A 57,671-nucleotide genomic window follows, 5' to 3' on the forward strand; every position below is an offset into this window, starting at 1 on the left:
CATCAACGGCCCGGACCGGCCCGAAGTGCATGACCAAGTCTTCGACTTCCAGAGCGAGCGCGGTCATGGGGCCTCCCGGCCTGGACTGAGGAGCGGAGGGAGCGAAGCGACTGGAGCGACGAGGGAAGGCCGGGAGTTACAGCCCCATGACCCGCCGCGCCGGAGGCGTGGCATCAGCACGGTCATGGGGCCTCCCGGCCTGGACTGAGGAGCGGAGGGAGCGAAGCGACTGGGGCGACGAGGGAAGGCCGGGAGTAAAGGCCCCATGACCCTGCCGGCGCCGAAGGCCCGGCCAATAGCACAGCCACTAGACCTCCACTGGTTCTCTGACCGGGCTCCAGCACGCGACACGGTGCTGGCCATCGGTCAGTTGCGGCTGGGACGTCGTACAGGTGTCGACTGCTCTGGGGCAGCGGTCGGCGAAGGTGCAGGCGTCGGGCTGCTCCGTCAGAACCGGGACGAGACCGGGGATCTCGTTGAGTCGATGGGTCTCGGCATGGCGGCCGGCTGCCGGTGACGCGCCGAGGAGGCCGGCTGTGTAGGGGTGTTGTGGGTTGGCGAACAGTTGGTGGACCTCGGCGGTTTCGACGACGCGTCCGGCGTACATGACCGCGACCCGGTCGGCGAGGTCCGCGACCACTCCGAGGTCGTGGGTGATGAGGACGATGCTGGTACCGAGCCGTTCGCGAAGCCCCCGTAGTACGTCGAGGATGCCGGCCTGGATCGTGACGTCGAGCGCTGTGGTCGGCTCGTCGGCGATCAGGACCTTGGGGTCGCACGCCACTGCCATCGCGATCATCACGCGCTGGCGCATGCCGCCGGAGAGTTGGTGCGGGTAGTCGCTGACGCGACGCTCGGCGGACGGGATGCCGACGAGCTTGAGGAGCTCGATCGCGCGGGCCTGGGCGGCCTGGCGGCCGAGGCCGATGTGGGTGCGGAGGACTTCGCCGATCTGGGTGCCGACGGTGAAGACCGGGTTCAGCGAGGTCATCGGCTCCTGGAAGATGTACGCGACCTCGCGGCCGCGGATCGACCGGAGGGTGCGCTTGTCGGCGCCGATCAGTTCGGTCCCGTCCAGCCTGACCGAACCCTCGACGGTCGCGGTGCGGGGGAGCAGACCGGCCAGGCTCATCGCCGTGACGCTCTTGCCGCAGCCGGACTCGCCGACGACGGCGAGCACCTCACCGTCGCCGACTTCCAGGCTGACCCGGTCGACGGCCGACAACAGGCCGTCCTCCGTCCGGAACGTGACCGATAGATCCTTCACTTCTAGAACAGCGTTCATCGCCGACTCGCTTTCGGGTCGAGCGCGTCGCGCAGACTGTCGCCGACGATGTTGAAGGCCAGCGTCAGCAACATGATCGCGAGGCCGGGCATCACCGCCGCCCACGGAGCCCGCGACGCGAACTGCTGGGCGTCGGACAGCATCGTGCCGAGGCTGGGTGCGGGCGGCTGGATGCCGAGCCCGAGGAACGACAGCACCGCCTCGCCGAGGATCGCCGCCGGGATCGCGACCGTCGCCTGGACGATGATCACCGACGCCGCGTTCGGCAGGATGTGCCGGCCCAGCACCCACGCGTCCCCGGCGCCCTCGACGATCGCGGCCGCGACGAAGTCGAGCGACTTCAGCCGCATCGTCTCCGACCGGACGATCCGGATCACGCCCGGGATCTGCGCGATACCGATCGCGATCGCCGCGTTACCGAGACTCGCGCCGCGGATCGCCGCCAGCCCGACCGCAAGGATCAGGAACGGGAACGCGAGGACGAGATCGGTGAAGCGGGAGATGAGTGCGTCGATGGCGCGGAAGTAGCCGGCCATCAGACCGAGCGGTACGCCGATGACGAGTGACGTCGCGACCGCGAGCAGTCCGACGTGGAGCGAGGCGCGGAGCCCGTACATGATCCGGGTGAGCACATCACGTCCGAGGTCGTCGGTGCCGAGAAGGTGGCCGGCGGTTCCCGGTGGCGCGAAGGCTTGGTCAAGGTGCGTCTGCGTCGGGTCGTGCGGTGCGAGCCAGGGAGCGAACACCGCGAGGATGACGGCGATGCCGAGGACGACGAGTCCCGTGATCGCGAGCGGGTTGCGGAGGATCCGGCGTACCACTTTGCTTCGGTTGCTGCGCAGTGTTGCGCCGGCGGTGACAGCTTCGGCCACGGCCATCAGGCATCACCTCGAACGCGGATCCGCGGGTCGATGACGGAGTACAGCAGGTCGACGAGCAGATTGATGACGATGTAGGCCGTCGCCGTGACGAGGACGACGGCTTGGATGACCGGGTAGTCGCGCTGGAAGACGGCGTCGACGGTGAGCTTGCCGAAGCCGGGGAGCGCGAAGATCCGCTCGGTCACGACGGCGCCGGAGATCAGAGCGCCGAGTTGGAGGCCGACGATCGTGATGACGACGATCAGGCTGTTGCGCAGCGCGTGCCGGCCGATCACCTCGCGCGGCGGGAGGCCTTTGGCTTCCGCCGTACGGATGTAGTCGGCGCTCAGGGCGTCGAGCATCGAGGATCTGGTCTGGCGCATGATCACCGCGGCCAGGCCGGTACCCAGAATGAGGGCGGGCAGGATCAGGTGGTGCAGGTTGGCCACCGGGTCGCTGAAGAACGGCACGAAGCCGGACGCCGGAAAGAGGCCCAGGGCAACGGACAGGTAGAGGATCGCCATCAGTCCGAGCCAGAAGTTCGGCACCGAGAGTCCGAGCAGCGCGAGCGCGTTGGCGGCCCATTCGGCCGGGCGGCCACGCCGTACGGCGGCGACCACGCCCGCGCCGACGCCGATGACACTCGCTACGAGGATCGCCAGTACGGACAACTCGATCGTCACCGGCAACGCGGTCACGATCATCGTCCGGACCGGCTCGCCGGTCCGGATCGACTGACCGAGGTCTCCGCGCACCGCGTGACTCACGAACTGCCAGAACTGCACGAGCCATGACTGATCCAGCCCGTACTGCTCCCGGATCGCGCGCAGCGACTCCGGATCCCGGTCCTCACCGGCGAGCGCGAGCGCCGGGTCACCCGGCAACGCGCGCACGCCGGCGAACACGACGATCGTCGCGAGGATCAAGGTGACGATCGACTGCCACAGCCGATTGAAGAGATACCTTCTCACTTGGCGAACCCGGCGAAGGCTGTTCTGATCACGCCGTCCGGATACACCTGGATGCCGAGGAGCTTCTTGCTGACGCCGGTGAGGTTGCGCTGGCGGTACATGTAGATGAGCGGGTCGTCCTGCTGGAGCTTGGTGACGACGTCGCCGTACAGCTTGATCCGCTGGGCCTTGTCGGTGGCCTGGCGGGCGTCGGTCAGCAGCTTGTCGACGTCGGGGCTGCTGTAGCCGGCCACGTTCTGGCTGCCGGTGGTGCCGACGAAGTTGTAGATGTTCGCGTCCGGGTCCACGCGGCCGGACCACCCCAGTTGCAGGAGCTCGAAGTCACCGCGGTCCTGCTGGTCGAGCAGAGCGGCGTACTCGACCGGCTTGATCACCAGGTCGAACCCACCGTCCTTGACCATCGCCTGCAGCGCCTGCGCGAGTCGCAGGCTGTCGGGGTTGTTCGAGGTGATCATCGTGACCTTGTACGGCGTACTCACGCCGGCGTCGGCCAGCAACTGCTTGGCCTTGGCGGGGTCGTGCGCCGGGCAGACCTGCGCGGCGTCGGAGGTGAACTCACTCTTCGGTGAAACGGGCGAGCAGGCGACCGTGTTCAGCCCGTTGAAGATCGACTTGACCAGTGCCGCCCGGTCGATCGACAGGTCGAGTGCCTGGCGGACCCGCGGGTCCTTCGCGATCGGCGTGTCCAGCTGCTTGAGCGGATTGCCGACACCGTTCGCGTTCGCGACATTGATCGTCAGGCCCTGGTACCCCAGGGACTGCGACTGCAGCACGGTCACGGTGCTGTCCTTCTGCAGCGCGGGGGCGTCCTGGGACGACAGCGAGTCGGCGACCTGCGCGTCACCGGACTTCAGGTTCGCCGAGCGGATGCTCGAGTCGGTGATGATCCGGTACTCGATCGCGTCCAGGTGCACCTTGGCGGCGTCGTAGTACAGCGGATCCTTGACCACCTTGATCGAGTTCTGCGCGACCCGGCTGGCGAACTTGAACGGGCCGACGCACACCGGCGCGGTGGAGAAGTTCGCGCCGAGCTTGGCGACCGCGGCCGGGCTGAGCACCATGCCGGCCCGGTCGGCCAGCGCCGCGGTGAGCGGGGCGAACGGCTTCGACAGCTTGATGACCACGGTGTTCGGGTCCGGGGTCTCGACCGAGCTGATCGGGCCGAGCTCGCTCTTGCGGGCGGAGCCGGCCAGCGTCAGGCCGCGGTTGATCGAGATCTTCACCGCGTTCGAGTCGAGCGTGCCGCCGTCGGCGAACTTCACGCCCTGCTTGAGCGGGATGGTGAGGCTGAGGCCGTCGGCGGAGATGGTCGGCAGCGCGGTCGCGAGCTGCGGCACGATCTTCGCGTCCGGACCGAGGTCGTACAGCTTCTCGCACATGGTGTGGAAGACGTACCGCGAGTACAGGCTGCGCGACAGCGTCGGGTCGAGCTTGTCCGGGTCCGCGGAGAGCGCGACCGTGAGCGTGCCGCCCTGCTTGACCTGCGCCGCGTCGGCCGGCTCGCCGAACACGTCCTGCCCGGTCGCCGACGGGCTCGCTCCACTGCTGTCACTGCCGGCCGGTTCGACGGGGGAGCAGGCGGTTCCGGCGAGGGCGAGCACGATCACCCCCGCGACGGCTCCGGCCACCGTATGGCGGCGCTTGCTCCAACTGGAGCGGTTCAGTGGGAACGAGGGTCGACGAGTCATCGCGTGCTCCTGGGTAGGCGGTCTCGACGACTGTTTCATGTATACAAGGCACCTGCGCAAGTGATTCGGCGAGTTTGACTGAACCTTTTACGACCGTCCGCCGTAGTTCGGGTGGAACGTTCAACACCGACTGCCGTACGGGCCGCCGGAGGCTGCGGCACGGCCTCCGGCGGCGCGGGGGGCTGGTCAGGCAGTGAACGGATACCGGAGATCGCCGGCCGGTACGGCGGCACCGTCGAGGGCGACCGCCATCAGGTTCGGGCCGTCGTACTGCGGGTGATGGATGCCGAACTCGGTCGCCTGCCGGAACCCGAAGCGCGGGTAGTACTCGGCATGTCCGAGCACCACCACGCTCTGCTCACCACGATCACGCGCCGTGGCGAGAGCGGCGACGACCGCGGCGCTGCCGGCACCTAGCTTCTGGTACGCCGGGAGGACGGCGACCGGCCCGAGCGAGAGGACCGGCGCATCGCCGATGTGACAACGGGTGAGGAGCGCGTAGGCGACGGGCCGGTCGTCCGGGGTGGTCGCGACGATCGACAGTCCGGGAAACCACGCGATCGGGTCGGCGCGGAGGGCGTCGAGGTAGTCGACCTCGAACTGCCGGCCGAAGGCGTGCAGGGTGATGTCACGGATCGTTGCGACGTCGGCTGTGGTCTCGACGCGGGTGTTCCAGGTGTTGGACAACGGGAGTCCCTTTCGGGCAAGGGGAAGCTGCGTCAGGCAGGTTCCACGGTGAGTTGGATGATCGGGCATGCCAAGACACCTGCTCGCGCAATCATCAACTCACCTCCTCCGAAGTCCTCGTCACCTTAGTGGGCTGTCGCCGGCGCCGCACCGGATTTACCAGTCGGCGGTCGGCGCCGCACCCAGTCGCCAGTCGCCAGTCGCCGGCCGCCGTGTCACCAGTCGGTGGCCAGTGCGGTGAGCGGGTCTGTTGTGGCTGGTGCCGTCGGGGTCCAGGTGCCGTCGACGAGGCGATACGGGTGCCAGCGTCCTCGGCGGTCCAGGCGGAGCTGGAGGTCTTCACCGAGCGTCAGTTGGTTGTCGAGGGTGCTGATCGTGACGTCGTCGTCTGCCGCGAGGAGTTCGGTCCGGGCCCGGGCGAGGTCGGCTGGGTCAGGCGTCCAGCTGTGTTCGAGTACGTCGAGGCCGGGCGCACCGCCGTACCGCCAGGCTTGGATGCCGAGGGCAAGCTCTTCGGGCCGACCCGTCGCCGGCTGCGTGATCAGCTCAGGGAAGTCGGCGGCCAGGCGGACCGAGTCTGCCCATTCGTCGAGTGGCTGCGGCTCCGGCGTACCGTGCAGGAGCGCGTTCAGCACCGCTCGCGCCCGGCGGGACGCGTCGAGCACGAGCAGCGGGAGAGTCGCGGGCGTGAACCCGTGCGGCGGCTCGATCCCGCTCACGGCCAGGTCGTCGACGGTGACCTTCGGCGGAAGGTCCGGCACCGCGGGCAGGGCACGAACCGGAGCCTCGAGTACGTCGCCGAGCGAGACGCCCGGCGCATCCGGTGCGTCCGCTGTTTCGGCGCTCGTCCCGGACTGGCTCCGGGCCTGGAGTTGGTCGAGGAGGTCGTCGCGGGAGCGGCCGCGGAGCAGGAGTAGGATGAACGGGTCGTCGTCGAGGAGCCAGGCGACCTGGTAGCAGAGGGCGGCGGCGTGCTGGCAGGGCAGCTCCCAGCCGTCGCAGGTACAGCTGGGGTCGAGGTCGCCGATGCCGGGCAGGAGCGGTACGCCGGCGTCCGTGGCGGCCTCGACGAGGTCGTGCGGCATGTCACCGTCGAGCAACGCGGCGATGTGCCCGGCCCTCGCCGCGACCTGATCGAGGAACCGCCTCCAGGCGTCGTCGGTGAGCTCGTCCACGTGCACGACGGCCTCGTAGGTGTCGTCGGGTGAGTAGACCATCGCCGCGATCCGGCCCGCGCTGATCGTGATCGCCCCGACCTGCCCGGAGTTGGCGTACATCCGGCCCTTTCGCAGCTGACCCGCATCCAGCGAGGTGTCCTCCAGCGCCTGCACCCAGGCCTGAGCCCACCACGACCGCCCCCGAGTGCTCCGCCGCTGCGCCGGAAAAGCCACAAACCCGCGCGCTTCAGTCATCGGAGACCACCTCGTAGCTCGACCAGGTCGGCGAGCTCGGTGTCGGAGAGTTCGGTGAGGGCCGCTTCGCCGCCGGACAGGACCGCCTCGGCGAGCTCGCGCTTGCTGCTGAGCATCGCCGCGATCCGGTCCTCGATGGTGCCTTCGGCAATCAACCGGTGCACCTGCACCGGCCGCGTCTGACCGATCCGGTACGCACGGTCCGTCGCCTGATCCTCGACCGCCGGATTCCACCACCGGTCGTAGTGCACGACGTGATCCGCACGCGTGAGGTTCAGCCCGGTCCCCGCCGCCTTCAACGACAGCAGGAACACCGGTGCCGCACCCGCCTGGAACCGCTCGACCATCTCCTCACGCCGCCGGACGGGCGTCCCGCCGTGCAGGAGCTGGGTCCCGATCCCGCGAGAGGCCAGATGTCGTTCGAGCAGCCGGGCCATCGCGACGTACTGCGTGAAGACGAGAACGGCACCGTCCTCGGCCACGATGGTCTCGAGCAGTTCGTCGAGGAGCTCGAGCTTGCCGGAGCGGCCCGTCAGGCGCGCCTCCTCGCCCTCCTTCAGGTACTGCGCCGGGTGGTTGCAGATCTGCTTCAGCCCGGTCAGCAGCTTCACGATCGCCCCGCGTCGCGCCATCCGATCGCTCGCCTGCACCGCCGCCATCAGCTCGCGCACGGTCGCCTCGTACAGGACCACCTGCTCGCGGGTGAGCGACACCGGCTGATCCGTCTCGGTCTTCGGTGGCAGCTCCGGCGCGATCCCGGGATCGGACTTGCGCCGCCGCAGCAGGAACGGCCGGACCAGCTTCGCCAGCCGCTGCGCGACGTCTTCGTCCTTGTCCGCCTCGATCGGCGTCGCCCACTGCGTCCGGAACGTGCCCAGCCGCCCGAGCAACCCCGGCGTCGTCCAGTCGAGGATCGCCCACAACTCGGACAGGTTGTTCTCCACCGGGGTGCCGGTCAGTGCCACGCGCGCCGGCGATGGCACGGTCCGCAGCGCCTTCGCCGTACCGGACGAGGGATTCTTCACGTGCTGAGCCTCATCCGCGACCACGAGCGCCCACCGATGCTCAGCCAGCCGTACAGCGTCCCGGCGCAACGTCCCGTACGTCGTCAGCACGAAACCCTCCGTGGCATCGTCGAGCGACCGCGACGAACCGTGGAAGCGTCGCACCGGCGTACCGGGTGCGAACCGCTGGACCTCACGCTCCCAGTTGCCGAGCAGGGACGCCGGACAAACGACGAGGGTCGGGCCGGCAGTGTCCTCCGACTGTTGCCGGTGGAGGTGGAGTGAGATCAGCGTGATCGTCTTGCCGAGGCCCATGTCGTCGGCGAGGCAGCCGCCGAGGCCGAGGGAGGTCATCCGAGCGAGCCAGCGCAGTCCGCGCAGCTGGTAGTCGCGCAAGGTGGCCTGGAGACCCGCGGGCGCGTCGATCGGCTCGTCGGCACGCTCCGGATCGGCGATGCGAGCGCGCAGGTCGTCGAGCCAGGAAGTCGGGGTGACGCTGATCCGGCGGCCGTCGACCTCCGTGCTGCCGGTGAGGGCTGCGCCGAGGGCGTCGATCGGCGTGACCGGTTTGAGGATCCGTTCCCGGGCTTTGCGGGCGAGGTCCGGGTCGATGAGCATCCACTGGTCGCGCAGCCGGACCACCGGGCGGGTCGCCTCGGCCAGCTGGTCCAGCTCCGCTTCGGTCAGTGGTTCACCATCGGGCTCGTTGCCCAGCGCAATCTGCCAGCTGAACTCCAGGGTCGCGCCGCCGCTGAAGAACTTGGGCAGGTTGCTCGGCGGACCGTCCGACGACGTGATCGCCGCCCGCGCGGTGAGCGCTCGCCCGAGACTGCGAGGCCAGTGCAGGTCCACACCGGCAGACGACAAGCGTTGCGCGGACCCGGCCAGCAACTCGCCGACCTCCTCGTCCGCCAACTCCATTCGATCCGGTACGGCGGAATCCAGCAACCGACCGAGTGGCGTCCACACGCGAGCCGCCCGGCGGATGGCGAGGGTGGTGTCGATGCGGGCGCGTGGCCCGAAGCCGGGGACGTCTCCGGCCCAGACGTCGTACGCGTCGCGTACGAGGGTCGGATCCTTCAAGCTGTGCAGTTGCACGACCGCGCTGAAGGCGAGCGAGTCGGCCATCTCGATCCGCAACGAGATCCGTACGCCGGTGTCGAGGCCGACCGACACCTCGTCGGCCCAGGACCGCAGGTGTTCGGCTCGCTGAGGTTTGACGCCGGCGAACAGCCCGGTCCGGTGTGCCTTGGCAGCCGCCGGCGACCGAGGCATCCCATCCGCCACCGCATCCAGGAACCCCCGCACCAAGTCCTCAGCCACCGGCAGCCGGACCGAGGAGTCATCTGTTGAGAGGGGGAGCGATCGCGCTGAGGGTGGCATGGCTTCGGCGAGTTCGAGGACTCGGGTCACGTCGGCCGTGTCCAGCGGGCCGACTCGCCAGGCGTCGTGGCCGGTGGGGGAGACACCGGGAAGGAGTTTGCCTCGGGCAACCAGTTGGAGGGCGACCAGGGCGGCGCCGCCCCAGAAGGCCGCCGACGGATGGGCGGCGGAAGCCTGACGGGCGCGGCCGAGGATGGGAACGGCTTGCCCGACCGGGAGCTCGATCGCGCGCACGGACCGCGGCGACGCGTCGACGATCAGGTCGAGCTCGGTCTGCTCACCGACACCGAAGGGGAGTGACCCACCCTCGGGATCCCAGAACGCGACCCGCCCCTCCCGTGGTGGATCCGCCGGCTTGAACACCACCGCACACCCAGCCAGCTCCTGCCCCACCAACCCGAACGCCCTCCTGCTCACCCATCAAGACCAGCCGACGAACCCCACCCACCTCTCGGACCGCGAAACGGCCGCCTAGACCGTGACCACCTCCGACGCGCCCTCGGTCCCGGGCTGGTCGAACTGGGTGCGGTAGAGCTCCTCATACCGCCCGCCGGCGGCCAAGAGGTTGCCGTGCGTGCCCTGCTCGACGATTCGGCCCGCCTCGATCACCAGGATCTGATCAGCGGCACGGATCGTGGACAACCGGTGGGCGATGACGACCGCCGTACGCCCGGCCAGTGCCTCGGTGAGCGCGGCCTGGACGGCAGCCTCGTTCGTCGAGTCCAGCGCCGCGGTCGCCTCGTCGAGGATGACCACCCGCGGTTGCGCCAGCAGCAGCCGGGCGATCGTCAGCCGCTGCCGCTCACCACCGGACAAGCGGTACCCGCGCTCGCCGACCACTGTGTCCAGCTGATCCGGCAGCGATCGGATCAACTCACCCAACCGCGCCCGCGTGAGCGCATCCCACAGTTCGTCCTCGCTCGCCTCGGGCCGCGCGAGCAGCAGGTTCTCCCGGATGGAGTCGTGGAAGAGGTGACCGTCCTGCGTGACCATGCCGAGCGTCTCCCGCAGCGACTCGGCCGACACATCACGGACATCGACTCCGCCCAGCTTCACCGCGCCCGAGTCCACGTCGTACAAGCGGGGGATGAGTTGCGCGATCGTGGACTTGCCGGCGCCGGACGAACCGACGAGCGCGACCATCTGCCCCGGCTCGGCGCGGAACGACATGTCGTGCAGCACGTCGACACCGCCGCGCGTGTCGAGCTTCGCGACCTCCTCGAGCGACGCCAGCGAGACCTTGTCCGCCGACGGATACGCGAAGCCAACCCCGGAGAACTCCACCGACACCGGACCCTCGGGCACCCGACCCGCATCCGGCTTGTCCTTGATCAGCGGCTCGAGATCCAGCACCTCGAAGACCCGCTCGAAGCTGACCAGCGCCGTCATGACCTCGAGTCGCGCACTCGCCAGCGCGGTCAACGGCGAGTACAGCCGGGTCAGCAGCAGCGCCATCGACACCACCGCACCCGCGTCGAGCTGACCGCGCAACGCGTAGAAGCCGCCCAGCCCGTACACCACGGCCAGTGCCAGCGCCGAGACCAGCGTCAACGCGGTGACGAAGATCCACTGCACCATCGCGGTCCGCACGCCGATGTCGCGCACCCGCCGAGCCCGGATCGCGAACTCCGCCGACTCCCGCGCCGGCCGTCCGAACAACTTCACCAGCGTCGCGCCCGGCGCCGAGAACCGCTCGGTCATCTGGGTGCTCATGGTCGCGTTGTAGTCGGCCGCCTCGCGTTGTAGCCCGGCCAGCCTGGTGCCGATCCGGCGGGCCGGTACGACGAAGACCGGCAGCAGTATCAGCGCGAGCAGAGTGATCTGCCAGGACACCCCGATCATCACCACCAGCGTCAGCACGAGCATCACCAGGTTGCTGACCACGCCGGACAGGGTGTCGCTGAACGCCCGCTGGGCGCCGATCACGTCGTTGTTCAGCCGGGAGACCAGCGCGCCGGTCCGCGTCCGGGTGAAGAACGCGATCGGCATCCGCTGGATGTGGTCGAACACGGCCGTCCGCAGGTCCAGGATCAGCCCCTCACCGATCCCGGCCGACAGCCATCGGGTCAGCATGCTGATCCCCGCCTCGGCGATCGCGATGACCGCGATCAGTACGGCGAGTTGCAGCACGACGCTGAAGGCCTTGCCGTCCACGATCGCGTCGACCACCTTCCCGGCCAGCACCGGTGTGGCGACCGCGAGGACGGCCGCGACGATGCTGAGCACCAGGAACCAGACCAGCTGCTTCCGGTGTGGCCTCGCGAAGGCGAGGATGCGTTTCAGTGTGGCCCGTGAGAACGGGCGTTTCTCGTCCTGGGCGTGCATCGCGTGGTACAGCGAGTTCCACGCGGTCATCTCCATGCTCACGGCTGTGCTCCGATGAATCGGTCGATCGGGAAAGGTCGATGATTCCGGACACCACCGACAAAACCCGACGCTAGAACCTCGACAACCCTTGAGGTCAATCGCTTTCTCACTGCGTACACTGTACGACGTAACCGGACCACCCTAGCCAATCCGGAAGAGTCGCGCACATGAAGCAGGAGTACAGCGGCAGCGGGGACCCGGCGAAGAGCCTCGAACTGCTGTGGCGCCGGCGTCCGCAGCCGACCCGCGGACCAAAGCCGGCCCTCACGGTCGACCAGATCGTCGAGGCCGCGGTGCGGGTCGCCGACACCGAGGGCCTCGCCGCGCTGTCGATGCGCAGGGTCGCCGACGAGGTCGGGGCCGGCGCGATGACGCTGTACCGCTACTTCCCCGGCAAGGGCGAGCTCCTCGACGTGATGCTCGACAACGTGTACGGCGAACTGCCGCGACGCGACGTGGATGGCGGCTGGCGAGCCAGGCTCGACGAGGTCGCCCGGGAGAATCGCGAGCTGTACCTGCGTCACCCGTGGATGCTGCACGTCGCCGTCAGCCGGCCGCCGCTCGGTCCGAACGTGATGGCCAAGTACGAGTACGAGCTGGCCGCGGTCGAGGGGATCGGTCTGACCGACATCGAGATGGACGACACCGTGGCCTTGGTCAACGGTTACGTGCACGGCGCCGTGCGTACGGCGGTGGAGGCGCGGCAGGTGATCCAGCGGTCGGGGATCACGGACAAGGAGTGGTGGCTGGCGCACGTACCGCACCTGGACCAGATCGGCGACAGCAAGAAGTTCCCGCTGGCGTCCCGGGTCGGGACGGCGGTCGGGAATGAGTTCGACGCCCCGTACGACTCCGATCATGCGTTCGAGTATGGTCTCGAACGGCTCCTGGACGGTGTTTCCACGCTGGTGGCGAACCGGTCTGCGCCACAAGCGTCAAGGTAGTTGTGAGTGAGTACTCACTCAGTTAACCTCGAAGCGTGACTCCACGAGCGACTCCACTCCCACCCGAAGAACGGCGCGCCGCCATCGTGCGGGCCACGCTGCCGTTGCTGGAGGAGTACGGGACCGAGGTGAGCACCAAGCAGATCGCCGAGGCGGCCGGGATCGCGGAGGGCACGATCTTCCGCGCGTTCGGGAGCAAGGACGCGCTCATCGACGCCACCATGGCGGCCGCCATGGACACCACCGACCTGATCACGGCGCTCGAACGGATCGACCGTTCACTGCCGCTGCGGGAGCGGACCATCGCCGCCGTGGAGGTCGGCCAGAACCGGTTGCGGGGCGTGTTCAAGCTGATGTTCGCGCTGCGGCTCCGGCGGCCACCCGATCTCAAGTCCACGCCGATGGACGAGGCCCGCCGCAAGCGGCAGTCCGACCTCGCCAACGCCGCGTTCGCCGAGTTGCTCCGGCCGGACGCGGACCAACTGACGTGCTCGCCCGAGGACGTGGTCCGGATGATCGGCATGCTCACCTTCTCGGCGACCCACCCAATGATTTCCGGCGGCCACGTGCTGACCGCCCAGGAGATCGTCGACTTCGCGTTCGACGGTGTCCGCAAGCACGACACAGGTCAGCCACTGGCCACCGAGGACACCGCCGAGTTCGCGCTCGACGGTGCCCGCCATCACGACTCTGGGGAAGATTGATGTTACTTCGCATCTTGCGTACGCGCCTGCGTCCGTACGCGGGAAACCTGTCCCTGGTGGTCGTCCTGCAGCTGATCGGGACGATCGCCTCCCTCTACCTACCCAAACTGAACGCCGACATCATCGACAACGGCGTGTCCAAGGGTGACACCGCCTACATCATGCGCATCGGCGTCTGGATGCTCGCGGTCAGCCTGCTGCAGATCACCTGCACGATCATCGCGGTGTACTTCGGCGCCAAGACGGCGGCGTTGTTCGGCCGCGACGTCCGCGCCGCGGTCTTCCACCGGGTCGGCGAGTTCTCCGCCCGCGAGGTGAACCAGTTCGGCGCGCCGACGCTGATCTCCCGCAGCACGAACGATGTCACCCAGATCCAGATGCTCGTCGTGATGGGCTGCACGATGCTGGTCGCGGCGCCGATCACCATGATCGGTGGCATCTTCATGGCGGTCCGCCAGGACGTCGGGCTGTCCTGGCTGGTGGCGGTCGCCGTACCGTTGCTGGCGGCATCGGTCGGGTTCATCGCCAGCCGGATGGTCCCGCAGTTCCGGAAGATGCAGAAGAACATCGACGGGGTGAACCGGGTACTGCGCGAGCAGATCACCGGCATCCGGGTGGTCCGGGCCTTCGTCCGGGAGCCGCACGAGGTCGAGCGCTTCGGCGAGGCGAACGCGAACCTGACCAACACGGCGATCCGGGCCGGCCGGCTGATGGCGCTGGTCTTCCCGGTGGTGATGCTGATCCTGAACATGTCGAGCATCGCCGTGCTGTGGTTCGGCGCCTCCCGGGTGGAGGACGGGACGATGCAGGTCGGCGCGTTGACCGCGTTCCTGAGCTACCTGATCCAGATCCTGTTCTCGGTGATGATGGGCGTGTTCGTGATGATCATGGTGCCGCGGGCCTCGGTCTGCGCGGACCGGATCACCGAGGTGCTCGACACCGATTCCTCGGTCAAGCCGCCGGCCACCCCGATCAGCACCTTCACCGGGCGCGGGCAGCTGGTCTTCGAGAACGCCTCCTTCCAGTACCCGGGTGCCGCCGAGCCGGTCCTGCGGAACATCAGCTTCGTCGCGTCGCCGGGCCGGACGACCGCGATCATCGGCAGCACCGGCGCGGGCAAGACCACGCTGCTGTCACTGGTGCCGCGCCTGTTCGACGCGACCGGCGGGCGGGTGCTCGTGGACGGCATCGACGTACGCGACATCGAGCCGGAGGCGCTCTGGGAGCGCATCGGGCTGGTGCCGCAACGGCCGTACCTGTTCTCCGGGACGGTCGCCAGCAACCTGCGCTACGGCAACCCGGACGCGACCGACGAGGAGCTCTGGGAGGCCCTGGAGATTGCCCAGGGCAAGGACTTCGTCGAGGCGATGGCCGAGGGGCTGAACGCGCCGATCGCGCAGGGCGGCACGAACGTGTCCGGCGGCCAGCGGCAGCGGCTCGCGATCGCGCGGGCGCTGGTCCGCAAGCCTGAGATCTACCTGTTCGACGACTCGTTCTCGGCGCTCGACCTGTCCACCGACGCCCGGCTGCGCGCGGCGCTGCGGCCGATCACAGCGGACGCCTGCGTGGTGGTCGTCGCGCAGCGGGTGTCCACGATCATCGACGCCGACCAGATCCTCGTCATCGAGGATGGCGCGATCGTCGGCAACGGTACGCATGACGAGTTGCTCGAGACCTGTCCGACGTACGTCGAGATCGTCGAGTCCCAGCAATCCGCGGAGGAGGCGGCATGAGCGAGGAACAGCAGACGCCGCCGGCTTCTCCCAACGGTCAGGGACCATCGGCCGAGGGTAGCGGTACGACGAAGACCGTGAAGGCGACCGAGCGGCCGACGACCGGCCGTGCGTTCGGCCCACCCGGTGGGATCCCGGGCGACAAGTCGATGAACTTCCTGCCGTCGGCGAAGCGGCTGCTCGGCCGGCTGCGACCGCGCGCGTTGCAGGTGGGTGTCGTGATCATGCTCGCCGTCGCCAGCGTCACGCTGTCGGTGCTCGGGCCGAAGATCCTCGGCCGCGCGACCGACATCATCTTCTCCGGCGCGATCGGCAAGCAGTTCCCGAGCGGCATGAGCAAGGAGCAGGTGATCGAGCAGACCCGGGCGGCCGGCAACGGACGGCTCGCGGACCTGCTCGGCGGGATCGACCTGATCCCGGGCGTCGGCATCGACTTCGATGCCCTCCGCAACGTCCTGCTGGGAGTCATGGCGCTCTACGTCGGCGCGTTCTTCCTGTCCTGGATGCAGGGCTACATCCTGAACGGCGTGGTCCAGCGGACGATCCTGGACCTGCGGTCCGAGGTCGAGGCCAAGCTGAACCGGCTGCCGCTGAGCTACTTCGACGGCGCGCCCCGCGGTGAGCTGCTGAGCCGGGTGACCAACGACATCGACAACATCTCGACCAGCCTGCAGCAGACGCTGAGCCAGCTGCTCACGTCCCTGCTCACGGTGGTCGGCGTGGTGACGATGATGTTCGTGATCTCGCCGGTGCTGGCCCTGATCGCGCTCGTCACGATCCCGATCTCGATGGTCCTGACCGCGGCGATCGCCAAGCGGTCGCAGGTCCGGTTCGTCGCGCAATGGCGTCATACCGGCGCTTTGAACGGCCAGATCGAGGAGGCGTTCACCGGGCACGAGCTGGTGAAGGTCTTCGGCCGGCAGAAGGAGATCGAGGCGAGCTTCGCGCAGAAGAACGAGGAGCTGTACCAGGCCGCGTTCGGCGCGCAGTTCATCTCCGGACTGATCATGCCGCTGATGATGTTCATCGGGAACGTCAACTACGTGGTCATCGCGGTTCTGGGTGGTCTGCGGGTGGCGTCCGGCACGTTGTCGCTGGGTGATGTCCAGGCCTTCATCCAGTACTCGCGGCAGTTCACCCAGCCGCTGACGCAGGTGGCCTCGATGGCCAACCTGCTGCAGTCCGGGGTGGCCTCGGCCGAGCGGGTCTTCGAGGTGCTGGACGCCGAGGAGCAGGTGCCGGACGACGCGACACCGGAGAAGGTCACCGATGCGCGTGGACGGGTCGAGTTCGAGCACGTGTCGTTCTCGTACGCCCCGGAGAAGCCGCTGATCACCGACCTGAGCCTGGTCGCCGAGCCCGGCCAGACGGTCGCGATCGTCGGCCCGACCGGTGCCGGCAAGACCACCCTGGTCAACCTGATCATGCGGTTCTACGAGTTGAACGGCGGCCGGATCACGCTCGACGGCGTGGACATCACCGAGCTGACCCGGCACGACCTGCGGTCGCGGATCGGCATGGTGCTCCAGGACACCTGGCTGTTCGGCGGGACCATCCGGGACAACATCCTCTACGGCAACCTGAACGCCACCGAGGACGACATGCTGGCCGCGGCCAAGGCGACGTACGTCGACCGGTTCGTGCACAGCCTGCCGGACGGGTACGACACGGTGATCGACGAGGAAGGCAGCAACGTCAGTGCCGGTGAGAAGCAGCTGCTGACCATCGCACGAGCGTTCCTGGCCGACCCGCAACTGCTGATCCTCGACGAGGCCACCAGCTCGGTCGACACCCGCACGGAGGTCCTGGTCCAACGGGCGATGGCGGCTCTCCGCTCCGACCGTACGAGCTTCGTGATCGCGCACCGCCTGTCCACCATCCGCGACGCCGACCTCATCCTCGTCATGGAGAACGGCTCCATCGTCGAACAGGGAACTCACACCGAGCTCCTGACCGCCGACGGCGCCTACGCCAGCCTCTACAACGCCCAATTCAGCGGCGCAGTAGCAGGCATAGACGAAGAACCCCCCGCCATCCCCACCCCAGTAGGAGCCCCAGCCGCCCGCCGCTAACCCAAGGAAGGGGACGCCATCCCGGCGTCCCCTTCCGCCCCTGTGGATAACTTCCGCGGCGTCGTCGCCGAGTATGAGCTACTTGATGCATGGCGACCGAACCCGCAGAATCCGTCCGCGCACGAGGCACCGCGGCTGCTCATCGGGTGGCCACCAAGCTGGGGATCGCCGGCCACGACGACATTCAGACATTGCGCGACGCCTACCTCGTTGCGTACGAGTTTCCGGCACCGCTGATGGTCAGGATCGCTGACGACATGCTTGCCGATCTGCGTGCTGATGTCGGCTCACGCCGTACCGGCCGCGTCGTCGCACTCGGACGCGACGGACACAGTCTCGCGCTGGCAATGACCAGGCTCGACAGTCGGTTCGTCCGGCGGCATGTCTCGAACCTTGTCTTGTCCAGGGCGCTTGTCGAGAACGCCCTCCAGGATCTGGAGAACCACCAGGGTCTGAAGTTTCCCCAGGTCCACGGCTATCGGCGCGTGGCACCGCGGGTGGATCCAGCGGACACGATCGGTGGATTCCGGGTGCTCAGCGACTACCTGCAGGCACATCAGGTGCCAGTCGGCGCGCCGCACAGCCGGGTCACGGTGTTCGACACGAGCTTCAAGGGGACGGTGCAGGAGCTTCTCGCGGCGGCGTACCCGGAAACGACCTTCACCGGGCGGTACGCGTTCTTCGGCGAATCACCGCACGATCCGCATCCGGGCAGCAAGAAGGGCTACGAGGTTCATCTGAACGCCTCGGAGACGCGGCAGGGCCGTCCGTTCTACGACCTCCCCGCCGAGGAGTCGAAGACCTTCGCACATCAGCTCGCGCTCAACAGTGTCGAAGAGCTGCTCGACGGTCCGATGACGAGTCCGGTGCGGCTCCGCGCCGACGGTCCAGCCCAGACCGGGCAACGCAACGAGCCGGCTCTGCTCGTGGGCCTGAGCCAAGGACTCGTCTCGCCACGACTTCGGCAGTTGCGGGTGCGTGAGGGTGTGAAGGTGGTGAATCTCCTCGCGGTCGCGGACTGCGCGCAGCACGCGGCCTCGCTCCGGGACTCCGGCGGAGACTACCGTCGAGGGCTGGAGGCCGGTGCTCAGCGATATCGCACCGAGATTCGAGCCTGGATCGGCGGCGGCGAGACCGATCCTCGGCTCAAGGAGTTTCTCGACTCATTCGTTCACCGAGCCGACAAGCAGCACGCGGAGCTCCTCCAACGAACGCTGGAGGGCGCACGGATGACCGCGGGGGACAGCGCTCCGATCTGGGCTGCGTACGACCGTTGCGCCAGCGACGACGACAAGCGGGTGTTCGTACAGAATGTTCTCAACTCAGCACAAACAGGCGGAGGTATGCATGGGCGGCAGCCGGAGCGAAGGGGATCCGACCAGCGACTGGCTGGCGCTCGTTGGGCTGAGCGAGAGTCATGAGGAGCTGGGTGACCTCGCCGACGCGCTGACGTCGGGTGGGCCACCGCCGCCGGTCGGACGGCCGCCGATCGCCCGTGCGCCGATGATTATTGACACGGATATTGGTGGGGATCCGGATGACACGGTGGCGTTGGTGGTGGCGGCTCGGCGGGTGGCGGAGTTGGCGTTGGTGATCACCAGTGATGAGTACGGCGGGGAGCGGGCTCGGTTTGCGCGGTATCTGCTGGATCTGGTGGGGCGGCCGGATGTGAAGGTGGTTGCCGGGTCGGATCTTGGGAACAGCCGGTTGTACTTCGTCGACGGGCTGTTTCCGGCCGACGTGCCGAAGCAGCCGGATGATGTCGTCTCGGCCGTGGTTGCCGTGTGCGGGTCTGTGTCGGGGCGGATTCGGTGGGTGGGGATGGGGCCGTTGTCGAATCTGGCGACCCTGCAGGACGAGCGGCCGGACCTGGTTGCGCGGATGGTTGTGACACAGATGGGTGGGGCGATCAAGTACCGCGATCCGTCGCGGGCGGAGCACAACTTCCGGGTGGATCCGGAGGCGGCGATCCGGATGCTGCCCGCGCTCGAACCCTGGCTTCCCACGCTGGTCGTCTCCGATGTCACGTTCAGCGAGGCCATGGAGATCACGGCCGATTCACCGATCTACCAGCGGTGGACCCGCCCGGACGCGCCGCCGTGGGCGAGGATCCTCCAGTCGCATCTCGACCGCTGGATGGAGCGCTACCCGGGCTCGATGCAGCACGACGCGCTCACCCTCGCGGCCGCGACTCTCTGGCCGGGCATCCGGTTCGCCCGGGAGCGGGTCGCGCTCGACTCCATCGCGCGGATGAGCCGTAGTGAGCTGGGCACCGAGATCATCATGTCGATCAGTGCCGACTACAGCGCCTTCATGTCCTGGCTCGATGCTCAACTGAACTAGAGCGGGCGCCACCCCACAGAGGAGTGGCGCCCGTGTCTCAGTTCTTCGGTACGACGAGGTGCGGCCGGAGCGCGAGCAGGACACCCAAGGTCGCGTACCCGATCAGCAGATGCGTCCCGCCGATCCACCGGGAAGCTCCGTCACCGAAGACGACCATCGACGGCACGGTCACGATCGCCCAGCTCTCCGCGACCAGCGGCCACCAGCGCAGTACGCCGCGCCAGCGTCCGGCCACCGCGATCTTCACCGCGATCACCGCCATACCGATCATCGACAACGGCCAGCAGATGTCCATCGGGACCAGCCACGCCGCGTCCTGCAGGTTCGACGGGAGTACGCCGTGCAGCAGCGACCAGACGCTGGCGATCCCGAGGATCACCGCCTCCACCTTCAGCAGTACGGTCGAGTTCCCAGTGGCACGGGTCTTGAACTGGATCGCTGTTCGCCGCCATGCCGGCCGGTGCGCGCGGGTACCTGTTGAAGGGCGCGAACCAGGCCGAGATCGTCCGCGCGATCACCGCGGTCGCCCAGGGCGAGGCGATCTTCGGCCCGGCGATCGCCCGGCGCGTGGCCGAGTTCTTCGCCGCGGCGCCCGTCGCCTCGGCCGGCAGCCCGTTCCCCCAGCTCACTACCCGCGAGCACGAGATCCTCGCGCCGGTCGCGGCCGGCCGCTCGAACGCCCAGATCGCCACCGAGCTGTACCTGTCTCCGAAGACCGTCCGCAACAACGTCTCGAACATCTTCGCCAAACTCCACGTCGCCGACCGCGCCGAAGCCATCATCCAAGCCCGCAACGCCGGCCTCGGCCGCTGAGCCCAGGGTTCCCTGGCAGAGTTCCTGGGCCCGGCTCCTAGGTCCGGGCGATGCGGCGTACGGCGAGTTCGGCGAGGAGGGCGGCGGCGTCGGGGAGGATGGCGTCGTCGAAATCGGCCAACGGGGAGTGGTTGTCGGCGGCGGCATCGGGGTTGGCGGTGCGGCAGGCGCTGAGGTTGAGGTAGACGCCGGGGACCTCCTGCAGGACGTAGGACATGTCTTCGGCGCCGCACCTCGGATTGGGGCGCTCGCGGAACCTGTCGGGGCCGAAGAGATCGACGATCGTACTCCGGGCGAACTCGTACTCCGCGGCGTCGTTGACCGTCACCGGGTAGCCGATCTGGTAGTCCACCTCCGCGGTGAGGCCGTGCGCGGTCGCCAGCGCCTCGACCAGTTGCACCGACGCCTGCTGCACCTTGGCGCGGGCCTCGGCGGAGAACGTCCGTACCGTCGCGTCGAAGAACGCGTCGTCCGGGATGATGTTCTCCTTCGTCCCACCCGCGATCCGCCCGACCGTGAGGACGACCGGGTCGAACACGTCGAACTGCCGCGTCACCATGGTCTGCAACGCCCCGACCATCTCGCAGAGCACCGGGATCGGGTCCTTGCCGCGGTACGGGATCGATCCGTGGGTCCCGGCTCCGACGACGCGGACGTGCAACTGGTCGGCCGCGGCCATGAACGAGCCGGGCCGGCTGCTCCACATCCCCAGCGGCTGGCCCGCGGACCCGACGTGCAGACCGTAGGCGGCATCCGCCCGACGTCCGGCCGCGTCCAGCACACCTTCGCGGATCATGATCGGCGCGCCGCCGCTGGTCTCCTCGCCGGGCTGGAACATGAACACCACGTCGCCGGCCAGCTCGGCCTGCAGCGAGGAGAGGATCTTGGCCGCGCCGACGAGTCCCGCGACATGGAGATCGTGGCCGCAGGCATGCATCATCCCGGGATGCTGCGACACGTACGGCACGTCGACCCGCTCGGTCACCGGCAGCGCGTCCATGTCGCCACGCAGCAGTACGACGGGACCTGGTCCGCGACCACCCCGCAGTACGGCGGTGACCGAGGACAGCTCCTTGCCGAGAGTGATCTCCAGGGGCAGACCCTCCAGCGCGTCGAGGATCAGGCGCTGGCTCTTGGGCAGCTCGAGGTCGTACTCCGGAACCTGGTGCAGCGCGCGGCGGAGCGTGACGATCTCGTCGCGGAACTGCTCGGCGAGCTCGCGGGTGCTCACGCCTTCGGGCCCAGGTTGAGCGCGGACATGACCCGCTGGGCGCTGCCGCCGAGCTCGAGCAGCTCGACCAGGTCCAGCCAGCGCTCCGGGTCCTTCACCTCGTGCGGGATCGTCGGGTCGAAGGTGCCGACCGGCGCGTCCTTGGCGACCGCGACGACCTTCGGCGCGACGTCGAGGTAGTCGGCCGCCTCCAGGATCTTCCGCTTCACCGACGCCGACATCGGCGTACTCGCGTCTGCGGCGGCGGCGCGGATCGCGTCCAGATCGCCGTACGCCGTGACGAGTGAGGCGGCCGTCTTCTCGCCGATGCCCTTCACCCCGGGCAGTCCGTCGGAGGCGTCACCACGGAGGGTGGCGAAGTCGGCGTACCGATTCGCGGGGATGTCGTACTTGGCGAGCAGCGCCTTCTCGTCGTACACCTCGGCCCGGCCGACGCCGCGCGCGGCGGTGTACACGACGCGGATGCCGCGGCTGTCGTCGATCAACTGGAACAGGTCGCGGTCGCCGGTGACCACGTCGACCGGCATTGTCGCCTGGTGCGAGAGCGTGCCGATCACGTCGTCGGCCTCGTGGTCGGGCGCGCCCACGATGGCGATACCGAGTGCCTCGAGGCAGGCGCGGATGTACGGCACCTGGACCTCGAGTCGGTCCGGGACGTCCTCGACCTGCTCACCCTTCGGCGTGACGAACTCGACCCGCTGCGCCTTGTACGACGGGATGAGTGCGACCCGCCACGACGGGCGCCAGTTGTCGTCCCAGCAGGCGACCAGATGGGTCGGCCGGTGGTTCTCGGTCAGCCGGGCGATGAAGTCGAGCAGCCCGCGGATCGCGTTGGTCGGCGTACCGTCGGCGGCCTTCATCGTGTCCGGCACGCCGAAGAACGCGCGGAAGTAGAGCGACGCGGTGTCCAGCAGCATCAACCGCTGAGGTCTGTCAGCCATGGGCAGATGCTTTCACAGCGCGCCGACAACTGCGACGAACTCTTGCCAGACCGCCAGGACCGGCCAAGGATCGGGTCAGCGTCACCCAGGGAGGGGATCGTATGCGCCGGTCGCTGTTGTACAGGTTCACTGTCGCCATCGCAGTCTTCGGGCTGATCGCCGTACCGCTGCAGGCCGCACCTGCCGGAGCCGTCGTGGACAAGCCGGTCAGCGTGATGACCCGCAACATCTATCTGGGTGCCGACATCCAGCGACCGATCGAGGCGACCGCCGGGCTGACCGGTGCCGCAGCATTCGTCGCCCTCGGCAACGCGAACCACGTCACCCGGGCCATCGTCGACCGGACGAACTTCCCGCGCCGCAGTCAACTCCTCGCCCGTGAGATCGCCGGGGCGAAGCCGGATCTGATCGGCGTCCAGGAGGTGGCGCTGTGGCGGCACGGGCCGCTGGAGCTGCCGGGGTCGGGCAGTCCAGGGGCGCTCAACGCGACCACGGTCGACTACGACTTCCTGGCGATCCTGCTCCAGGATCTCCGCCGGCAAGGCGTTCCGTACAAGGCGGTCGTCGTACAGCAGGAATCCGACGTGGAGGCGCCGGCCTTCCTCGGCAACCCGTTCACGGGTACGGCGACCGACGGGCGGGACGTGCGGCTCACCATGCGCGATGTGATCCTGCTGCGTGCCTCGAGCAACCTGCGGGTGCTCGACTCGGGAAGCGGGCAGTACGACCACAAACTCGTGCTCTCGCTGGCTGGTCTGCAAGCATCGTTCGTTCGCGGATACAACTGGGTGGATGTCGCGCACGGCTCGGGGCGGTCGTTCCGGTTCGTGAATACTCATCTCGAAGCCTTCAGCTCGGATCTGGCGCTGGCCCAGGCGGTGGAGTTGCTGACCGGCCCGGCGGGTGATCGCGGGCGGACCACGATCATCGGATGCGACTGCAACTCCGATCCGCTGAACAGTTCGGTCAAACCAACGGATCCGCTCAGGACGCCGCACAACGGGCCGTACAACTTCATCACCGGCCCCGGCGGGTTCACCGATCTCTGGCTGACCTGGCGGCCCGCGTCGGAGGGGTGGACGTCCGGACTGAACGAGACCGTCGACGAACCGGCGCCGCCGTCATTCGACCACCGGATCGACATGATCTTCGCCCGGCCGGCACCCGGTGAGCACGTTCGCGTGATCGCCGGCGAGGTGACGGGTGCGGACAGCAGCGCCAAGGATCCGGTCACCGGCTTGTGGCCGTCCGACCATGCCGGGGTGGTGCTGACGCTGTCTCGCTGACGTGAGAACGCATGCGGGCGCGCGCCGTACTCAAGTAGTGTCTCCAAGATGGAGGACCTGGACCGCAAGATCGTGGGGCTGCTCGCGTCCGACGGCAGGATGAGCTTCACCGACCTCGGCAAGGCCACCGGCCTGTCCACGTCGGCGGTGCACCAGCGGGTGAAGCGGCTGGAGCAACGCGGCATCATCCAGGGGTACGCGGCGAAGGTCGACCACACCGCCCTCGACCTCCCGCTGACCGCCCTGATCTCGATCCGTCCGATCGACCCGTCCCAGCCCGACGACTCGCCGGAGCGCCTCCGCGAGGTCCCCGAGATCGAGTCCTGCTACTCGGTAGCCGGCGACTCCAGCTACATCCTCGTCGTCCGCGTGGCGTCCCCCGCGGCCCTCGAAAACCTCCTGGCGATCATCCGAGCCCGAGCCAACGTCTCCACCACCACCACAATCGTCCTCAGCACCCCCTACGAACGCCGCCCACCAGCCTTCTAACCACACTGGTCAAAGGACACCGCCTTCGGCGGCGAACAGCTCCTTCGGCCGGCTCCGATGGCTGGTTTCCGACCGCGGGGCTGACTCGAATGCAGACGGTTTGCGGTAAGTAGTTTGCGGTGAGAGGCCCTGGCGGTTTTGTTCCGCAAAGCGACACTGGGGCCGGGATAGGGTCGGCGTGTGCGCAGAGTCCTTTTGAGTGATCTGTTCAGCACTCTGGTTCCTGGTGGTGAGGCCGAGCGGGATGTGATCCACGCACAGATGGCTCAGGTGTTGGGGGTCGACCCGGTGGCGTTCGCTCGGGAGTTCGAGGCGACCTCGCGGGAGCGGTTTGTCGGCGCGTACGGCGACCTGCCGAACACGATCCGGGTGATCAGCCGCCGCGCCGGCGGCGACCCCACGGACGAACAGGTGCAGCGGGCAACGAACGTCCGGCAGGGCCTGTCCCGCCGGCTGGTGGACGCCGTACCGGCCGGCACACTCGTCGCCTTGGCCGGGCTGAGATCGGCCGGTTGGCGGATTGGGCTGGTCAGCAACATCACCGCCCACACCGAGCTCCAGTGGCCGGCGAGCCCGCTTCCGCCGTACTTCGACGCGACAGCGTTCTCCACCCAGGTCGGCGCTGCCAAGCCGGATCCGAAGATCTACCTCGCCGCCTGCACCGCGCTCGAAGTGCCGCCAGCCTCATGTGTGTACGTCGGTGACGGACGCGACAACGAGCTTCAGGCGGCGGCCGCGCTCGGTATGTACGCGATCCGGACGACGGAGCACTCGGACAGCGACCCGAGCTGGACCGGCCCGACGGTTTCGTCGTTCACCGAGCTGCGCGCGCTGCTCGGGGTGTGATCAGACCACCTCGAGGGGAACGTGGGGACGGTCCGGAAGGACGACCACGATGGGGTCGTCTGGGCTGATGACGCCGGTGGTGAGGACTACGGACCGCCGGCCCGGATCACGCCTCCTCCGGTCGAGCTGCTGTTCAGTATCCGCCGGCGTCGATGAGTTGGGACTCGAAGGAGAGGACGGTGATCTTGCCGGCGCCCTTGGCGGGGACCAGGAGGACGGCGTCGTGCAGGGTGGTTCGGGTGAGGGCGTTCTGGTACTTGACGGTGGCGGGGCTGAAGCCGATGGGATCACCGCTGGACCAGTTGAAGCTGTAGTTGGTGCCGATGTCGAGCTTGAAGTCTTCGGTGACTGTGGCGAAGACGAGGGCCGCGCCGGACTTGGTGACGAAGGCGGTCGGCGGGGTCGCGATGGTGAACTGGTCGCTGACGTGCTGGTAGATCTTCGGCTCCTTGGCCGCGGTCGAATGCCAGTCGGCGACGGTCGCGAGAAGCTTGGTGACGTCGGCGTTCGGAGCGAACGACGCGGCACGCGGGGACTTCGCACCCGCCGTCAGGTACTCGGCGAGTGCAGTCGAGGCGGCCAGGGGAGCGGCGGCCAGCCTCTTCGCGTCGGCGTTCGTGACCGGGCGCAGACCGGTGATGTCCGGGACCTTGGCGGCGACCGGGGGAGCGGCGGCGAAGGTGAGCATCCACGGGCTGCCTGCGGTGGTGCGTTCCCAGACGCCGAGGTAGCGGTAGTCCTTGGTGTCGGAGATGCCCGCGGACACGACGAAGTGCATCGGGTACGTGCCGTAGTTCGGTGCCCCGACCACGGGCTTGGTATACGTGAACGGCTTGATCAGGTCCTTGCCGGACTTGTCCAGCGTTCGGCTGATGGTGTAGCCGGCCTGGCTCTCGCGGACGACGGTCCCGGCCTCGATGGTCGCGATGAGCTTGTCGTCGCGGCGGCGGTTGGCGGCGTTGTTGACCTCGTTGTAGTGCTTGACGACGGCGGCCGCGGTCTCGTTGCTGACCGCCGGGCGGGTGAGGCTCCCGACGGTGTCCCGCTGCGGAATCGCCGAACAGCCCGTGACGAGGCTCAGCGCCACCCCGATCACCGCAACCCGCCGCACCGACCCAGTAGGAGCCTGGGTAGGTGGCCCTTGAACAGGTTGTCCGTGAACATACGGTGCGAACACCGGCTGCGGTGAGGTGGGGCGACGTCGCCGGAAGAGGAGCAGCAAGATGCCAATGGCAACCAAGAGCAGACCGGCCACGAAGACACCCAGCGCGGCGAGGAACGCATGCGGGATCTCGATCCCGAGGTCGACCTGAACGTCCGGCGCGGTCTTCCCATCCGCGCTCATGACAACCACGTCGTACGGCCCATCGCTGATCGGCCACGCGATCGACTGACTGCCGGCGCCGTTCGCCTTCGCGACCCACCAGTCGAGCGTCGCCGGCGCGGTGAGCGGACCGGCGGCGCCCTTCTTCTCCTGGGTGGTCAGCGCGATCGGGTACTGCACCTGAACCAGCGACGTGTGCGCGAAGCCCTTGAGATAGCTGGCGACATCGAAGTCCCGGGCGACGCCGACGAAGACCGGCTTGCCGTCGCTGGACCGGGCCTCGACATGCAGTACCGGTCCGTGCCGATCCAGGAGATCGGGGGAGCTGGCGATCGCGAGCCCCTTGCTGGTGAGGTGCTGATCACCCGACTTGACCGTGTCGTCCGGGCCGATCAGCCAGAACGCGGCCGCGGCGCCGGCCAGACCGACGAGCAGGCCGATGAGGGCAAGCAGGACACCAAGGACAGAGCGGACGACCCGCACGCAGACTCCCGAGATCGCGGCATGCCCCAGACATGCCGAACGATTGACGACGGAAGACTAGCGGCCACCCGGTGCACCGGAGCATCAGGTTGCAGCAGGCAACAAGAGAATGCCTCCGGTGCCACCCCTGCATTGGTGGCACCGAAGGCGGATCGGGGCGGGTTAGTTGATCTCGAGCAGTGTCTGGGCCTCGGCGGCGGTGCGGGAGGCGGCGGCGCGCGTCTCGGCCTCGGCCAGCGAGGTGCCGGCGTGCTGCTTCCACCACTCCTGGCCCTCGGCCGGAAGCGAGTCGATCGGGTCGTAGTACTCGTACGTGCGGTTCAGCGCCTCGGGGTCCTGCTGCTCGATACCGGTGCGGTAGTTCTTCTTCCAGTACGAGATGCCGCGAACCTCGTCGTACTCCGACAACTGGTGCACCCACCGCTTGCCGACGTACGGAACGTCGCAGACGATGCGCGGGGTCGCGAAGCCGGGGAGGTAGCCGAGGATGCCGTGCTGCAGGTGCTGTGCCTCGCGAACCGACACCCGCCAGTGCTCGGAGAACGGGATCATGTCGCACATGTAGAAGTAGTACGGCGTGATCGTCGCGCCATCGAGCAATGCGAAGCACAGGTCGAGCAGCTGCGGCACCGAGTCGTTCACGCCGCGCATCAGCACACCCTGGTTGCGGACGTCCCGCAGACCGGCCTCGAACATCGCCTTCGTTGCCTCGGCCACCAATGGCGTCACCGACTGGGCGGCGTTGACGTGCGTGTGCATCGCGATCATCACGCCTCGCTGCCGGCCGAGCTGAGCAACCCGCTCGACCCCGGCCCGGACGTCGTCCGACAGCCAGTGCTGCGGCATCCCCATCAGCGCCTTGGTCGCCAGCCGGATGTCGCGGATGTTCTCGATCTCCAGCAGGCTCGTCAGGAACGCCTCGAGGCGCGGCCACGGCATGTTCGCCACGTCGCCACCGGACACGACGACGTCCCGGACTCCCGGCGTACGGCGCAGGTAGTCGAGCATGTCGTCGAGCCGGGTCTGCGGCTTCGCGACGAACTTCAGCTTCTCGATGACGGGAGTCGAGTTCCCGACCAGGTCCATCCGCGTGCAGTGCCCGCAGTACTGCGGGCACGTCGGCAGGATCTCCGCGAGGACCTTGGTCGGGTATCGGTGGGTCAACCCCTCCGTGGCCCACATCTCGTGCTCGTGCAGCGAGTCCCGGGTTGCGTGCGGGTGGGACGGCCAGTCGGCACGACGATCACTGAACACCGGCAGCATGTAGCGGCGGACCGGGTCGGCGTAGAACGCTTCGGAAAAAGTCCCCGCGTAGTCGTCGTTGGGAACGATCGTGTTGAGCATCTGCGGCGGCAGCAGCATCGACATCGTCGCCCGCTCGGCCTGGTCGCGGGTCAGGTCCTCGTAGACCCGTTCCTCGAGCAGATCACCCATCACGTCACGCAGCTGCTTGACATTCTTCACACAGTGCGACCGCTGCCACTGCACCGAGCGCCACTCCTCGGCGGTGACGTTCTTCCACCCGGGGAGACGGGTCCAATCCGGCTCCACCAGCTCGGCCCGTCGGTACGCGTACGGCTGGCCGGCCAGGTCGGCAGGCTCCGGTACGGCGACATCAGGGCTGATCAGGTCAGTCATGCGGGCTCCGAAGGGGCTTCAGTGGTGATGCGGTCACATGTGAGGATAGCGATAGAACTTCCCTCAAATCCAACAGTACGCCGCAAGAATTCTCGTCACACCGCACTATCAGTAGTATTTTGCCTGACCGCAACGAGGAGGATCCGTGTCATCCAGCCCGGTAGGACTGCATCGCGTACTCGCGCCGTCCGGCGTGTTGCCGCAGGCGGCGGACAAGCTCGACGCGCGGGCCGAGATCTGGCCCGACGAGGTCCGGATCGCGGTCGAGCGGCTGAATCTGGACGCCGCGTCGTACCGCCAGCTCGCCGAAGCGCACGGCGGTGACGGTCCGGCGATCCGCCGAGCGGTCCTCGACATCGTCGCGACCCGCGGCAAGATGCAGAACCCGGTCACCGGCTCCGGCGGCATGCTCGTCGGCGTGGTCGACGAGACCGGTCCGGAGTCACCCCTCGGCGTCCGCAAGGGCGACCGCGTCGCCACGCTTGTCTCGCTCACGCTGACGCCGCTGCAGATCACCGACGAGCTCGCGAACTGGGACGGCAAGAGCGAGCAGGTTCCGGCGCAAGGCCACGCGATCCTGTTCGCCCGCTCGATCGTCGCCAAGCTGCCCGACGACCTGAAGCCCGAGCTGTCGCTGGCCGTCATGGACGTCTGTGGCGCACCCGCCCTGACCGCTCGCGTGGTCCGCCAGTATGTCGACAAAGGCATAAAGCCTGTCGTGTCAGTTATTGGCGGCGCAGGCAAATCAGGGTCGCTGTCGCTGGCCGCGGCACGGGCCGCCGGCGCCAAGCGCACGATCGGGATCGTTCCCGTGCAGGCCGAGGCTGAGCGGCTCACCGCTGCGGGGATCGCCGACGCGGTCACCTTGGCCGATGCCCGTGATCCGGTGGCGCTGGCGAAGGCGGTCGAGGAGGCCGGCGGACCGGCGGACATCACCGTTGTCTGCGTCGACGTACCGGGCTGTGAGCACGGAGCCGTCCTCTCGACGGCGGCCGGCGGCACGGTGATCTTCTTCTCGATGGCCACGTCGTTCTCCGCCGCGGCACTCGGTGCGGAAGGTCTCGCGGCCGACGTGACGATGCTGGTCGGCAACGGGTACGTGCCTGGGCACGCGGACTACGCGCTGGAGCTGTTGCGAGCCGAGCCGGGTGTCCGCGGACTGTTCGAGAGCAGGCTGGCGGAGGATTAGTTCGTGCGCACACTTCTGACGAACGGTTCCGTCTACTCACCCGTCGACCCTCACGCCACCGCGGTCGCCTTCGACGACGGCGTGGTGACCTGGCTCGGTGACGACACCGGCGCGGGCTCGTACGCCGACGGCGCCGACGAGGTGATCGACCTCGACGGCAAGCTGGTCACGCCGGCCTTCGTCGACGCTCACGTCCACACCGCGCAGACCGGCGCGCTGCTGACCGGGCTCGACCTCGCAGGCACGACCTCGTTGACCGAAGCCCTCGATCGCCTCGCCGCCTTCGCGCGGACTCTTCCGGCGGACGCGGTGATCGACGGTGCCGGCTGGGACGAGACGAAGTGGCCCGAGGGCCGCCCGCCGACGGCCGACGAGCTGGATCGCGCGGCCGACGGTCGCCGGGTGTACCTGTCCCGGATCGACGGGCACTCCGGAGTCATCTCGTCAGCTCTGGTCCCGGCGGCGACGGGCGACGGTTACGACCCGAGCGGCCGCGTGGAGCGCGACGCGCATCACGCCGTCCGGGATGCGCTGAGCGAGCTGATCGGGCCGGAGCAGCGGCGTACGGACATCGCGGCCGCGCTCAAGGCGATGGCGTCGAAGGGGATCGGCGCCTTCCACGAGATGGCGGCTCCGCACATCGGCCCGCTGTGGGAACTTCCGCTGGTCCGCGAGATCGCTCAGCAGCTTGGGCTGTCCGCGACGCTGTACTGGGGTGAGCCCGGTGTCTTCGAGCACATCGCGACGTACGACCTCGCGGGTCTCGCCGGTGACCTGAACGCGGACGGCGCGCTGGGCTCGCGGACGGCGGCTCTGCGGGAGACGTACGCCGATCGCTCGGACCACCGTGGTCACGCCTACCTGACGCCCGAGCAGATCGCGGAGCACGTGATCGCCTGCACCGAGCGGAACGTCCAGGCCGGCTTCCACTGCATCGGCGACCAGGCCCTCGACAACATCGCCCGCGGCTTCGGCCTCGCCGCCGAGAAGGTCGGCGTCCAGGCGCTCGTCGCCGCGCGGCACCGGCTGGAACACGTCGAGATGGTCGACGAGGCAACGATCGCGACCCTCGCCCGGTACGGTGTCGTCGCCAGTGTGCAGCCGATGTTCGACGCGCTGTGGGGCGGGCCGGACGGGATGTACGCCGAGCGGGTGGGCGACCGGTGGCAGGGGATGAACCCGTTCGGTTCGCTCGCCCGGGCCGGCGTCGTACTGGCGTTCGGTTCGGACTCACCGGTGACCGAGCTCGGTGGCTGGGAGGCAGTGCGGGCGGCCGCGTTCCACCACGAGAAGTCCGAGCGGGTGACCGTTCGGGCGGCGTTCCAGGCGCACACCCGGGGTGGCTGGCGGGCGGCCGGGATCGATGACGCCGGTGTCCTCGCGCCGAGCACGGCAGCGACGTACGCGATCTGGGAGAGCGACGCGAACCTGGTCGTGCAGACGCCGGACTCACGCGTAGCGGCGTGGTCGACGGACCCGCGCGCCGGCGTGCCCGTGCTGCCGGACCTGAGCGAGGGCGTCCCCACTTGTTTGCGAACCGCCGTCGGCGGCCGCGTGGTTTATGAAGCAGAAGGATGGTCGCTGTGACGCGTGCGGTGAAGAAGCTTGATCTTGATCCGGTGACCGTCCGGAAGGCGCGGAGCCTGGCCCGCAAGGCCGGGCGGCCGATCGTCAACCTGGCCCGGCAGCACACGACGGTGTCGGTCGAGCGAGCGGTACTGCGGTTGGCCGGGCTGTCCGGCGCGGACACGGAAGGGATCCCGTGGGTCAACCGGCTGGCGGACACGGTCCGTGCGGATGTCGGGCTGGAGCACGGGTTCGCCCTGCCAGTCTGGGACGCGCTGGTGCGCGGCGAGGCGGAGGACCTGGGGGTCCTGGCGCAGAAGGCCGCGTCGGGGTCGGTGACGTTCCGGCTGCCCGAGGGACGGGACGCCGTACGAGCGCGGGCGGCGGCACGGAAGGCGGCGGCCGCCGGGTTGAAGAAGGTCGACGGGCGGCGGCGTGAGCGCGACCGGATGATCAAGCGGCACGGCGACCCGGAACAGCGGCCGTGGATCTACCTGATCGTTGCCACCGGCGACATTTACGAGGACATCCCGCAGGCCCAGGCGGCGGCGCGGGCGGGCGCGGACGTCATCGCGGTGATCCGGTCGACCGGGCAGTCGTTGCTGGACTACGTTCCGGAAGGCGCGACCCGCGAGGGCTTCGCCGGGACCTATGCGACGCAGGAGAACTTCCGGCTGATGCGGGCGGCGCTGGACGAGTCGTCGAAGGAGCTCGGGCGCTACATCCGGCTGACGAACTACGCGTCCGGGCTGTGCATGCCGGAGATCGCGACGCTGGCCGGGCTGCAGCGGCTGGACATGATGCTGAACGACTCGATGTACGGGATCCTGTTCCGCGACATCAACCCGATCCGCACGTTCGTCGACCAGCGGTTCAGCCGGCAGATCCACGCCCGGGCCGGGATCATCATCAACACCGGCGAGGACAACTACCTGACCACCGCCGACGCGGTCGAGGCCGCCCACACGGTGACGGTGTCGCAGTTGCTGAACGAGTACTTCGCCAAGGAGGCCGGGCTGGAGGACTGGCAGCTCGGGCTCGGGCACGCGTTCGAGATCAACCCGGACCTGCCGGACTCGTTCCGGCTCGAACTGGCGCACGCGATGCTCGCCCGGCAGCTGTTCCCGGACGCGCCGCTGAAGTGGATGCCGCCGACCCGGCACATGACCGGCGACGTGTTCCGCGGGTACCTGCTGGACGGCTTCTTCAACCTGGCCGGGGCGATGACCGGGCAGGGCATCCTGCTGGTCGGCATGATGACCGAGGCGGTGGTCACGCCGTGGATCTCCGACCGTGATCTGGCCCTGCAGAACGTCCGCTACGTTTTGGGTGCCGCAGGCAACCTTCATGAGGACGTCCGGCCGGCTCCGGACGGCTTCATCGCGTCCCGCGCCCGGCAGGTGCTGGGGGAGTCGGTGGAGCTGCTCGAGGAGATCGTCGACGACGGTCTGCTGAACGCGATCGGCGACGGGACCTTCGGACTGATGAAGCGCCCGCAGGACGCCGGGCGCGGTCTGGACGGAGTGGCTCGCAGGTCCTCCGAGTACTACAACCCGGCGATCGAGCTGTTGGAGGAGGACCAGTGAGCATCATCCGGCCGTACGGCGACACCACGGGCGACGGCATGGTGCAGCTGTCGTTCACGCTGCCGATCCCGCACGACAAGCGGGCCGAGGGCGCCGCCGTCCAGCTCGCGAACAAGATGGGCATGGACCCCGCCCTCGTCGTCCACGCCAAGGCGATGGGTCCGGACTTCACCTTCTTCGTGGTCTACGGGCCGGTGAACCACCTGGTCGACACCGACAAGGTCGAGGTGATCGAGCGCGACTACCCGCTGCTGTCGCCGAAGGAGGTGAACCTCTCGATCCGCAAGACGCTGCGCCGCCGGCTGACCATCGTCGGTGCGTGTATCGGCACCGACGCGCACACCGTCGGCATCGACGCGATCATGAACATCAAGGGGTTCGCGGGGGAGAAGGGCCTGGAGTACTACCGCGAGCTCAAGGTGGTGAACCTCGGCGCGCAGGTCGCCGTACCGGAGCTGGTCCGGCGGGCCAAGGCGGAGAAGGCGGACGCGATCCTGGTGTCGCAGGTGGTGACCCAGCGGGAGGCGCACGTACTGAACACCAAGGAGATGTCGGCCGCCTTCCGGGAGGCGTACGCCGAGGACGCCCGGCCGGTATTGGTTGCCGGCGGCCCCCGTTTCACCGAGCAGATGGCCGGCGAGCTCGGGGTGGACCGGGTGTTCGGCCGCGGTACGACGCCTGGCGAGGTGGCCAGCTATCTGGTCGACGCACTCGTGACCAAGCGAACCCCGCACAGGAAGACGGCATAAAGGTGTCAAAGGCAACTATCGGACTCACGGCGACGCATCGGCGGTACGTGCCGTACAGCCACGCGCACTACGCCGGGAACCTGGTCGACGGCGCGTACGTGCTCGCGCTGTTCGGGGACGTGGCGACCGAGGTCTGCATCCAGTCCGACGGCGACGAGGGATTGTTCGCGTCGTACTCCGACGTCCAGTTCCTGCAGCCGCTGCGCGCCGGCGACGTTGTGGAGGTGAAGGCAACGATCACCCGGGTCGGCAACCGCAGCCGCGACCTCGAGTTCAGCGCGTACGTCGTCTGCCGCGGCCGGCCGGACCAGTCCGAGTCCGCGGCCGAGGTGCTGGCCGAGCCGCTTGTGATCACGCGCGCAAAGGGAACGGTCGTCGTACCGGTTGGGTGACGATTGGTTGCCCTGGGTAACGATCACATGGAGTGCCGAGACGGCTCTGTAACGTGACATGACTGAAGGATCCTCGTTTTTCCTTGGAGGGCAGCCGATCGTGTTACAACGGCCTCAAGGAGCCGGCGCAGAGGTTGACACCGTCGCCGTCAGCGAGCATCGTTTTGGGAGTCGTCATATCCCGTTTGAGCAACGGTCACACGAAGTTCGGCCACCGGATGATCCCGCGACGCTGACCAGGCCAGTGCCAGGCTTGAGTCGACGGGGGCTGAGATCGCTGGTGGTGAGCCCCCCGCGGGGCAGAGGTGGAAGAGGTTCGGCGCCCAGTAGACAACAGCCGGGCGGTTCGCAGCCAGTGGGCCGGCGGTTGGTCCGAAGGAGTGCCGAGCCTCTTTCCTCATTGTGTGACGACATCCTCACTTTCCGCAATCGGTGCCCAATGGCTACTGACCGGATACATTTGCGTGTCCGGGACGTTGTACGGTCGTGCGACCGGCGTCCGCCGGAACAGTGAGGACAAGGGGTTACCGCGTGGACCGGTTGAAGGCTTTCGGGCGGTTGCTGCCGAGGATTGCCGTGGCGGTCGCGGCCGGCGCACTGCTCGGCCTGGCCTTCGAACCGCATGACCACCCCTGGCTCGCGATCGTCGCCGTACCGCTGTTCCTGGCCGCGCTGAACGGTGCGTCGGCCAAAGGCGGGTTCCTGATCGGTGCGGGCTTCGGCATCACCTACTACGCGGTGCTGATCCCGTGGATCACGGTGATCGGTGGCGACGCCGCGGTCGCGCTGGCGATCCTCGAAGGGCTCTTCTACGCCGTCTTCGGGCTGTTCGCGACGCAGGTGCTGAAGCTGAAGCTGTGGATGCTGTGGATCCCGTGCCTGTGGGTGGCGACCGAGTTCGCCACCGCCTCGGTGCCGTTCGGCGGCTTCCCGTGGGGCAAGCTCGCGTGGGCGTTCTCCGATCTCTCGCTCGGCAAGCTCGCCGCCTTCGTGGGCATTCCGGGGCTGAGCTTCGTGATCGCGTTCGTCGGCGTCCTCCTGTACGCCGTACTGCGGCCGGCCAGCGGCCTGCGGCTCCGGGCCGTCGCAGTGGTCGCCGGGCTGGCGATCGTCTTCGGCAGTTCGCTGATCAACCTGTCGACCGAGGGCGACGGCAAGACCGTGAAGGCCGCGATGGTGCAGGGCAACGTGCCCGGCAAGGGGCTGGAGTTCCTCGGCCGCGCGCGTACCGTCACCCGCAACCACCTGTCGGCGACTCTCGACCTGGAGAAGCGGGTCCAGGACGGCACGGAGATGAAGCCGGACCTGGTGATCTGGCCGGAGAACTCGACCGACATCGACCCGTACAAGGACGACGAGACCCGCGCCGATATCGAGGAGGCGGTCAAGGCCGTCGACGTACCGATCCTGGTCGGTGCCGTCACCGAAGGCCCCGGTCCGGACGAGCGGCAGACCACCGGCATCGTATGGGACCCGGTCACCGGCCCCGGCCAGCGGTACGCGAAGCGGCACCCGGTGCCGTTCGGTGAGTACATCCCGTTCCGCGACCAGTTGCTGCCCTACATCAAGCGGCTGGAGATGATCGGCCGGCAGACCGCGCCCGGCACGGTCCCGGGCGTGATGCCGATCAACGGCGTGACGTACGGCGACATCATCTGCTTCGAGCTCGCCTACGACAACGTGATCTCGGACCTGATCAACGGCGGCGCCCAGGTCCTGATCGTCCAGACCAACAACGCGACGTACGGCGGGACCGGGCAGCCCGAGCAGCAGTTCGCGATCACCCGGATGCGGGCGATCGAGACCGGCCGGACCGTGCTGATCGCGTCCACCAGCGGGATCTCCGGCGTCATCCGGCCCGACGGGACGGTCGAGCACAAGTCGGCCCAGTTCGTGCCGGATGTGTACGTCGCCACGGTTCCGGTGCGCGACACCCACACTCTCGCGAGCACCATCGGCGGCTGGCCGCAGTGGATCCTGACCGGCCTGGGGCTGCTCGGCATCGTGCTGGCCCTGGTCGCCCGTCGTCGGCGGCGTACGAACGACGGCCCGCAGACGCCGCCGGCCGCCACGCCCAGCCGCGAGAAGGTTCCGGTCTGAGCCAGGGTCCTCTCAGGGTCCGCCGTTCCCACTCGTTCCGTACGCTGGTGTTTTAGGCCGCCTGATGTTCCAGGCCGCCCGATGTTCCATGCCGGAAGGGGTAGGACATGCCGTGGCTCGTGGCGCTCGCGTTGCTGGTGGTGCCGATCCTGGAGATCTACGTGATCATCCAGGTCGGACAGGTGATCGGCGGCTGGCCGACGGTCGGGCTGCTGCTCGTGGAGAGCGCGCTCGGTGCGTGGCTGATCAAGCGTGAGGGCAGGCGGGCCTGGAACGCCCTGCAGGCGTCGTTCGAGAGCGGCAAGCTGCCCGGCCGCGAACTGTCCGACGCGGCCCTCGTCCTGGTCGGCGGCACCCTCCTGCTCACCCCGGGCTTCGTCACCGACATCTTCGGCTTCTTCTTCGTCCTCCCCTTCACCCGCCCCGTCGCCCGCCGGGCAATGTCCGCGTTCTTCAGCCGCCGGGTAGCCACCCAGTTCGGCACCCCGAACCTCGGCAACTTCATCCCCGGCGCAGAGCCCACCCGCCCCCGCCCGACCTCCGACGACGTCATCCAAGGCGAAGTAATAGACCCCGACCAGAAGTAGTTTCCTTCCCACGCATGCTCCCGTGGACTGGGGAGACTTTTACCCCCGAATCGGGCAGAAACCCTCCCCAGTCCATCGCGAGGTAGCGGCGAGCACTAGCCTTGAGGGTGTCCGGCAGCGAGTTGGGGGTGTGCCGTGGCAGTACCGCGGGTGGTCGTTGTCGGGGGCAGCATGGCCGGCTTGTTCGCGGCGCGAGCCATGTCCGACCAAGCGTCGGTTGTCGTGCTCGAACGCGAGCGGCTCACGGATGCCGTGGCACCGCGCGGCCACGTGCCACAGGGCCGGCACCTGCACCTGCTCCTGTCCGCTGGGCTGGATCTGCTGCGCGACTGGTTCCCCGGTATCGAGGACGAACTCGTGTCCCAAGGAGCCATGCATGCCGACGGATACGGAGCGTGGGTGTTCCAGGGCGGCGCCTACCGAGCCCGCGGGGACTGGGGCGGGCCGGTGCTCTGCCTTACCCGGCCGCTGCTCGAGCACGTCGTCCGTACTCGCGTAGCCGCCCTGCCCGGCGTGTCCGTCGAGGACGGCGTGACCGTCGAGCGGGCTGTTGTCGAGGACCACCGGGTGACCGGGGTCGTGGCGGCCGGCGTCGAGCGGCCGGTCGACCTCGTCGTCGACTGCTCCGGGCGCAACTCACGCATCGCCCACGACCTCGCGGCGTCGGGCCTCCTCGAGCCGCCGGTCACCCGGGTCGGCATCGACATCGGGTATGCGTCCTTCCTGATGCGTCGCTCACCGGACGACTTCGAGGGCGAGCTCATTGTGTGCGTCGACAACCCGGGCTCATTCCGCGCCGGATCCGCGCTGCCGGTCGAGGGCGACCGCTGGCAGGTGACCGTGGCGGGTGTGCGCGGCGATGCCCCGCCCACCGACGAGGAGGGCGTCCGCGCCTTCATGGCCTCCCTGCCGAGCCCCACCCTCGGGCAGCTTGTCGACCGCTGCGAGCGCTTGTCGGAGATCGTGGCCTACCGCTTCCCGTCGAGTCAGCGACGACACTACGAGAAGGCGTCGGACCTGCTGGAGGGGCTCGTCACGCTCGGGGACGCAGCGAGCAGCTTCGACCCGATCTACGGCCAAGGCATGTCGTCGGCGGCGTTACAGGCGGCCGTTCTGGGCGACGTGGCCCAGGCTGTCGGGGTGGTCTCCCCGGAGCTGCCGAAACGATTCCACCGCAAGGTCGCTCGCCTCATCGACGCACCTTGGCGCATCGCCGTGGGTGGTGACTTCGGCCACCCCGCCACGGTAGGTCCCAAGCCCACGGGAACCGCCCGGCTCAATGCCTACATCCTGCAGGTCATCCGGGCAGCTCACGTCTCGGTTCCCGTGGCGGGGGCCTTCAACCGTGTACTCCAACTGACCGACCCGCCAACGGCCCTGCTACGCCCGTGGACAGTCGCCCGTGTCCTCAGCAAGTCTCGCCGTTCCCCAGCCATCACAGGCGTCACGATCCAGCACCCCCGCGTCGGCCCCGAGCCTCCCAGCTGACCAGCCGGGAGGCTCGCGTCGATCGTGAAAGGCCAGCGTCAGAAGTCGATCTCGATGTGGGTTCCGGTGGGTACGCCGGGGTGGCGGAGCCATAGGATGGCGAGCTCGGCGTCGTACTGGAGGTCGGTGAGGTTGGCGTCGTCGGCTCGGACGGCCGTTGGATTGGTTGGGGCGCGGAGGGCGGTGGTGACTTGGACGCCGCGGGGTGCCTCGGAGATGAAGCGGATGCCGGTCTGGTGGCTTTCCCAGCCCACTACTCGGCCGGCGGAGGCGAGCAGGGGTTCCTCGTCGTAGGTGAGGTCGCGGAGCCAGGTCAGTTGGCCTGGGCCCAGCTCTCGCCGGCGCACGATGCCGAGGTGCGGGTCGAGGACGTCGAGGTAGGTGCCCTCGACAACGTGTGAGCCGCCGGCCTCTTCCAGTACGGCGCCGACGAGGTACGGGCCGCGCTGGACCGACAGCCAGTTGGTGGACTCCCAGCTGTGGCCGCCCGCCTCGGCCAGTTCGCGGATCGCCGCGACCAGCTCGGCGGCGCGTTCCGGTGACTCGGTGAAGGCGGCCGGCCGGGACGGGAGGAACCGGACCTGGCCCTTGCCGATCGGCTGGACACCGACGTGGTTGCGGTCCGCGCCGAGTGCCTCGGCCAGGTGGTCGGCGCAGGTGTCGTAGCGGCCGGTCCACCAGGAGCGGATCTCGTGGTACGGGTCGGCGCCGTCGCCGACGTACAGCAGGCTGCCGCCGCGGCTGACCCACCCGGCCAGCGCGTAATGGATGCCGGGGGCAAGCGGCTTCTGGAATTCGTAGCTCAGGACGAGTACGTCGACATCGTCCAGTGCATCAGGAGTGTCGATCACGTTCTCCAGCTGGACCGGACAGACCTTCTGCCCGTCGCACAGCGGTGGCAGCGCCAGACCGTAGAAGTCGGAGAAGTGCAGCTGCTCGCGGCCTTCGAGTGCCAGGGCGTCCTGCAGGCCGTCGTAATGTCCGCTCTCGCCACCGGGTGCCCAGCGCTGGAACATGGCGGTGTCCGAGAGCGCGATCCCGATCCGCGGTCCGTCGTTGGCCCAGCGCACCTCCGGCTGATCCAGGTCGCGCAGGCTGTTCATCGCGATGAGGTAGCTGGTGGCGGTGTCCTGCGGAATCGATTCCCGTTCAGTAGATCCCTCGCGCAGGTAGGGCCGGTTGAAGATCCGGTTCGGCCACGGCGCGACCTCGTACCGCGAGACGCCCGGGTGCAGCAGCGAGGCGATAAGCGTGCGCTGCCAGTTGGCCAGGTAGTCCTCCCAGGTGCGGTCCGGGTGGTCCTCGATCGGGTCGTGCAGGAACCACATGCGGCGGTCGGTGCCGCGGGTGAGGTCCTGGGCGATGCCGTACTCCAGGTAGGCCGTCTCGAAGGTGCGCTCGGCAACCTTTCCGGCGTACACGTTGGGCGTCCGGGAGGTTCCGGTCCACACCTGCGCGATGGCGCCGTCGATCGAGGGCAGCGCCCGCAGGCGTGATTCGGGGCTGATGATCTGCCACTGGGTGTAGTTCAGGAGGCTGTGCGTCGGGACGTAGAAGCGCACCAGGCGGCCCTGCTGGAGCGCTTCGTCGCGGAGCACGGAGGTGACCCGGTCGAGGCTGCGGGACAGCAGATGCTGCTTGAGCTGCCCGGAGCGGAAGTGCGCTTCGGCGGTGCTGAGCGGGGCCTGCCACGGCTCATCGAAGAAGGCCTGCCACTCCCGCTTGAACGATTCCGAGTAGCCGGCGCGCGCCCAGAACTCCGGCTCCTCGAGGTGGATGCCTTCGACGCCGAGCTCGATGATCGGGCGGAGTTTCTGCACCAGGTACTCGGTGAAGCCTAACGTCGGGACCATGTACGGGATATCGGTGCTCTGCCCGTGCAGGATCGGCGATCCGTCGCCCGCCGTCTGCGCGTCGGCCCAGTGGTCGGAGCCGTCCCACCGTCCATCCAGGTAGTCCTGGTAGTTGCCCCAGGAGATGCCCGTCATCAGGTGGACGCGATAGCCGGCCTCACGCCAGCGGGCGATGCGCTGCGGCGTGGTGTCGTTGAGACCGTAGACCATCACGAAGTCGGTGCGTAGGTCGATCGATTCGTCGTACGGCGCCTGCTCCTGGAAGCCGGTCGCCTCGCGGTCCTTGCTGGTGCTGGTGTCCGTCATACGTCAACCCTTGCCGGTCCGGTACGCCGGGCGCCAGCCCGCTGTCAGGAACTGGACACGGGCCGTGAGGTCAGCGGGGGAGCACGTCGGCGGCCTGGAGTTGTTGCCAGATCTCGGACTGGTCGACGACGGTGACGCCGAGCTTCTCGGCCTTGGTGAGTTTGGACGCACCGACATCGGCGCCGGTGATGAGCAGGTCGGTGCTCGCCGACACCGACGAGGCGATAGACGCGCCGGCCTTCTCACAGAGTCGCTGGAAGGCTGGGCGCGCGACCTTCTCACCGGAGCGTGGATCGCTGATGGAGCCGGTGACGACCACCGTCTTGCCGGCCAGCGGTGCACCCGCGACGACGACCGGTGGGCGATCCTCCTCGCGTACGTCGAGCGAGACGCCGGCCGCTCGGAGCCGTTCGAGCTCGGGGCGCAGCCGGGTGAGGTGCTCGATCAGTGAGGCGGCGACCTTCTGGCCGATGTCGTCGACGGCGACGAGCCCGTCGACGCCTGCGTCGGCAACCTCTTCCAGGGAAGCGAATCCGGCGCGGCACAGCCTGGCCGCGGTGCCTTCGGAGGCCATCGGGATCGCGAGGCCGATGAGTGCCCGGCGGAGGCCGACCTGGCGGCTGGTGTCGATCGAGTCGATCATGCGGGCGGCCGAGATCTCGCCGATGCGGTCGAACTCGAGCAGCCCGTCCTTGGTCAGCTGGTAGAAGTCCGACGGGTGTTCCAGGATCCCGGCCTCGGCCAGCCGCTCGATCCAGACTCCGCCGATCGCGTCGATGTCGGCGGCCGCCCGGGACGCCCAGTGGATCAGCCGCCGCACGGTCTGGGCTGGGCAGCTGACGTTGGTGCAGAACAGTTCGCGGCTGTTGCCTTGCTCGGTCAGCGGCTGCTCGCACGACGGGCACACCGACGGCGGCACGATGTCTCGCTCGGCTCCCGTGCGCTTGGAGGCGTCGAGTACGCCGGCCACGAACGGGATCACGTCGCCGGCGCGGCGGACCAGGACCGTGTCGCCGATCTTGATGCCGCGGGCACGGATCACCTCCTGGTTGGCCAGCGTCGCGCGCGTGACCGTCGTACCGCCGACGAAGACGGGCTCCAGCCAGGCGACCGGCGCGATCTTGCCGGTCTTGCCCACGTCCCAGACGACGTCAGCCAGCACGGTCGTCTTCTCCTCGGCGGCGAACTTGAACGCCAGGGCGCCGCGTGGCGAGCTGGACCGGGTGCCCGCGGCGGCGAAGGCGTCGCGATCGGCGAGGCGCAGTACGGCGCCGTCCAGGTCGTAGTCCAGTTCGTTGCGTTGCTGCTCGATCGTGGTGATCACCGCCTGCGCCGCGGCGGCGTCGTCGCAGTGCCGCATCTCGGCGACGGTGAATCCCATCGTCTGCAGCGCGCGCTCGAGATCGGCGTCGGCGTTGTCGGAGTCGCTGAGCAGGTCGAAGGCGAGGAACTGGAGGCGTCGTTCGGCGACGGTCGCCGGGTCCTTGGCGCGGAGTGTGCCGGCAGCGGCGTTCCTCGGGTTGATCAAGGGCTTGTCGGGGTGAGCGGCGTTGTAGGCGGTGAAGGTGGAGCGCAACATGACCGCCTCACCGCGGACCTCGGTGCGGTCTTGGACCTCGAGCCGGTCCGGGACTCCGTCGGCGAGTGCCCGCACGAGCGGGGTCACGTCGTCGCCGGTGGTCCCGTCGCCGCGGGTGATCGCTCGTGCGAGTTGCCCGTTCTCGTAGACCAGGGCCAGTGACAGGCCGTCCAGCTTCGGCATGACCACGACCGACTGGCCGGGGAAGCGGCTGAAGAAGGCCTCGACCTGTTCGGGGCGGGTCGCCTTCTCCAGCGACAGCATCGGCCGCGAGTGCCGGATCGGCGCGTGCAGCACCGCGGGTGCACCGACCTGATCCAATGGGTTCGGGTCGGGCGCCAGCTCGGGGTTGGCCTCGATCAGCGTCCGCAGTTCGTCCTCGATCACGTCGTACTCCGCGTCGGCCACCGCCGGCGAACCCCGGTAGTAGGCGTCCCGCAGTACGACGATCCGATCGGCCAGTTCCTGAATGCGCTCCCCAACGTCCACGGGCCAGGACACTACCTGCGTGCCCCGACAAACCGCGTCATTCCGCGGCCACCGTGATGATGGTTCTGCCGCGGGTGCTGAAGGCGGCGGGGGCGTCGGCGAGGGGGCGGACGCTGGTGACGAGCGGCGTGAGCCGGCCCTCGCGGAGGCGGGTGGCGAGTTGGGTCAGCTGTTCGCGGTTGGGCTCGACGACGAAGAAGATCGCCCGGCCGTCGTCGGGCTGGACGGTCGGCGGTTCGGCGACGGTGACGAGGGTGCCACCGGGGCGCAACAGCGCGGTGGAGCGATCGCGGATCTCGCCGCCGATGACGTCGAACACGACGTCGACCTCGCCGGCGTCCTCCAGGCGGTCGCCGTCCAGGTCGAGGAACTCGTGGGCGCCAAGGGTGCCGGCCAGGTCCGGTCGGAAGCCCGGCCGGTGCCGATGATGTGGGCCCCGGTCTCGCGGGCCAGTTGCCCTGCACGCGGCCAACGGCCTGGAGCTGATGCACGGCGACCGAGCCGACCGAGCCGCCGGCGCCGTGGATGAGGACGGTTTGGCCTGCTTGCAGGTGAGCGTGGTCGAACAGCGCTTGCCAGGCGGTCAGACCGGGCATCACCGCGGCGGCCCCGGTCATGTGGTCGACATCGCCGGGGAGCGGGGCCAGGTTGCGGGCCTCCACAGCGGTGTACTCGGCGAGCGAACCGTTGCGGCGCCAGTCGGTCAGCCCGAAGACCCGCTGACCGACCGTGAGACCGGTGGTGCCGTAGCCGAGTTCGACGACCACACCGGACAGTTCGTGGCCGAGGACGCTCGGCGTGCGGTCCCGGCCGGCGCGGTCGGTCCAGGTCCCGGGCCAGTCCGGAGGGCCGGGTCAGTCGACGGGGGTTGTGAAGGGGCCTTTGGGGCTGAAGGTGTGGGTGGTGAAGCGGTCCGCCATGGTGCGGTGGGTCTGCGCGTCGGGGTGGAGATCGTCGGGGAGGGGGTGGGCCGCGTTGTCGGGTTCGCCGTACAGGGTGCGGCCGTCGAGGTAGTGGAGGTTGGGGTCGTCGATCGCGCGCTGGGTGATGATGCGGGACAGCTCGGCGCGGATGATCGAGAGGGTCAGTTTGCCGGCGGGGATCTCGTCGGGGCTGCCGGTGGCGGTGAAGCGGAGTTCGCCCTCGGCGAGTGCGGACAGGTCCCAGCCGGTGGGGCCGGGGGTGTCCTCGTGGATCGGGCAGAGGATGGGGGAGACGACGAGGAGCGGTGTGTCCGGGTGGCCCTCGCGGACGGTGTCGAGGAAGCCGTGGACGGCCGGGGTGAAGCTGCGGAGGCGGAGGCCGTCGGTGTTGACGATGTTGATGCCGAGTTTGAGGCTGATCAGGTCGGCGGGGGTGTCGCGGATGGTGCGCGCGATGAAGGGTTGGAGGAAAGCACTCCCGCCGAAGCCCAGGTTGACGAGTTCCACACCGGCCTGAGCGGCGGCCAGGGCCGGCCAGGTGCCGGTGGGATGGGTGGCGTTGGAGCCGTGGCTGATCGAGCTGCCGTGGTGGAGCCACACCCGGCGAGTGACCGGAACCGGCTCGACCGGGGCATCGGTGCGGAGGGCAACGAGTTCGGTGGTCTCGTCGTGCGGCAGCCAGATCTCGACGGTCTTGGGTACGTCGGCCAGCCGGTCGAACCGCAGTATCCCCGGCTCACCGCGCCGGGTCTCGGCAGAACCGGTCGTCAGGTCGATCGTGATGATGTCACCACCAGGCAGGCTCGCCTGCGCCACCAGCTGACCATCGACGAGGACGTCGTACACACCGTCCGGTCGTGGGGGAGCGCTGACGTAGTCCCGCTTCGTCGGCAGCGTCTCCAGCTCGATGACGGTGGCCCGGCTGGAGAACACCAGCCGTACGCTGGAGGGCTGCGACTCGACCATCGTCATCTGCCCGTCGTCGTACTGCTTCCGGGCCCAGGCAGGCAACCGATGCGGGAGCACACCGCGATCCGTCCGCTCGAGATCGAGCGCGCCACGCAGGAGATCAAGGGTGATGGGGGTGGTGATCAACGGAAGAACCTCTACTTGTGGTCGGGCCAGTTGCGCAGGAGGGTGTCGAGCGCGTCGAGGATGCGCGGCCAGCTCTCGTCGCTCGGGGGCTTGCTGTGGCTGAACGATCCGGCCAGCTCCAGGCTGACGTAGCCGTGGAACACGCTGCCCAGCAGCCGGATCGCGTCGGTCTGAGCGGGCTCGGTCAAGTCGTAGCCGCGCAGGATCGCTCGGGTCATCTCCGCGTGCCGGTCGCCGGCGCTGGCGGCGGCAGCCGACGGATCGAGCCGGAACTGGGCGGCGGCGTACCGTCCGGGATGTTCGCGGGCGTAGTCGCGATAGACATTCGCCAAGGCGGCGAGGGCATCACGACCGGCGCGTCCGGCCAGCGCCGCGGCGCCCAGATCGGCCATCTCCTCGAGAGCGATCAACGCGATCCGCGTCTTCAGGTCATGGGAGCTGCGAACGTGCGAGTACAGACTCGCGACCTGTACGCCGAACTGCCGGGCCAGCGCCGACACGGTGACCTGCTCGAAGCCGGCCTCGTCGGCCAGCTCGGCCCCGGCCCGCGCCACTCGCTCGGTCGTCAACCCCGCTCTTGCCATACCTGATTATGAAATAACCTAAAACTTTTAGGCAAATCAGCACAACAAAAACGGACCCCCACCGCGCCGTTGCGGTGAGAGCCCGTCAGGGCCTGAGGGTCAGGCGGTGCGCTTCGTGCGGTGCAGGTGCGCCGGGCCGATCTCGCCCTTGCGCAGCAGCTCCACGCGCTCGGCCAGGAGCTCCTCGAGCTCGCTGATGCTGCGACGCTCGCGCAGCATGTCCCAGTGCGTACGGGCCGGCTTCTCCTGCTTCGGCTCCGGCTTCTCTCCGGTGGACCGGGCGGCCTCGCTGCCGCAATGCGGGCACTCCCAGATCGCGGGCACCTCGGCGTCGTGCGCCATCGTGACCTCGACCACATGGCCGCGGGGGCAGTCGTACGTGATCATCTGGCGCGGAGCGAACTCCACACCGCGGTCATCCTCGAAGCTGACCCCACCCAGCCCCGAACCACGCAGTACGCGATTAGACATGTCAAACCTCCGAGATCGTCATCCGTGCCAACGGTCGGCCGGCCCGGATCATTCCCATTTTGGCATGCCCGAGCCTTCTGTACGCACCTGACAGCACCGTCGTGACGCCCTGTACTCGCGCGTTCACTCATCACGGTGTGTCGCGGACCGTCCGACGTACGACGCACCGAACCGATGCAGAGTTCACAGGCAGTTGCCAGGAATCGAGGATCACTTCCTCAGCAAGCGGCTTTAGCGTCTGCTGCCATGGTGCTACCCCGCCACAAACTCCGTGGCCTCAGCTTCGTCAACGTGGCCCTGGTGGCCATCGTCCTGACCATCGCCATCACCGCCTACTTCCTCTTCTTCAAGAAGGACCCGCCGGCCGCCAGTGCGACGCGTCCGACGGCGGAGGTGGCCCGTGGCGAGGTGACCGCGAGCGTCAGTTCCAGTGGCACCCTGCAGAGCTCCCAGACCGCGTCACCGCAGTTCGAGACCTCGGGCACCGTCACCCAGATCCTGGTGAAGGTCGGCCAGGTGGTGGCCAAGGGCGCGGCGATCGCCAAGGTCGATCCGTCCGCCGCCGAGCGGCAGCTCCGGATCTCCGACCAGAACCAGATCGCGGCGGCCAACTCGGTCACCGCCGCGCAGGAGTCGCTCGACGATGCCGAGGACGCCGCGGAAGAGGCCGAGGAGGCGTCGGCCTCACCGACCCCGACGCCCACCAACGGACAGCAGCAGATCCAGAGCCAGAACCAGGGCCAGACCCAGAACCCGGAAGTTGCCGTCAGCAACGCCGAGGCGAGCCTGGCCCGGGCCAAGGCGGACAAGGAGCAGGCCGACCAGGACGTCGAGGCCGCCCAGGCCGCGGTCGACGCGACCACGCTGAAGGCGCCCATCGCCGGCACGATCACCGCGATCAACGGCTCGGTCGGCTCGGTCACCGGCGGTTCGAGTTCCGGATCAGGGTCAGGCTCGGGCAGTGGTTCAGGCTCGACCTCAGGTCAAGGTTCAGGGTCCAGCACCTCGAGTACGACGACTACCTCGGGCTCCGGTTTCGTGGACATCTCGGACCTGAAGGCGCTCCAGGTCGTCGCGTCGTTCGCGGAGGCGGACGCGATCAAGATCAAGGCCGGCCAGTCGGCGACCGTCACGCTCAACGCCGAACCGGGTACGACGCTCACCGCGTCGCTGGCGTCCGTCTCGCCGACCCCGACCACGACCAACGGCGTCGTCTCGTACGCGGCCACCTTCTCCCTGGCCAAGCTCCCGGCGAACACCAGGATCGGCCAGACCGCCAACGTGACCGTCCAGACCGCGAAGGCGACCAACGCCCTCTACGTCCCGACCACGGCGATCGCGACCAGCGGTACGACGTACACCGTGACGATGGCCGACGGTGCGGGGACGCGCGAAGTGAAGATCGGCGTCCGTGGCGACAGCTACACCCAGGTCGTCTCCGGCCTGAACGAGGGCGACCGGATCGAGCTGCTCCAGGGCGCCATCGGCGGGACCGCGAACCAGACCGGCCAGGGCCGGCAGGGACAGTTCGGTCAGGGGCAGTTCCCCGGCGGTGGCGGCCAGTTCCCGGTCGGCGCGGGTACGGGCGGCGGGGGTAACCGTGGCCGCTGACGCCCTGATCGACATCCGGGACGTCACCAAGACGTACGGCAGCGGCGAGACCGCCGTGCACGCGCTCCGCGGGGTGTCCCTGCGAGTCGCAGCCGGTGAGTACGTCGCCGTGATGGGCTCGTCCGGATCCGGCAAGTCGACCCTGATGAACATCCTCGGCTGCCTCGATGTCCCGAGCCGGGGCGAGTACTGGCTGGACGGCAGCAACGTGGCCCGGCTGACCGAGGACCAGCAGGCCCTCGTCCGCGGCCGCAAGATCGGATTCATCTTCCAGTCCTTCAACCTGATCCCGCGGACCACCGCGCTCGCCAACGTCGAGCTCCCGCTCACCTACGCCCATCTGCGCCGGGCCGAACGGCGTCAGCGGGCCGGCCGCGCGCTGGAGCTGGTCGGACTGACCGACCGCGCCGGCCACCGGCCGAATCAGCTGTCCGGCGGTCAGCAGCAGCGAGTGGCGATCGCTCGGGCACTGGCGACCGGGCCGCGGATCCTGCTCGCCGACGAACCGACCGGCAACCTGGACCTGCACTCGACCGACGAGGTGCTGGACATGTTCGACCAGCTGAACGCCGACGGCCGGACGGTCGTGGTGATCACCCACGAGCATGAGGTGGCGGCCCGGGCCCGGCGGCTGATCCAGGTCGCGGACGGCCGGATCGTCGCCGACGAGGTGACTCGCTGATGTCACCTCGCGACCTGTTCGGGGCCGCCCTGCGCGGCCTCAACGCGAACAAGCTGCGCTCCCTGCTGACCATCCTCGGCGTCTCCATCGGCGTCGGCGCGGTCATCGTGCTGGTTGCTGTCGGCAACGGTTCGGGCAAGGCGGTGCAGGCCCGGCTGGAGGCGATGGGCACCAACCTGCTCACGGTGTCCACGACCGGCGGTGGCGGCGGCTTCCAGCGCGGCCAAGCCGGCCCGTCGTCCCAGCAGTACAGCCTGACGCTGGCTGACGCCACCGCGCTGGCCGACGAGCGGCTGGCGCCCGACGTGTCCGCCGTCGCCCCCGTGATGACCAGCAGCGGTGCGACGGCGACGAACGGCGACACCAGCTACACGGTGAGCCAGGTGATCGGTACGACGCCGGAGTACATGCCGGCCACCAACACGCCGGTCGGGATCGGAGCGTCCTTCACCCAGCAGGACGTCGACGACTCCGAACGGGTGGTCCTGCTCGGGCAGACGACCGCGACCGAGTTGTTCACCCGGCCCGCGAGCGCGGTCGGTCAGACGATCAAGCTCGGCGCCATCGACTTCGTCGTTCGCGGCGTACTGGCGAGCAAGGACAGCACCGGGTTCTCGGATCCGAACGCGACCGCGATCATGCCGATCAGCACGCTCCGCGCGACCCAGGCCGGGTACGGCGCACTCAGCCAGATCGTGGTCCAGGCGGCGGACACCGATCGCGTCGACACCGCTCAGGCTGAGGTCACGCAGTTGCTGACCGCACGCCATCAGGTGCCGTCCGATCAGACCTCGCCGTTCCGGATCACCAACTCCGCGCAGATCCTGCAGACCAGCCAGGACACCGCGGCGACCTTCACCGCCCTGCTGGCGACCGTCGCAGCGATCAGCCTGGTCGTCGGCGGGATCGGGGTCACCAACATCATGCTGGTCACCGTCACCGAGCGGACCCGCGAGATCGGCATCCGCAAGGCGCTCGGCGCGCGGCGGCGGACGATCCTCGGCCAGTTCCTGATCGAGGCGACCCTGCTCAGCCTGATCGGCGGTGCGGTCGGGGTCGGCGCCGCGCTGATCGTCACCCGATTCCAGTTGGCCGGTGTGCAGCCGGTGCTGGTGCCGTCGTCGATCGGACTCGCGCTCGGCGTGTCCGCGGCGGTCGGCCTGTTCTTCGGCAGCATGCCGGCGCACCGAGCCGCCGGTCTTCGTCCCATCGATGCACTACGTCACGAGTGAGAGGCAACCTCCGATGAGCAACCAGACGCCCGATGATTTCGCCCAGATCGGGTCCGACGAGGAGGTCGACTCGGCGCTGAAGCCGAAGAAGAGCCTCAACCTGCCGCTGGCGACAGCGATCCTGGCCGGCATTGTGGTGCTGGCCGTCGGCTTGGCCGGTGGCGCGGGTCTGCACGCGGCCTTCGCCTCGGACAGTACGTCGAACCAGCCGCAGGCCGGCGGCCGTGGCTTCGGGAACGGGTACGGCGGCTACCGCGGCCAGAACGGCAACGGGCCGGGCCAGGGCCAGCTGCCGGGCGGCGCCGGCGGTCAGGGCGGCGGCGCGGCGATCGGCACGGTGGTCTCGGCGACCGCGACCGAGCTCGTGGTGAAGACGCAGAACGGCAACGTCACGGTCAAGCTCACCGGCAACACGACGTACGAGATCACCTCGAAGGGCACTGCCACCGACCTGAAGGCCGGCGAGCAGGTCGTCGTCAGCGGCCAGAGCGCCGACGGCTCGATCACCGCAACCACGGTCCGCCAAGGCGCGTTCGGAGGCGGCTTCCGCAACCCGGGGGCGACCCCGGCCCGCTAGATGCCGTGCAGGTCGACAGGACGTGTCCAGCGGTCATGCCGGACTCCAGGCGTCCGCGCGCGGCGAGAGCCCGCCAGTGGGCGCATACGTCCTGTCGAGCTGCCCACCCCCAACCGTGCACCCCGGCCGGGCGCACGTCAGTTTCGGGTGGCGGTGAGGGCTACTGCGGTGGAGTTGATGGTGAAGGTGCCACCGACGGCGTCGATCGCGGTCCCGACGTCGCTGAGGATCGCGTCGAGCTTGCCGGCGTCGGCGAGTTGCTTCGCGTTGCCGCCGGTCCGGATCTGGTCGAGCCACTCCTCGCGGGTGTACCGGCGACTCCAGGGGAATCGCGGCCGCTCGACATTCCCGAACGCGCCGGTCGAGTCGAGACCCTCGGCTGCTCGGTCGAGGAACATCTCGTAGGCCCCGAGTGGCGAGGCGGCGACCCGCGGACTCACCCGGGTGTCCGGCAGGGCGTCGCGAAAGATCGCCGCGAACGCCTCGACCAGCTCGGCCGGTGGCTGCAGCACGTACCAGAAGACGGCGAGCCGGCCGCCGGGGCGCAGTACGCCGGCTGCCTTGGCAGCGCCGGCCGTGGGGTCGATCCAGTGCCACGTCATGCCGGCGACGAGCGCGTCGAAGGTCCGGCCGGCCACGTCCCATGACTCGAACGGCGACACCTCGACCTCGACGCCCGTACCGCGGGCGAACTCCGCCATCCGCTCGTCGACATCCACGCCCAGGACGTTGCACCCGGCTGCCTGGAACTGACGTGAGGTGATCCCGGTGCCGCAGCCGACGTCGAGGAAGTCGCGGCCAGGTGCGGATGCGACGACCGCCTCGACCAGAGCCTCCGGATAGCGCGGCCGGGCCCGGTCGTAGAGCTCGGCGCCGGACCCGAAGGACTCGGCCATCTCGCGGTGCTCGTGCGGTAAAGTGGGCATGTGCCCACCATAATGGGCGGGTGCCCACTCGGGTCGAGGGAAGGGTCTGGATGCCGACAGGTGTGGCGCTGCTGGATGCGCGCGAGCAGCTGTTCGACGCGGCCGAGCGGGTCCTGCTCCGGGACGGGCCGGAGGCGCTGACGAGTCGTGCCGTGACGACCGAGGCGGGCTGCGCGAAGGGCGTGCTGCACAAGCACTTCACGGACTTCGACGGCTTCCTGGCCGAGCTGGTGCTCGACCGGATCCGCCGGCTCGACGACCAGGCCGCCGTACTGCGGGATTCGGTCGGCCAGGGGAGTGTCGCCGACAACCTGACCACCATGCTGACGGAGTTGTTCAGCTCGGTCGCGGTGGCGATCGTGAGCCTGACGATCTCGCGGGACGGGCTGCGGGCGCGGCTCCGCCAGGCGGTCCCGACCGGGGTGCCGATCCTCACCGATGCCGGCGGGGTGGTGATCGGCTACCTGACCGCCGAGCGCGATCTCGGCCGGATACCGGCCGGGGCGGACGTCGCCACGTTGGCGCTGACCTTGATCGGCTCCGCGCACATGCTCTTCGCGGACCGCACCGGCGACCGCCCCACGCCGGAGGACGTGCGGAAGCTCGTCGGCTCCGTCGTACCCGGTTAGACGACGGTGGGCTGTGCGTTGCCGGCTTCGGTGATGCCGCGGCGCATATCGACGCGGGAGAGCAGGATCAGGCCGACGACGAAGAACAGGCCGAGGGCGACGATGGCTGGGCGGTAGGAACCGGTGATCTGGTGGACCAGGCCGAAGACCAGCGTGCCGAGCCAGGACGTGCCGCGCTCGCCGGCCTGGTAGAGCGAGAAGTACTCGGCCTCGCGGCCCTTCGGGATCAGCTGGCTGAACGCGGACCGCGACAGCGCCTGGGTGCCACCGAGGACGATGCCGATCGCGACGCCCATGGCCAGGAACGGGACGATCTGGTGGGCGGGCAGCAGGAACCCGGCGATCACGATCACGATCCAGATCACCAGGCCGCCGGAGATCGTCCGGTGCGCGCCGTACCGCTGGGCGAACCGGCCGAACGCCAGCGCCCCGAAGAACGCCACGAACTGCACCAGCAGGATCGTCGCGATCAGGATCTGGGTCTCGAACCCGAGCTGCTTCTCGCCGTACGTCGACGAGACCGAGATGACCGTCTGGATCCCGTCGTTGAAGAACAGGTACGCGATCAGGAACAGCATCGTCATCCGGTAGCTGCGCAGGTGCTTGAGCGTCGCCGACAGCTGCCCGAAGCTCTGCCGCACCAGACTCCCGCTCCGGACTTGGACGACGCTCGTCGGAGGGCGGTCCCGCAGACGCAGGAACGGGAAGAAGGTGAACAGTCCCCACCACAGCCCGGCGCTGAGCAGACTGAGGCGGACCGCTGTGCCCTGACTGACCCCGAGCGCGTCGTGCGCGGTGACGAAGGCGAGGTTGACCAGCAGCAGGATGAACCCGCCGGCGTACCCGAACGCCCAGGCGCGGGACGAGACGGCATCGCGCTGGTCGGGCGGTGCGATGTCGATCAGGATCGAGTCGTACACGACGAGGGACGACCCCAGGCACAGATTGCCGATGAACAGCAGCAGCGCGCCGAGCCCCCAGCGGCCACCGCCGACGAACACCATGCAGCAGGCGGCCAGCGCGCCGGTCCAGGCGAACGCGCACATCAGGAGCTTCTTGCGCGTCAGCCGGTCCGCGATCGCCCCGACCACGGGCAGGAACAGCGCCGACACCAGCGTCGCCACTGTGACGACGTAGAAGGCGAGCGAGCCTGGGGAGATACCCAGCCCCAGGACGTCGAGGTTGGTGTGACACGGCTTGTCCGTGGTCCCGACGTACCCGCAGGCGGCCTGCTCGGCGACCGAGGTCAGGTACGGCGCGAACAGCACCGTGCCGACCGTGGTCACATAGCCGGAATTCGCCCAGTCGTAGAGACTGAAACCCCAGTACTCGCGCTTGTCCACCGACGCCGGGGCGGAAAGAAGTCCCATGCGCGGAAGTGTGTCAGGTCCCGGGGACTTAGCGGCGTGCCCGCGGATAACACTTCAATCCCACTGGCCGCGCTCGATCAGGACGTCGCGGAGCAGGTCGGTGCGGTCGGTGATGATGCCGTCGACCCCGGCGTCGAGCATCCGCCGCATCGCGGCCGGATCGTCCACGGTCCACACGTGCACTTGCTTGCCCCGGGCATGCGCTCGTTTGATCAGCCCCCGCGTGAGCACGCGGAGCGGTCCGTAGCCCTGCGGGATCTGCAGGCACGCCCCGCCCGCCGGCAGCGCGATCGGGAGGAACCGGATCAGCACGATCTCCCACTCGCCGTACCCGGTGCACAGGCGAGGCCCGAGCAGTTTGCGCATCCGCCGGACGCGGGACTGGGAGAAGGACGAGACACAGACCCGGTCGATCGCGCCGGCCGAGCGCAGTACGTCGGCCGCCGGCCGCAGGCCGTTCTCCGCCTTGATGTCGAGGTTGAACCGGATGTCCGGGAAGTGCTCGAGCAGCTCGTCCAGCCGGGGGATGGGCTCGTGGCCGTTGATCTTGGCCTTGCTCACCTCCGACCAGGGCAGCTCGGCGATCACCCCGGTCCGGTCGGTGACCCGGTCCAGCTTGCTGTCGTGGAAGGCGATCACGACGCCGTCGCTGGTGGCGTGCAGGTCCGTCTCGAGGTACCGGTACCCCAGATCCACCGCGTTCTGGAACGCGTGCAGCGAGTTCTCGTAGCCGATGTTGTCCGGGTGCAGCGCGCCGCCCCGGTGAGCCATCGCGATCGGCCCGCCGTGGTCGAGGTAGGGATACACGACAGGAAGTATGTACCGTTTGGGTGGTGACGCTACTCACCCCCCGCCCCGACCTCTGGACCCTCGACCCCGAAGTCCTGCACCTCAACCACGGTTCGTACGGCGCTGTGCCGCGACGGACCCAGGACAGGCTGGCCGCCCTGCGGGCCGAGACCGAGGTGAACCCGATGGCGTGGTTCCGGTCGGTCGCCGGCCAGTTGACCACGAGCCGCCTCGAGCTGGCGTCGTACCTGCGGACCGACCCGGCCGGCTTCGCCCTCGTGCCGAACGCCAGTGCCGGTGTCACGGCCGCGCTCGCCACGCTGCCGATCCGTGCGGGCAGCCGGATCGTCCTGACCAACCACGCGTACGGCGCGGTCCGGTACGCCGCCGAGCGGTTCGGCCGGATCCACCAGGCCGAGGTGGTCGTGGTCGACGTACCGCTGGAGGCCGACGACGAGACCGTCGTTTCCCTGATCGCGGCTGAACTGAAGGATGCCGCCGTACTGATCGTGGACCACATCAGCTCGGGCACCGCTGCCGTGTTCCCGATCGCGGCGCTGGTCGAGGTGTGTCACGACCGCGGTGTCCCGGTCGTGGTCGACGGTGCGCATGCTCCGGCGTTGATCGATGCACCGGCGGCCGACGGCGCCGACTTCTGGACCGGCAACTTCCACAAGTGGCCGGCGTCGCCGCGCGCGACGGCCGGTCTGGTGGTGGCCGAGCAGTGGCGGTCGGCAACGGTTCCGCTGATCGTGTCGTGGTCGGAGTACGACGAGCGCCTGCCGGAGCGGTTCGACATGCAGGGGACGTACGACTACACGCCCTGGATCGCCGCGCCGGAGTCGCTGCGCGTCCTGGCCGAACTCGACTGGCCGGTACGTCGTGCGCAGCTGAGCGCCATGCTGGACGAGGGGGCGAAGCTGGTGGCGAAGGCGCTCGGGACCGGGGTGGCGGAAGTTGCCCACCCCGCCCCGACGATGCGCCTCGTCGAGCTCCCCTCGACCGTGGACCTCAGCGCGGGCGAAGCGATCAAGGAACGCGTGTCACGCGACCTCAAGGCGGAGATCACCCTGACCGGCTTCGACGGCCGGGGCTTCATCCGCCTCTCCGCCCACGCCTACAACTCGCTGCAGGACTACCAGAAACTGTCCGAGCTCCTCCCTGCGGCGCTCACCCCTTGATCGCGCCCGAGGTCATGCCGGCCACGATCTGGCGGTTGAAGAACAGGAACATGATCAGCGGCGGGATCGTGATCAGCAGGATGTCCATGAACAGCAGGTTGTACTGGGTGCTGAACTGACCGGAGAAGTTGTAGAGGGTCAGCTGGACGGTCGCGTTCTTGTCGCCGGGCAGGAAGTACAGCGGATTCACGAAGTCGTTGAACACGTTGACCGACTGGACCACGACGACGGTGATGATGACGGATCTGAGCAGCGGGAAGATGACCCGGAAGAACAACCGCAACGGCCCGGCCCCGTCGATGATCGCGGCCTCGTCGAGCTCCCGCGGGATGGTCGCGACGAACGCCCGGAACAGCAGGATGCAGAACGACAACCCGAACGCGATCTCGATCAGGATCAGCCCCGGCATGGTCCGGAACAGCCCCAGCTTCTGCAGCACCCAGATCGTCGGTACGACGGCCGGCGGGATGATCAGCCCGGACAGCACCAGGAAGTTGATGAAGCCGTTCCACTTGCTCTTGCGGCGTTGCAGCACGAACCCGGCCATCGCCGCCAGCACGACCATGCCGGTCACACTGGCCACGGTCAGGATCGTGCTGTTGATGAAGGCGATCACCAGCATGTAGTCGCGGGCCTGGACCACCTCGATGAAGTTCTGTGCGAAACGGAACTGGTGTGGCCAGGTGAAGTCGAGGTCCGCGGCCTGCGTCCGGTCCTTCACCGCGGCCAGCACCATGAACGCGAACGGGATGACGAACACCACGATCGAGGACACGATCGCGACCGCGCTGAGCAGGTACTTGCGGCCCGGTCTGTGGTTGACAAGCTCGGCGGTGCTCACATGTCCACCTCCTTACGGTTCAGGAACCACGACAGCGGCAGGATGATCGCGGTGACCACCAGGAAGAGGATCACGTTGCCCGCCGTCGACAGGCCGTAGAACCCGGCCTGGTACTGCTTGTAGATCACCGACGAGATCACGTCCGAGGTGAAGCCGGGGCCACCACGCGTCATCGCCCAGATCAGCTCGAACGACCGCAGGCCGCCGATCAGGGACAGGATGATCACGGTGACGGTGGCCGGCTTGCACAGCGGCAGCACGATCCGGCGGAACGTCTCCCACGACCCGGCGCCGTCCACCCGGGCGGCCTCCATGTACTCACGCGGGATCGACACGATGCCGGCGATGTAGATCAGGGTCGCCAGCCCGACGCCCTTCCACACGTCGACGGCGGCGATCGACATCAGCGCCCATTTCGGGTCGGTCAGCCACCCGGGGCCGTTGATGCCGATCACCCCGAGCGCGCCGTTGATGATGCCGCGCTCGGGATTCATCAGCACCTGGAACAGCAGGCCGACGCCGACGGTGCTGACCAGCACCGGGAAGAAGACGACCGACCGCAGATACCCGCGCCCCACGATCTGGGACGTCAGCAGAACGGCGAGCAGCAGGCCGAGCACGACCTTGGAGCCCGACGTCACGACGGCGAAGATCAGCGTGTTGGTGAAACCCTTGACCAGCGCGGGCTCCTGGAAGAACGTGACGAAGTTCTCCAGCCCGATGAACTTCGACTCGAACAGGCTCCACCGGGTCAGGCTGTAGTAGAACGACGCGAACGTCGGAACCAGGAACAGGACGGCATAGATCACCGCGGTCGGCAGGTAGAACCAGAACGAGTACGGCGAGTAGACCTTCCCCCCGGCCGCCGCAGCGGCCGGGGTTGCGTCAGCGCCGGTGCGCGGACGGGCCGAGGTGATGGTCATAAAGCCTCACCAACCCGCGAGCCCGAGCTGCTGGGCCTGCTTCTTGACGTCCTCGTCGTACCGGGCGGCGCCGTCCTTCGCCTTCCGGATGCCGGAGCCGACCTCGACGGTGATCTGCTCCAGCGAGGGGCCCTTGACCGGCGAGAGGAACTCCAGCGCCAGGCTGGACGCGCCCGGCTTGTCGAGGTACGGCTGCATGTCCTTGATCGCCTGCGGTACGTCGTCCGGCAGCGTGCAGCCCTTGACCGCGTACGGACCGGTCGGCGCACCCGCCTCGGACTGGGACTTGCAGCCGTCGGGGCTGGCGACGAAGGCCATGAACTTCTTGGCCGCGTCCAGCTTGTCGCCCTCGGTGGTCTTCGGGATGTACAGACCGCCCGGCGTCCACAGCGTCAGGCCGTTCTTGCTCGCATCGTCACCAGGCAGTGCGAACAGGCCGACGGTCTTGGCCGCGTCCGGGTAGGTGGCGATCATGTTCGCGACCACACCGGACAGGATCGGGTAGTGCGCACCCTTGCCGGTGGCAAGCATCTTGAGGCCGTCCGGCAGCTTCGCCGAAGCGAAGTCCGTGTTCTCGTACCCGGCGTCATGGACGGCCTCGGTGTGCTCGAAACCCTTCAGCGCGGCCGGCGACGTCGCGTACTTCGCCTCGTTCTTGGTGTACTTGTCGGCGAAGTCCGGTTCGGCGGCGGCCACGTTGTGGAAGTCGCCGAGGACGAACAGCTGCGACGTCCAGGTCTCGCCGTAGGTCTGGATCACCGGCGCGACGCCGCCGGCGGCCTTGATCTTGGCGTTGTTGGCCATGAACTCGGCCCAGGTCGTCGGTACCTGCAGCCCGAGCTTGGTGTAGACCGGGATGCTGTAGAGCACCGCGCCGCCCATGAACCCGCCGACGGGTGCGCCGTACACCTGGTCGTCGGCGGTCACGGTCTTCTTGAAGTTGTCGTCCAGGTCGGCGACCCACGGCTCGTCGTTCATCGACAGCAGGTTCTTCTGCGGTGCGATCGCATTGAACAGTGACCCGGTGTTGTAGTTGAACACATCGACCATGTCCCCGGTGGACAACCGGGTCTTGATGATGTTGTCGCCCTCGGTGCCACCGGGACGGGTCTCCACCTTCACGGTGATGGTCGGGTTCTTCGCGTGGAAGTCCTTGGCGAGCTGCTCGGCTTCCTTCACGTCCTGATCCTGATTCGTGGTCAGGTACGTGATCTCGACCGAGCTTCCACCGCCCGCGTCGTCACTGGAACCGAGACTGCCCGCGCTGCACGCGGTCAGGGCGAGCGAGCAGACGGCAATGACGGCCAGTCCTCTCGCGCCTGGGCGGAACGTCATCATGACCTCCAAGGGGATGTTTCTTCAGGGCATCTGCAGCGGGGCGGAATCGGTGCAAAGGTTCAGTTGTGAGCAGGGATCAGTTGTCGAGCAGGGCGTCGAGCTTCGCCTGCA

Annotated in this window: 51 protein-coding genes and 1 pseudogene (2 of these 52 cut by a window edge); 24 read left to right on the forward strand and 28 right to left on the reverse strand. The window is 68.5% G+C overall.

What is annotated here, in order from left to right; all coding sequences use genetic code 11:
- The 9 genes from ACZ3HV_RS11055 to ACZ3HV_RS11095 form a co-directional block, all read right to left on the reverse strand.
- Window positions 1-67 carry the 5' portion of an ABC transporter ATP-binding protein gene (locus ACZ3HV_RS11055; RefSeq protein WP_465683135.1) on the reverse strand. Its footprint begins 920 nt before the window's first position, so the window shows 67 of its 987 coding nt (coding positions 1-67); it begins with the start codon at window positions 65-67; the stop codon falls past the left edge of the window.
- A 240-nt stretch (window positions 68-307) separates the two neighbouring features.
- Window positions 308-1,285, reverse strand: coding sequence for an ABC transporter ATP-binding protein (locus ACZ3HV_RS11060; protein ID WP_465683137.1), 978 nt, complete (start codon window positions 1,283-1,285; stop codon window positions 308-310).
- Window positions 1,282-2,163 carry an ABC transporter permease gene (locus ACZ3HV_RS11065; RefSeq protein WP_465683139.1) on the reverse strand — a complete coding sequence of 294 codons (882 nt, stop codon included), beginning with the start codon at window positions 2,161-2,163 and terminating at the stop codon, window positions 1,282-1,284. Before ACZ3HV_RS11065 ends, ACZ3HV_RS11060 begins: the two co-directional genes overlap by 4 nt.
- Window positions 2,163-3,116: an ABC transporter permease gene (locus tag ACZ3HV_RS11070; RefSeq protein ID WP_465683141.1), complete on the reverse strand. Its 954-nt coding sequence runs from the start codon at window positions 3,114-3,116 to the stop codon at window positions 2,163-2,165. Before ACZ3HV_RS11070 ends, ACZ3HV_RS11065 begins: the two co-directional genes overlap by 1 nt.
- Window positions 3,113-4,804: an ABC transporter substrate-binding protein gene (locus tag ACZ3HV_RS11075; protein WP_465683143.1), complete on the reverse strand. Its 1,692-nt coding sequence runs from the start codon at window positions 4,802-4,804 to the stop codon at window positions 3,113-3,115. The genes ACZ3HV_RS11070 and ACZ3HV_RS11075 overlap by 4 nt, the downstream gene beginning before the upstream one ends.
- Window positions 4,805-4,990: 186 nt before the next feature.
- The gene (locus tag ACZ3HV_RS11080) at window positions 4,991-5,491 is read right to left on the reverse strand and encodes a GNAT family N-acetyltransferase (protein WP_465683145.1); all 501 of its coding nucleotides are present in this window, start codon (window positions 5,489-5,491) and stop codon (window positions 4,991-4,993) included.
- 215 nt (window positions 5,492-5,706) lie between these two features.
- Complete coding sequence (locus tag ACZ3HV_RS11085; RefSeq protein WP_465683147.1) at window positions 5,707-6,903, reverse strand: SWIM zinc finger family protein; 1,197 nt, start codon at window positions 6,901-6,903, stop codon at window positions 5,707-5,709.
- On the reverse strand, window positions 6,900-9,290 hold the full coding sequence (locus ACZ3HV_RS11090) for a DEAD/DEAH box helicase (RefSeq protein WP_465683855.1): 2,391 nt from the start codon (window positions 9,288-9,290) through the stop codon (window positions 6,900-6,902). The genes ACZ3HV_RS11085 and ACZ3HV_RS11090 overlap by 4 nt, the downstream gene beginning before the upstream one ends.
- Window positions 9,291-9,761: 471 nt before the next feature.
- Window positions 9,762-11,645, reverse strand: a complete 1,884-nt coding sequence (locus ACZ3HV_RS11095) for an ABC transporter ATP-binding protein (RefSeq protein WP_465683857.1) — start codon at window positions 11,643-11,645, stop codon at window positions 9,762-9,764.
- A 179-nt stretch (window positions 11,646-11,824) separates the two neighbouring features.
- Between ACZ3HV_RS11095 and ACZ3HV_RS11100 the strand changes: the two genes are divergently transcribed.
- From ACZ3HV_RS11100 to ACZ3HV_RS11125, 6 genes are all read left to right on the forward strand, one after another.
- The gene (locus tag ACZ3HV_RS11100) at window positions 11,825-12,601 is read left to right on the forward strand and encodes a TetR/AcrR family transcriptional regulator (protein WP_465683149.1); all 777 of its coding nucleotides are present in this window, start codon (window positions 11,825-11,827) and stop codon (window positions 12,599-12,601) included.
- A gap of 35 nt (window positions 12,602-12,636) precedes the next feature.
- A complete protein-coding gene (locus ACZ3HV_RS11105) occupies window positions 12,637-13,305 on the forward strand; it encodes a TetR/AcrR family transcriptional regulator (RefSeq protein WP_465683151.1) in 669 nt (222 codons plus the stop codon).
- Window positions 13,305-15,038: an ABC transporter ATP-binding protein gene (locus tag ACZ3HV_RS11110; RefSeq protein WP_465683153.1), complete on the forward strand. Its 1,734-nt coding sequence runs from the start codon at window positions 13,305-13,307 to the stop codon at window positions 15,036-15,038. Before ACZ3HV_RS11105 ends, ACZ3HV_RS11110 begins: the two co-directional genes overlap by 1 nt.
- On the forward strand, window positions 15,035-17,110 hold the full coding sequence (locus tag ACZ3HV_RS11115) for an ABC transporter ATP-binding protein (protein WP_465683155.1): 2,076 nt from the start codon (window positions 15,035-15,037) through the stop codon (window positions 17,108-17,110). Before ACZ3HV_RS11110 ends, ACZ3HV_RS11115 begins: the two co-directional genes overlap by 4 nt.
- Window positions 17,111-17,199: 89 nt before the next feature.
- The gene (locus ACZ3HV_RS11120; RefSeq protein WP_465683157.1) at window positions 17,200-18,531 is read left to right on the forward strand and encodes a hypothetical protein; all 1,332 of its coding nucleotides are present in this window, start codon (window positions 17,200-17,202) and stop codon (window positions 18,529-18,531) included.
- The gene (locus ACZ3HV_RS11125; RefSeq protein ID WP_465683159.1) at window positions 18,458-19,453 is read left to right on the forward strand and encodes a nucleoside hydrolase; all 996 of its coding nucleotides are present in this window, start codon (window positions 18,458-18,460) and stop codon (window positions 19,451-19,453) included. Before ACZ3HV_RS11120 ends, ACZ3HV_RS11125 begins: the two co-directional genes overlap by 74 nt.
- Before the next feature lie 37 nt (window positions 19,454-19,490).
- Here ACZ3HV_RS11125 and ACZ3HV_RS11130 read toward each other — a convergent pair whose 3' ends face one another.
- A complete protein-coding gene (locus ACZ3HV_RS11130; protein WP_465683161.1) occupies window positions 19,491-19,832 on the reverse strand; it encodes a hypothetical protein in 342 nt (113 codons plus the stop codon).
- Window positions 19,833-19,903: 71 nt separating this feature from the next.
- Here ACZ3HV_RS11130 and ACZ3HV_RS11135 point away from each other — a divergent pair, with 71 nt between their 5' ends.
- Entirely contained in the window at window positions 19,904-20,266 is a 363-nt protein-coding gene (locus tag ACZ3HV_RS11135) for a helix-turn-helix domain-containing protein (protein WP_465683163.1), read from the forward strand.
- Between the two features lie 37 nt (window positions 20,267-20,303).
- Here ACZ3HV_RS11135 and ACZ3HV_RS11140 read toward each other — a convergent pair whose 3' ends face one another.
- Window positions 20,304-21,497, reverse strand: a complete 1,194-nt coding sequence (locus ACZ3HV_RS11140; protein ID WP_465683165.1) for a M20 metallopeptidase family protein — start codon at window positions 21,495-21,497, stop codon at window positions 20,304-20,306.
- Window positions 21,494-22,414 carry a 5'-3' exonuclease gene (locus ACZ3HV_RS11145; protein WP_465683859.1) on the reverse strand — a complete coding sequence of 307 codons (921 nt, stop codon included), beginning with the start codon at window positions 22,412-22,414 and terminating at the stop codon, window positions 21,494-21,496. Before ACZ3HV_RS11145 ends, ACZ3HV_RS11140 begins: the two co-directional genes overlap by 4 nt.
- 125 nt (window positions 22,415-22,539) lie before the next feature.
- Here ACZ3HV_RS11145 and ACZ3HV_RS11150 point away from each other — a divergent pair, with 125 nt between their 5' ends.
- The 3 genes from ACZ3HV_RS11150 (at window position 22,540) to ACZ3HV_RS11160 (ending at window position 25,059) form a co-directional block, all read left to right on the forward strand.
- On the forward strand, window positions 22,540-23,724 hold the full coding sequence (locus tag ACZ3HV_RS11150) for an endonuclease/exonuclease/phosphatase family protein (RefSeq protein ID WP_465683167.1): 1,185 nt from the start codon (window positions 22,540-22,542) through the stop codon (window positions 23,722-23,724).
- A 48-nt stretch (window positions 23,725-23,772) separates the two neighbouring features.
- Complete coding sequence (locus tag ACZ3HV_RS11155) at window positions 23,773-24,213, forward strand: Lrp/AsnC family transcriptional regulator (protein WP_360367636.1); 441 nt, start codon at window positions 23,773-23,775, stop codon at window positions 24,211-24,213.
- A 180-nt stretch (window positions 24,214-24,393) separates the two neighbouring features.
- Window positions 24,394-25,059 (forward strand): HAD family hydrolase, encoded by a 666-nt coding sequence (locus ACZ3HV_RS11160; RefSeq protein WP_465683170.1) that lies wholly within the window; start codon window positions 24,394-24,396, stop codon window positions 25,057-25,059.
- Between the two features lie 133 nt (window positions 25,060-25,192).
- Here ACZ3HV_RS11160 and ACZ3HV_RS11165 read toward each other — a convergent pair whose 3' ends face one another.
- Both ACZ3HV_RS11165 and ACZ3HV_RS11170 read right to left on the reverse strand, forming a co-directional pair.
- Complete coding sequence (locus ACZ3HV_RS11165; protein ID WP_465683172.1) at window positions 25,193-26,866, reverse strand: DUF8094 domain-containing protein; 1,674 nt, start codon at window positions 26,864-26,866, stop codon at window positions 25,193-25,195.
- A gap of 162 nt (window positions 26,867-27,028) precedes the next feature.
- On the reverse strand, window positions 27,029-28,504 hold the full coding sequence (locus ACZ3HV_RS11170) for a KamA family radical SAM protein (RefSeq protein WP_465683174.1): 1,476 nt from the start codon (window positions 28,502-28,504) through the stop codon (window positions 27,029-27,031).
- Between the two features lie 145 nt (window positions 28,505-28,649).
- Here ACZ3HV_RS11170 and kdd point away from each other — a divergent pair, with 145 nt between their 5' ends.
- The 8 genes from kdd (at window position 28,650) to ACZ3HV_RS11210 (ending at window position 38,161) form a co-directional block, all read left to right on the forward strand.
- Complete coding sequence (kdd, locus tag ACZ3HV_RS11175) at window positions 28,650-29,693, forward strand: L-erythro-3,5-diaminohexanoate dehydrogenase (protein WP_465683176.1); 1,044 nt, start codon at window positions 28,650-28,652, stop codon at window positions 29,691-29,693.
- 3 nt (window positions 29,694-29,696) lie between these two features.
- Window positions 29,697-31,280: an amidohydrolase gene (locus ACZ3HV_RS11180; RefSeq protein WP_465683178.1), complete on the forward strand. Its 1,584-nt coding sequence runs from the start codon at window positions 29,697-29,699 to the stop codon at window positions 31,278-31,280.
- Window positions 31,268-32,845: a lysine 5,6-aminomutase subunit alpha gene (kamD, locus tag ACZ3HV_RS11185; protein ID WP_465683180.1), complete on the forward strand. Its 1,578-nt coding sequence runs from the start codon at window positions 31,268-31,270 to the stop codon at window positions 32,843-32,845. The genes ACZ3HV_RS11180 and kamD overlap by 13 nt, the downstream gene beginning before the upstream one ends.
- On the forward strand, window positions 32,842-33,594 hold the full coding sequence (gene kamE / locus ACZ3HV_RS11190; protein ID WP_465683182.1) for a lysine 5,6-aminomutase subunit beta: 753 nt from the start codon (window positions 32,842-32,844) through the stop codon (window positions 33,592-33,594). Before kamD ends, kamE begins: the two co-directional genes overlap by 4 nt.
- 2 nt (window positions 33,595-33,596) lie before the next feature.
- On the forward strand, window positions 33,597-33,986 hold the full coding sequence (gene kal, locus ACZ3HV_RS11195; RefSeq protein WP_465683184.1) for a 3-aminobutyryl-CoA ammonia lyase: 390 nt from the start codon (window positions 33,597-33,599) through the stop codon (window positions 33,984-33,986).
- A gap of 531 nt (window positions 33,987-34,517) precedes the next feature.
- Window positions 34,518-36,086, forward strand: coding sequence for an apolipoprotein N-acyltransferase (gene lnt / locus ACZ3HV_RS11200; RefSeq protein WP_360367610.1), 1,569 nt, complete (start codon window positions 34,518-34,520; stop codon window positions 36,084-36,086).
- 107 nt (window positions 36,087-36,193) lie between these two features.
- Entirely contained in the window at window positions 36,194-36,673 is a 480-nt protein-coding gene (locus tag ACZ3HV_RS11205) for an FxsA family protein (RefSeq protein ID WP_465683186.1), read from the forward strand.
- Window positions 36,674-36,808: 135 nt separating this feature from the next.
- Window positions 36,809-38,161: an FAD-dependent oxidoreductase gene (locus ACZ3HV_RS11210; protein ID WP_465683188.1), complete on the forward strand. Its 1,353-nt coding sequence runs from the start codon at window positions 36,809-36,811 to the stop codon at window positions 38,159-38,161.
- Window positions 38,162-38,199: 38 nt separating this feature from the next.
- On the opposite strand, the gene ACZ3HV_RS11215 is transcribed toward ACZ3HV_RS11210, so the two are convergent.
- The 7 genes and pseudogenes from ACZ3HV_RS11215 to ACZ3HV_RS11245 form a co-directional block, all read right to left on the reverse strand.
- Window positions 38,200-40,320: a hypothetical protein gene (locus ACZ3HV_RS11215; protein ID WP_465683190.1), complete on the reverse strand. Its 2,121-nt coding sequence runs from the start codon at window positions 40,318-40,320 to the stop codon at window positions 38,200-38,202.
- Between the two features lie 70 nt (window positions 40,321-40,390).
- Window positions 40,391-42,388, reverse strand: coding sequence for an NAD-dependent DNA ligase LigA (gene ligA, locus ACZ3HV_RS11220; RefSeq protein WP_465683192.1), 1,998 nt, complete (start codon window positions 42,386-42,388; stop codon window positions 40,391-40,393).
- Between the two features lie 37 nt (window positions 42,389-42,425).
- Window positions 42,426-42,860: a zinc-binding dehydrogenase gene (locus ACZ3HV_RS11225; RefSeq protein WP_465683194.1), complete on the reverse strand. Its 435-nt coding sequence runs from the start codon at window positions 42,858-42,860 to the stop codon at window positions 42,426-42,428.
- Between the two features lie 220 nt (window positions 42,861-43,080).
- Window positions 43,081-43,164: pseudogene (locus tag ACZ3HV_RS11230) on the reverse strand (hypothetical protein); the annotation flags it as partial.
- 78 nt (window positions 43,165-43,242) lie between these two features.
- Window positions 43,243-44,406 carry a GDSL-type esterase/lipase family protein gene (locus ACZ3HV_RS11235; protein WP_465683196.1) on the reverse strand — a complete coding sequence of 388 codons (1,164 nt, stop codon included), beginning with the start codon at window positions 44,404-44,406 and terminating at the stop codon, window positions 43,243-43,245.
- A gap of 11 nt (window positions 44,407-44,417) precedes the next feature.
- A complete protein-coding gene (locus tag ACZ3HV_RS11240) occupies window positions 44,418-44,975 on the reverse strand; it encodes a TetR/AcrR family transcriptional regulator (protein WP_465683198.1) in 558 nt (185 codons plus the stop codon).
- 114 nt (window positions 44,976-45,089) lie between these two features.
- On the reverse strand, window positions 45,090-45,461 hold the full coding sequence (locus ACZ3HV_RS11245) for an RNA polymerase-binding protein RbpA (RefSeq protein WP_131296220.1): 372 nt from the start codon (window positions 45,459-45,461) through the stop codon (window positions 45,090-45,092).
- 246 nt (window positions 45,462-45,707) lie between these two features.
- Here ACZ3HV_RS11245 and ACZ3HV_RS11250 point away from each other — a divergent pair, with 246 nt between their 5' ends.
- The 4 genes from ACZ3HV_RS11250 to ACZ3HV_RS11265 are packed head-to-tail and all read left to right on the forward strand — an operon-like array spanning window position 45,708 to window position 49,563.
- Window positions 45,708-47,072, forward strand: coding sequence for an efflux RND transporter periplasmic adaptor subunit (locus tag ACZ3HV_RS11250; RefSeq protein WP_465683200.1), 1,365 nt, complete (start codon window positions 45,708-45,710; stop codon window positions 47,070-47,072).
- Window positions 47,062-47,754, forward strand: a complete 693-nt coding sequence (locus ACZ3HV_RS11255) for an ABC transporter ATP-binding protein (RefSeq protein WP_465683202.1) — start codon at window positions 47,062-47,064, stop codon at window positions 47,752-47,754. The genes ACZ3HV_RS11250 and ACZ3HV_RS11255 overlap by 11 nt, the downstream gene beginning before the upstream one ends.
- The gene (locus ACZ3HV_RS11260) at window positions 47,754-48,986 is read left to right on the forward strand and encodes an ABC transporter permease (RefSeq protein ID WP_465683204.1); all 1,233 of its coding nucleotides are present in this window, start codon (window positions 47,754-47,756) and stop codon (window positions 48,984-48,986) included. Before ACZ3HV_RS11255 ends, ACZ3HV_RS11260 begins: the two co-directional genes overlap by 1 nt.
- Before the next feature lie 13 nt (window positions 48,987-48,999).
- Complete coding sequence (locus ACZ3HV_RS11265) at window positions 49,000-49,563, forward strand: hypothetical protein (RefSeq protein WP_465683205.1); 564 nt, start codon at window positions 49,000-49,002, stop codon at window positions 49,561-49,563.
- Between the two features lie 137 nt (window positions 49,564-49,700).
- On the opposite strand, the gene ACZ3HV_RS11270 is transcribed toward ACZ3HV_RS11265, so the two are convergent.
- The gene (locus tag ACZ3HV_RS11270; RefSeq protein WP_465683207.1) at window positions 49,701-50,489 is read right to left on the reverse strand and encodes a class I SAM-dependent methyltransferase; all 789 of its coding nucleotides are present in this window, start codon (window positions 50,487-50,489) and stop codon (window positions 49,701-49,703) included.
- 50 nt (window positions 50,490-50,539) lie between these two features.
- Here ACZ3HV_RS11270 and ACZ3HV_RS11275 point away from each other — a divergent pair, with 50 nt between their 5' ends.
- Entirely contained in the window at window positions 50,540-51,118 is a 579-nt protein-coding gene (locus ACZ3HV_RS11275; protein WP_465683208.1) for a TetR/AcrR family transcriptional regulator, read from the forward strand.
- Here ACZ3HV_RS11275 and ACZ3HV_RS11280 read toward each other — a convergent pair.
- Window positions 51,115-52,488 (reverse strand): MFS transporter, encoded by a 1,374-nt coding sequence (locus tag ACZ3HV_RS11280; protein ID WP_360367562.1) that lies wholly within the window; start codon window positions 52,486-52,488, stop codon window positions 51,115-51,117. The two genes, ACZ3HV_RS11275 and ACZ3HV_RS11280, sit on opposite strands and share 4 nt — an antisense overlap.
- A gap of 54 nt (window positions 52,489-52,542) precedes the next feature.
- Window positions 52,543-53,295 (reverse strand): glycerophosphodiester phosphodiesterase, encoded by a 753-nt coding sequence (locus tag ACZ3HV_RS11285; RefSeq protein ID WP_465683211.1) that lies wholly within the window; start codon window positions 53,293-53,295, stop codon window positions 52,543-52,545.
- 26 nt (window positions 53,296-53,321) lie between these two features.
- On the opposite strand from ACZ3HV_RS11285, the gene ACZ3HV_RS11290 reads away from it, so the two are divergent.
- On the forward strand, window positions 53,322-54,458 hold the full coding sequence (locus ACZ3HV_RS11290) for an aminotransferase class V-fold PLP-dependent enzyme (RefSeq protein WP_465683213.1): 1,137 nt from the start codon (window positions 53,322-53,324) through the stop codon (window positions 54,456-54,458).
- On the opposite strand, the gene ACZ3HV_RS11295 is transcribed toward ACZ3HV_RS11290, so the two are convergent.
- From ACZ3HV_RS11295 to ACZ3HV_RS11310, 4 genes are all read right to left on the reverse strand, one after another.
- A complete protein-coding gene (locus tag ACZ3HV_RS11295; protein ID WP_465683215.1) occupies window positions 54,448-55,299 on the reverse strand; it encodes a carbohydrate ABC transporter permease in 852 nt (283 codons plus the stop codon). The two genes, ACZ3HV_RS11290 and ACZ3HV_RS11295, sit on opposite strands and share 11 nt — an antisense overlap.
- Entirely contained in the window at window positions 55,296-56,222 is a 927-nt protein-coding gene (locus ACZ3HV_RS11300) for a carbohydrate ABC transporter permease (RefSeq protein WP_465683217.1), read from the reverse strand. The genes ACZ3HV_RS11295 and ACZ3HV_RS11300 overlap by 4 nt, the downstream gene beginning before the upstream one ends.
- A 6-nt stretch (window positions 56,223-56,228) precedes the next feature.
- The gene (locus tag ACZ3HV_RS11305) at window positions 56,229-57,560 is read right to left on the reverse strand and encodes an ABC transporter substrate-binding protein (RefSeq protein ID WP_465683219.1); all 1,332 of its coding nucleotides are present in this window, start codon (window positions 57,558-57,560) and stop codon (window positions 56,229-56,231) included.
- A 76-nt stretch (window positions 57,561-57,636) separates the two neighbouring features.
- On the reverse strand, window positions 57,637-57,671 hold the 3' portion of the coding sequence (locus ACZ3HV_RS11310; protein WP_465683221.1) for a family 78 glycoside hydrolase catalytic domain. It continues 2,743 nt past the right edge of the window; the window shows 35 of its 2,778 coding nt (coding positions 2,744-2,778); its start codon lies beyond the right edge, outside the window; the stop codon is at window positions 57,637-57,639.

Source organism: Kribbella sp. NPDC020701 (assembly GCF_055562215.1).

Excerpts from the sequence above, each read along its gene's own strand:
- ACZ3HV_RS11060 (WP_465683137.1), bottom strand. The coding sequence starts at position 1,285 with ATGAACGCTGTTCTAGAAGTGAAGGATCTATCGGTCACGTTCCGGACG.
- ACZ3HV_RS11065 (WP_465683139.1), bottom strand. The coding sequence starts at position 2,163 with ATGGCCGTGGCCGAAGCTGTCACCGCCGGCGCAACACTGCGCAGCAAC.
- ACZ3HV_RS11075 (WP_465683143.1), bottom strand. The coding sequence starts at position 4,804 with ATGACTCGTCGACCCTCGTTCCCACTGAACCGCTCCAGTTGGAGCAAG.
- ACZ3HV_RS11085 (WP_465683147.1), bottom strand. The coding sequence starts at position 6,903 with ATGACTGAAGCGCGCGGGTTTGTGGCTTTTCCGGCGCAGCGGCGGAGC.
- ACZ3HV_RS11090 (WP_465683855.1), bottom strand. The coding sequence starts at position 9,290 with ATGCCACCCTCAGCGCGATCGCTCCCCCTCTCAACAGATGACTCCTCG.
- ACZ3HV_RS11095 (WP_465683857.1), bottom strand. The coding sequence starts at position 11,645 with ATGACCGCGTGGAACTCGCTGTACCACGCGATGCACGCCCAGGACGAG.
- ACZ3HV_RS11100 (WP_465683149.1), top strand. The coding sequence starts at position 11,825 with ATGAAGCAGGAGTACAGCGGCAGCGGGGACCCGGCGAAGAGCCTCGAA.
- ACZ3HV_RS11110 (WP_465683153.1), top strand. The coding sequence starts at position 13,305 with ATGTTACTTCGCATCTTGCGTACGCGCCTGCGTCCGTACGCGGGAAAC.
- ACZ3HV_RS11115 (WP_465683155.1), top strand. The coding sequence starts at position 15,035 with ATGAGCGAGGAACAGCAGACGCCGCCGGCTTCTCCCAACGGTCAGGGA.
- ACZ3HV_RS11120 (WP_465683157.1), top strand. The coding sequence starts at position 17,200 with ATGGCGACCGAACCCGCAGAATCCGTCCGCGCACGAGGCACCGCGGCT.
- ACZ3HV_RS11125 (WP_465683159.1), top strand. The coding sequence starts at position 18,458 with ATGGGCGGCAGCCGGAGCGAAGGGGATCCGACCAGCGACTGGCTGGCG.
- ACZ3HV_RS11135 (WP_465683163.1), top strand. The coding sequence starts at position 19,904 with ATGCCGGCCGGTGCGCGCGGGTACCTGTTGAAGGGCGCGAACCAGGCC.
- ACZ3HV_RS11145 (WP_465683859.1), bottom strand. The coding sequence starts at position 22,414 with ATGCTGCTGGACACCGCGTCGCTCTACTTCCGCGCGTTCTTCGGCGTG.
- ACZ3HV_RS11150 (WP_465683167.1), top strand. The coding sequence starts at position 22,540 with ATGCGCCGGTCGCTGTTGTACAGGTTCACTGTCGCCATCGCAGTCTTC.
- ACZ3HV_RS11155 (WP_360367636.1), top strand. The coding sequence starts at position 23,773 with ATGGAGGACCTGGACCGCAAGATCGTGGGGCTGCTCGCGTCCGACGGC.
- ACZ3HV_RS11170 (WP_465683174.1), bottom strand. The coding sequence starts at position 28,504 with ATGACTGACCTGATCAGCCCTGATGTCGCCGTACCGGAGCCTGCCGAC.
- kamD (WP_465683180.1), top strand. The coding sequence starts at position 31,268 with ATGGTCGCTGTGACGCGTGCGGTGAAGAAGCTTGATCTTGATCCGGTG.
- ACZ3HV_RS11205 (WP_465683186.1), top strand. The coding sequence starts at position 36,194 with ATGCCGTGGCTCGTGGCGCTCGCGTTGCTGGTGGTGCCGATCCTGGAG.
- ACZ3HV_RS11215 (WP_465683190.1), bottom strand. The coding sequence starts at position 40,320 with ATGACGGACACCAGCACCAGCAAGGACCGCGAGGCGACCGGCTTCCAG.
- ACZ3HV_RS11245 (WP_131296220.1), bottom strand. The coding sequence starts at position 45,461 with ATGTCTAATCGCGTACTGCGTGGTTCGGGGCTGGGTGGGGTCAGCTTC.
- ACZ3HV_RS11250 (WP_465683200.1), top strand. The coding sequence starts at position 45,708 with ATGGTGCTACCCCGCCACAAACTCCGTGGCCTCAGCTTCGTCAACGTG.
- ACZ3HV_RS11260 (WP_465683204.1), top strand. The coding sequence starts at position 47,754 with ATGTCACCTCGCGACCTGTTCGGGGCCGCCCTGCGCGGCCTCAACGCG.
- ACZ3HV_RS11265 (WP_465683205.1), top strand. The coding sequence starts at position 49,000 with ATGAGCAACCAGACGCCCGATGATTTCGCCCAGATCGGGTCCGACGAG.
- ACZ3HV_RS11270 (WP_465683207.1), bottom strand. The coding sequence starts at position 50,489 with ATGCCCACTTTACCGCACGAGCACCGCGAGATGGCCGAGTCCTTCGGG.
- ACZ3HV_RS11275 (WP_465683208.1), top strand. The coding sequence starts at position 50,540 with ATGCCGACAGGTGTGGCGCTGCTGGATGCGCGCGAGCAGCTGTTCGAC.
- ACZ3HV_RS11280 (WP_360367562.1), bottom strand. The coding sequence starts at position 52,488 with ATGGGACTTCTTTCCGCCCCGGCGTCGGTGGACAAGCGCGAGTACTGG.
- ACZ3HV_RS11300 (WP_465683217.1), bottom strand. The coding sequence starts at position 56,222 with ATGACCATCACCTCGGCCCGTCCGCGCACCGGCGCTGACGCAACCCCG.
- ACZ3HV_RS11305 (WP_465683219.1), bottom strand. The coding sequence starts at position 57,560 with ATGATGACGTTCCGCCCAGGCGCGAGAGGACTGGCCGTCATTGCCGTC.